The 57,671-nt window shown below is 43.8% G+C and carries 51 protein-coding genes and 3 pseudogenes (1 of these 54 running past the window's edge); 53 read left to right on the top strand and 1 reads right to left on the bottom strand.

Annotated elements, in window-relative coordinates:
• From ACERC5_RS01670 to ACERC5_RS01460, 43 genes and pseudogenes are all read left to right on the top strand, one after another.
• Window positions 1-389: the 3' portion of a hypothetical protein gene (locus ACERC5_RS01670; RefSeq protein ID WP_373660009.1), read on the top strand. 70 nt of this gene lie to the left of the window's left edge; the window shows 389 of its 459 coding nt (coding positions 71-459); its start codon lies off the left edge, out of view; its stop codon occupies window positions 387-389.
• Between the two features lie 71 nt (window positions 390-460).
• Window positions 461-1,789: a hemolysin family protein gene (locus ACERC5_RS01665; protein WP_373660007.1), complete on the top strand. Its 1,329-nt coding sequence runs from the start codon at window positions 461-463 to the stop codon at window positions 1,787-1,789.
• Window positions 1,790-2,097: 308 nt separating this feature from the next.
• Window positions 2,098-4,011 carry an ABC-F family ATP-binding cassette domain-containing protein gene (locus tag ACERC5_RS01660; RefSeq protein WP_373660005.1) on the top strand — a complete coding sequence of 638 codons (1,914 nt, stop codon included), beginning with the start codon at window positions 2,098-2,100 and terminating at the stop codon, window positions 4,009-4,011.
• A gap of 2 nt (window positions 4,012-4,013) precedes the next feature.
• Window positions 4,014-4,436 carry a hypothetical protein gene (locus ACERC5_RS01655; protein ID WP_373657889.1) on the top strand — a complete coding sequence of 141 codons (423 nt, stop codon included), beginning with the start codon at window positions 4,014-4,016 and terminating at the stop codon, window positions 4,434-4,436.
• A 105-nt stretch (window positions 4,437-4,541) separates the two neighbouring features.
• Window positions 4,542-4,997, top strand: coding sequence for a pyridoxamine 5'-phosphate oxidase family protein (locus tag ACERC5_RS01650; RefSeq protein ID WP_373657888.1), 456 nt, complete (start codon window positions 4,542-4,544; stop codon window positions 4,995-4,997).
• 210 nt (window positions 4,998-5,207) lie between these two features.
• A complete protein-coding gene (locus ACERC5_RS01645; protein WP_373660004.1) occupies window positions 5,208-6,869 on the top strand; it encodes a ribonuclease J in 1,662 nt (553 codons plus the stop codon).
• A 205-nt stretch (window positions 6,870-7,074) separates the two neighbouring features.
• Window positions 7,075-7,938 carry a diadenylate cyclase CdaA gene (gene cdaA, locus ACERC5_RS01640; RefSeq protein ID WP_373660003.1) on the top strand — a complete coding sequence of 288 codons (864 nt, stop codon included), beginning with the start codon at window positions 7,075-7,077 and terminating at the stop codon, window positions 7,936-7,938.
• A gap of 1 nt (window position 7,939) precedes the next feature.
• Entirely contained in the window at window positions 7,940-8,902 is a 963-nt protein-coding gene (locus tag ACERC5_RS01635) for a YbbR-like domain-containing protein (RefSeq protein ID WP_373657885.1), read from the top strand.
• A gap of 87 nt (window positions 8,903-8,989) precedes the next feature.
• Window positions 8,990-10,342, top strand: a complete 1,353-nt coding sequence (gene glmM, locus ACERC5_RS01630) for a phosphoglucosamine mutase (protein ID WP_373657884.1) — start codon at window positions 8,990-8,992, stop codon at window positions 10,340-10,342.
• 325 nt (window positions 10,343-10,667) lie between these two features.
• Window positions 10,668-11,804 carry a radical SAM family heme chaperone HemW gene (gene hemW, locus ACERC5_RS01625; protein ID WP_373660001.1) on the top strand — a complete coding sequence of 379 codons (1,137 nt, stop codon included), beginning with the start codon at window positions 10,668-10,670 and terminating at the stop codon, window positions 11,802-11,804.
• The gene (locus ACERC5_RS01620) at window positions 11,805-12,542 is read left to right on the top strand and encodes an acyl-ACP thioesterase domain-containing protein (RefSeq protein ID WP_373660000.1); all 738 of its coding nucleotides are present in this window, start codon (window positions 11,805-11,807) and stop codon (window positions 12,540-12,542) included.
• Window positions 12,532-13,155, top strand: a pseudogene (locus ACERC5_RS01615) (NUDIX hydrolase N-terminal domain-containing protein). Before ACERC5_RS01620 ends, ACERC5_RS01615 begins: the two are co-directional and overlap by 11 nt.
• Before the next feature lie 10 nt (window positions 13,156-13,165).
• The gene (locus tag ACERC5_RS01610) at window positions 13,166-13,312 is read left to right on the top strand and encodes a DNA mismatch repair protein MutT (RefSeq protein WP_373657881.1); all 147 of its coding nucleotides are present in this window, start codon (window positions 13,166-13,168) and stop codon (window positions 13,310-13,312) included.
• Window positions 13,313-13,450: 138 nt separating this feature from the next.
• Window positions 13,451-13,630 carry a hypothetical protein gene (locus ACERC5_RS01605; RefSeq protein WP_373659999.1) on the top strand — a complete coding sequence of 60 codons (180 nt, stop codon included), beginning with the start codon at window positions 13,451-13,453 and terminating at the stop codon, window positions 13,628-13,630.
• On the top strand, window positions 13,617-14,393 hold the full coding sequence (locus ACERC5_RS01600; RefSeq protein ID WP_373659997.1) for a replication initiator protein A: 777 nt from the start codon (window positions 13,617-13,619) through the stop codon (window positions 14,391-14,393). The genes ACERC5_RS01605 and ACERC5_RS01600 overlap by 14 nt, the downstream gene beginning before the upstream one ends.
• 150 nt (window positions 14,394-14,543) lie before the next feature.
• Window positions 14,544-15,938, top strand: coding sequence for a DNA cytosine methyltransferase (locus ACERC5_RS01595; RefSeq protein WP_373659995.1), 1,395 nt, complete (start codon window positions 14,544-14,546; stop codon window positions 15,936-15,938).
• Window positions 15,922-16,371 (top strand): hypothetical protein, encoded by a 450-nt coding sequence (locus ACERC5_RS01590; protein ID WP_373659994.1) that lies wholly within the window; start codon window positions 15,922-15,924, stop codon window positions 16,369-16,371. The genes ACERC5_RS01595 and ACERC5_RS01590 overlap by 17 nt, the downstream gene beginning before the upstream one ends.
• Entirely contained in the window at window positions 16,356-16,733 is a 378-nt protein-coding gene (locus ACERC5_RS01585; protein WP_373659993.1) for a hypothetical protein, read from the top strand. The genes ACERC5_RS01590 and ACERC5_RS01585 overlap by 16 nt, the downstream gene beginning before the upstream one ends.
• A 9-nt stretch (window positions 16,734-16,742) precedes the next feature.
• The gene (locus ACERC5_RS01580; RefSeq protein WP_373659992.1) at window positions 16,743-16,976 is read left to right on the top strand and encodes a transcriptional regulator; all 234 of its coding nucleotides are present in this window, start codon (window positions 16,743-16,745) and stop codon (window positions 16,974-16,976) included.
• Window positions 16,954-17,550 carry a lysostaphin resistance A-like protein gene (locus ACERC5_RS01575; protein ID WP_373659991.1) on the top strand — a complete coding sequence of 199 codons (597 nt, stop codon included), beginning with the start codon at window positions 16,954-16,956 and terminating at the stop codon, window positions 17,548-17,550. The genes ACERC5_RS01580 and ACERC5_RS01575 overlap by 23 nt, the downstream gene beginning before the upstream one ends.
• Before the next feature lie 58 nt (window positions 17,551-17,608).
• Entirely contained in the window at window positions 17,609-18,097 is a 489-nt protein-coding gene (locus ACERC5_RS01570) for a hypothetical protein (RefSeq protein ID WP_373659990.1), read from the top strand.
• Window positions 18,097-19,983, top strand: coding sequence for a VirD4-like conjugal transfer protein, CD1115 family (locus tag ACERC5_RS01565; RefSeq protein WP_373659988.1), 1,887 nt, complete (start codon window positions 18,097-18,099; stop codon window positions 19,981-19,983). Before ACERC5_RS01570 ends, ACERC5_RS01565 begins: the two co-directional genes overlap by 1 nt.
• Before the next feature lie 15 nt (window positions 19,984-19,998).
• A complete protein-coding gene (locus ACERC5_RS01560; protein WP_029175065.1) occupies window positions 19,999-20,241 on the top strand; it encodes a hypothetical protein in 243 nt (80 codons plus the stop codon).
• A gap of 19 nt (window positions 20,242-20,260) precedes the next feature.
• A complete protein-coding gene (locus ACERC5_RS01555; protein ID WP_373659987.1) occupies window positions 20,261-21,112 on the top strand; it encodes a type IV secretion system protein in 852 nt (283 codons plus the stop codon).
• Window positions 21,113-21,200: 88 nt separating this feature from the next.
• A complete protein-coding gene (locus tag ACERC5_RS01550; RefSeq protein WP_373657872.1) occupies window positions 21,201-21,557 on the top strand; it encodes a PrgI family protein in 357 nt (118 codons plus the stop codon).
• Window positions 21,508-23,877 (top strand): VirB4-like conjugal transfer ATPase, CD1110 family, encoded by a 2,370-nt coding sequence (locus tag ACERC5_RS01545; protein WP_373659986.1) that lies wholly within the window; start codon window positions 21,508-21,510, stop codon window positions 23,875-23,877. The genes ACERC5_RS01550 and ACERC5_RS01545 overlap by 50 nt, the downstream gene beginning before the upstream one ends.
• Before the next feature lies 1 nt (window position 23,878).
• On the top strand, window positions 23,879-26,722 hold the full coding sequence (locus ACERC5_RS01540) for a phage tail tip lysozyme (RefSeq protein ID WP_373659985.1): 2,844 nt from the start codon (window positions 23,879-23,881) through the stop codon (window positions 26,720-26,722).
• A gap of 349 nt (window positions 26,723-27,071) precedes the next feature.
• Entirely contained in the window at window positions 27,072-27,668 is a 597-nt protein-coding gene (locus tag ACERC5_RS01535; RefSeq protein WP_228025472.1) for a PBECR4 domain-containing protein, read from the top strand.
• 154 nt (window positions 27,669-27,822) lie between these two features.
• On the top strand, window positions 27,823-32,769 hold the full coding sequence (locus tag ACERC5_RS01530) for an SspB-related isopeptide-forming adhesin (protein WP_373659984.1): 4,947 nt from the start codon (window positions 27,823-27,825) through the stop codon (window positions 32,767-32,769).
• Window positions 32,762-32,908: pseudogene (locus ACERC5_RS01525) on the top strand (calcium-binding protein); the annotation flags it as partial. The gene ACERC5_RS01530 and the pseudogene ACERC5_RS01525, both read left to right, overlap by 8 nt.
• Before the next feature lie 601 nt (window positions 32,909-33,509).
• Window positions 33,510-40,481 (top strand): annotated as a pseudogene (locus ACERC5_RS01520) (DEAD/DEAH box helicase family protein).
• A gap of 68 nt (window positions 40,482-40,549) precedes the next feature.
• Window positions 40,550-40,864, top strand: a complete 315-nt coding sequence (locus ACERC5_RS01515; RefSeq protein ID WP_373659983.1) for a DUF5962 family protein — start codon at window positions 40,550-40,552, stop codon at window positions 40,862-40,864.
• Window positions 40,857-41,156, top strand: a complete 300-nt coding sequence (locus ACERC5_RS01510) for a DUF5966 family protein (RefSeq protein ID WP_373659982.1) — start codon at window positions 40,857-40,859, stop codon at window positions 41,154-41,156. Before ACERC5_RS01515 ends, ACERC5_RS01510 begins: the two co-directional genes overlap by 8 nt.
• 101 nt (window positions 41,157-41,257) lie before the next feature.
• A complete protein-coding gene (locus ACERC5_RS01505; RefSeq protein WP_373659981.1) occupies window positions 41,258-41,902 on the top strand; it encodes a hypothetical protein in 645 nt (214 codons plus the stop codon).
• Window positions 41,903-41,943: 41 nt separating this feature from the next.
• A complete protein-coding gene (locus tag ACERC5_RS01500; RefSeq protein ID WP_373659979.1) occupies window positions 41,944-43,035 on the top strand; it encodes a DNA primase in 1,092 nt (363 codons plus the stop codon).
• A gap of 65 nt (window positions 43,036-43,100) precedes the next feature.
• Window positions 43,101-43,337: a DUF5965 family protein gene (locus ACERC5_RS01495; RefSeq protein ID WP_373660029.1), complete on the top strand. Its 237-nt coding sequence runs from the start codon at window positions 43,101-43,103 to the stop codon at window positions 43,335-43,337.
• The gene (locus ACERC5_RS01490) at window positions 43,334-43,756 is read left to right on the top strand and encodes a DUF5945 family protein (RefSeq protein ID WP_373659977.1); all 423 of its coding nucleotides are present in this window, start codon (window positions 43,334-43,336) and stop codon (window positions 43,754-43,756) included. Before ACERC5_RS01495 ends, ACERC5_RS01490 begins: the two co-directional genes overlap by 4 nt.
• 42 nt (window positions 43,757-43,798) lie before the next feature.
• A complete protein-coding gene (locus ACERC5_RS01485) occupies window positions 43,799-44,095 on the top strand; it encodes a hypothetical protein (protein ID WP_373659976.1) in 297 nt (98 codons plus the stop codon).
• A gap of 115 nt (window positions 44,096-44,210) precedes the next feature.
• Window positions 44,211-45,278, top strand: a complete 1,068-nt coding sequence (locus ACERC5_RS01480) for an Abi family protein (RefSeq protein WP_373659975.1) — start codon at window positions 44,211-44,213, stop codon at window positions 45,276-45,278.
• 53 nt (window positions 45,279-45,331) lie between these two features.
• On the top strand, window positions 45,332-45,574 hold the full coding sequence (locus ACERC5_RS01475; RefSeq protein WP_043026249.1) for a hypothetical protein: 243 nt from the start codon (window positions 45,332-45,334) through the stop codon (window positions 45,572-45,574).
• Window positions 45,575-45,911: 337 nt separating this feature from the next.
• Window positions 45,912-46,274 carry an SAG1252 family conjugative relaxosome accessory protein gene (locus ACERC5_RS01470; protein ID WP_373657856.1) on the top strand — a complete coding sequence of 121 codons (363 nt, stop codon included), beginning with the start codon at window positions 45,912-45,914 and terminating at the stop codon, window positions 46,272-46,274.
• Between the two features lie 2 nt (window positions 46,275-46,276).
• Complete coding sequence (gene mobC, locus ACERC5_RS01465) at window positions 46,277-46,642, top strand: plasmid mobilization relaxosome protein MobC (protein WP_373659974.1); 366 nt, start codon at window positions 46,277-46,279, stop codon at window positions 46,640-46,642.
• Window positions 46,629-48,506, top strand: coding sequence for an SAG1250 family conjugative relaxase (locus tag ACERC5_RS01460; RefSeq protein WP_373659973.1), 1,878 nt, complete (start codon window positions 46,629-46,631; stop codon window positions 48,504-48,506). The genes mobC and ACERC5_RS01460 overlap by 14 nt, the downstream gene beginning before the upstream one ends.
• A 104-nt stretch (window positions 48,507-48,610) precedes the next feature.
• On the opposite strand, the gene ACERC5_RS01455 is transcribed toward ACERC5_RS01460, so the two are convergent.
• Window positions 48,611-49,474, bottom strand: coding sequence for a helix-turn-helix domain-containing protein (locus ACERC5_RS01455; protein ID WP_373659971.1), 864 nt, complete (start codon window positions 49,472-49,474; stop codon window positions 48,611-48,613).
• A 220-nt stretch (window positions 49,475-49,694) separates the two neighbouring features.
• Here ACERC5_RS01455 and ACERC5_RS01450 point away from each other — a divergent pair, with 220 nt between their 5' ends.
• The 10 genes from ACERC5_RS01450 to ACERC5_RS01405 all read left to right on the top strand — a co-directional run.
• Window positions 49,695-49,856, top strand: coding sequence for a PhrA family quorum-sensing system peptide (locus tag ACERC5_RS01450; protein WP_373660028.1), 162 nt, complete (start codon window positions 49,695-49,697; stop codon window positions 49,854-49,856).
• A gap of 173 nt (window positions 49,857-50,029) precedes the next feature.
• Window positions 50,030-52,249 (top strand): peptidase domain-containing ABC transporter, encoded by a 2,220-nt coding sequence (locus ACERC5_RS01445; protein ID WP_373659969.1) that lies wholly within the window; start codon window positions 50,030-50,032, stop codon window positions 52,247-52,249.
• Complete coding sequence (locus ACERC5_RS01440; protein WP_373659968.1) at window positions 52,242-52,709, top strand: AraC family transcriptional regulator; 468 nt, start codon at window positions 52,242-52,244, stop codon at window positions 52,707-52,709. The genes ACERC5_RS01445 and ACERC5_RS01440 overlap by 8 nt, the downstream gene beginning before the upstream one ends.
• Entirely contained in the window at window positions 52,706-54,100 is a 1,395-nt protein-coding gene (locus ACERC5_RS01435) for an HlyD family efflux transporter periplasmic adaptor subunit (protein WP_373659967.1), read from the top strand. Before ACERC5_RS01440 ends, ACERC5_RS01435 begins: the two co-directional genes overlap by 4 nt.
• Before the next feature lie 143 nt (window positions 54,101-54,243).
• Window positions 54,244-54,546 carry a hypothetical protein gene (locus ACERC5_RS01430; RefSeq protein WP_373659966.1) on the top strand — a complete coding sequence of 101 codons (303 nt, stop codon included), beginning with the start codon at window positions 54,244-54,246 and terminating at the stop codon, window positions 54,544-54,546.
• Window positions 54,547-54,551: 5 nt separating this feature from the next.
• Window positions 54,552-54,782 (top strand): hypothetical protein, encoded by a 231-nt coding sequence (locus tag ACERC5_RS01425; RefSeq protein WP_373659964.1) that lies wholly within the window; start codon window positions 54,552-54,554, stop codon window positions 54,780-54,782.
• A gap of 25 nt (window positions 54,783-54,807) precedes the next feature.
• Entirely contained in the window at window positions 54,808-55,110 is a 303-nt protein-coding gene (locus ACERC5_RS01420) for a hypothetical protein (protein WP_373657850.1), read from the top strand.
• 1,158 nt (window positions 55,111-56,268) lie between these two features.
• Entirely contained in the window at window positions 56,269-56,664 is a 396-nt protein-coding gene (locus ACERC5_RS01415; RefSeq protein WP_373657849.1) for a sigma-70 family RNA polymerase sigma factor, read from the top strand.
• Between the two features lie 319 nt (window positions 56,665-56,983).
• Complete coding sequence (locus tag ACERC5_RS01410) at window positions 56,984-57,124, top strand: hypothetical protein (RefSeq protein WP_373659963.1); 141 nt, start codon at window positions 56,984-56,986, stop codon at window positions 57,122-57,124.
• Between the two features lie 98 nt (window positions 57,125-57,222).
• Window positions 57,223-57,671: recombinase family protein (locus ACERC5_RS01405; RefSeq protein WP_373659962.1), on the top strand; the 449-nt coding region annotated here is incomplete at its 3' end.

Below are 57,671 nucleotides of genomic sequence, written 5' to 3'. Positions count from 1 at the left end.
GCCGAGACAAGAGCCGTTATGATGACTTATTTGAGGTCTACCCTCACGCAGTCTTTTTCCCTTTTGATTTTTCAAAGGCTGCCTCTTTTGAAAATCTAAGCAATTTTCTACAAGAAAAAGGGGTGACCATTTCGTGTCTCTTAGTCTGGTTGCACAGCCCCTATTATCCTCATCTTGAGCGTTTCTTGGAACATTTCCCAACCTTTAGAAATGGCTGGTATCTTGTCCAAGGCAAGAGCAGCAGCAATCTCCCTGATGCGTTGTTGAAGCGCTCTGATTTACAAATTATTTGCCTCGGTTATCACGAAAAAGAAAACCGCTGGTTGACTGATGATGAAATTTCCCAGCAGGTTCTTGATGCTATCCTCCCCTTTAAGCCTAGAAAATAAAGTTAAAAGCTGCTTGTTTTTTCCAAAAATATGCTATAATGGATAGACTAATGTAAAAAAAGGAGACCATCATGGAAGACCCTGGCAGTCAGACCATCGTGTTACAATTCATCTTACTACTTATCTTGACCCTCTTTAATGCTTTTTTCTCTGCGACGGAAATGGCCTTAGTATCGCTCAATCGTTCTCGTGTCGAGCAAAAAGCAGAAGAAGGCGACAAGAAGTACATCCGCTTGGTTAACGTGCTTGAGAACCCTAACAATTTTCTCTCGACCATCCAGGTGGGCATCACCCTCATCACCCTCCTGTCAGGGGCTAAGCTGGCTGACACGCTGGGGGCTGAGATTGCGACATGGTTTGGCAATACGGCTACTGCAAAAACGGCGGGTAGTCTCTTGTCTCTAGCATTTTTGACCTATATCTCCATCGTTTTAGGGGAACTCTATCCCAAGCGGATTGCCATGAATCTCAAGGAAAATCTAGCCATCTACTCAGTACCAGTGATTTTGTTGTTGGAAAAGTTGGCTAGCCCCTTTGTTTGGTTGCTTTCTGCATCAACCAACCTACTCAGTCGCCTGACACCTATGGCTTTTGATGATGCGGATGATCAGATGACTAGAGACGAGATTGAGTACATTCTGACCAAGAATGAGACCTCACTTGATGCGGAAGAAATCGAGATGCTTCAAGGGGTATTCTCGCTCGATGAGATGATGGCCAGAGAGGTCATGGTGCCTAGGACGGATGCTTTCATGGTGGATATTAACGATGATAGCTCTGCTATTATCAGTGCTATCCTCAAGGAAAATTTTTCCCGTATCCCGGTCTATGATGGTGACAAGGACAAGGTTATCGGTCTGATCCACATCAAAAAATTGCTACACGCTGCCTTTCACGAGGGTTTTGATCAGGTCAATATTCGTCGAATTATGCAGGATGTTCTTTTTGTCCCTGATACGGTCTTTGTCGATGATTTGATTGGAGAATTGCGGAGCAGCCAACGCCAGATGGCGATTTTGCTGGATGAGTACGGCGGAGTGGCAGGTCTTGTTACCCTTGAGGACTTGCTTGAGGAGATTGTCGGCGAGATTGATGATGAAACTGACCGAGCTGCGGAGTCTGTGCGTGAGATTGCAGAAAATACTTATATCGTTGAAGGGACAATGACCATCAACGAGTTCAACGACCACTTTGAGACCGAGCTGGAGAGTGATGATGTTGATACCATGGCAGGCTTTTATCTAGCGGGTATCGGTAGTATCCCAACTCAGGAGGAAAAGGAAGCTTATCAAGTAACCAGCAAGGATAAGCAGCTTACCCTTATCAACGACAAGGTTAAAAACGGTCGCGTTCTCAAACTCAAAGTCTTGATGACCGACTTGCCTGACATGACAGAGTAATCGGCTGATCATCTATTCCCACTGATAGAAGGATGACACAGAACTAGCAGAATAACCCAAAGCTTGAAAAAACTATGAAATTACTAGGCTTTGTATAGATATTTAATAAGATTAGAGAGACAGGGCATTTTGCCCTAGCCTAAAAGCGATTAATATAAGAGGACAAACGATGAGGTCCTCTTTTTTGATATCGAGGAAAGCGAAAGCCAGGATGCTATATGAGCAGAAACTTGTTGGTTATGATGACGTGCCAACAGAAGTAACAATCGACCAATGAAAAACCTGCTCTTTTATGCTACAATAAACCTATGATTATTTTACAAGCTACCAAACTCGAACGTGCTTTTGCAGGCAGTCCTCTTTTTGAAAATATTTCCTTGCAGGTTGATGAGCGTGACCGCATTGCCCTGGTCGGGCGTAATGGAGCGGGCAAGTCGACCCTTCTCAAGATGCTGGTTGGCGAGGAAACGCCGACCTCAGGCACCATCAGCACCAAACGCGATCTTTCCCTGTCTTATCTGGCACAAGATAGTCGCTTTTCGTCGGACAAGACCATCTATGCCGAGATGGTGGCGGTGTTTGACGACCTGCGGCAGATTGAGAGCCGTTTGCGAGTTATGGAGGGGCAAATGGCAGAGCTGACAGGCGCTGCCTTTGACCGCTTGATGGCAGACTATGACCAGCTGTCGGAGGACTTCCGCAGTCGTGGTGGCTTTACCTACGAAGCGGACATCAAAAGCATTCTCAATGGCTTTAAGTTTGACCAGTCCATGTGGGACATGCCCATCGCTGAACTATCAGGCGGACAGAATACCCGCTTGGCGCTAGCGAAGATGCTCCTTGAAAAGCCAGATTTGCTGGTCTTGGATGAGCCGACCAACCACTTAGACATCGAGACCATCGCTTGGCTGGAAAATTACCTCAAGAACTATCAAGGTGCACTTATCATTGTCAGTCACGACCGCTATTTCTTGGACAAGGTTGCCACTATCACGTTGGATTTGACCCCCAAAAGCCTCGATCGCTACGTGGGTAATTATTCCCAGTTTATGGCACTCAAGGCTCAAAAACTAGAGACCGAGGCCAAAAACTACGAGAAACAGGCCAAGGAAATTGCCAAACTGGAAGACTTTATCAACCGCAACATCGTCCGTGCCTCGACCACCAAGCGAGCCCAGTCCAGACGCAAGCAACTGGAAAAGATGGAACGCTTGGACAAGCCCCAAGTTGGGCAAAAATCTGCCAATATGACCTTCGAGTCAGCCAAGTCTTCTGGCAACATCGTCTTGACGGCTGATGCCATCGCTATCGGCTATGACCATCAGGTGCTGGCGCAGCCCATTTCCCTAGACGTCCGAAAATACGATGCGATCGCCATCGTCGGACCAAACGGTATCGGCAAGACCACCCTTATCAAGTCGATGGTCGGGCAACTCCCCCTCATTGCGGGTGAGGCAGTTTACGGTGCCAATGTTGAGACCGGCTACTACGACCAGACCCAGTCCGCCCTGACCCGTACCAATACCGTGCTGGAGGAGCTCTGGAGTGCCTTTCCGAGTACGCCAGAAGTGGACATCCGCAACCGTCTGGGGGCCTTTCTCTTCTCTGGTGATGATGTCAAAAAGTCTGTTGCTATGCTGTCTGGCGGTGAAAAAGCGCGCTTACTCCTTGCCAAGCTATCCATGGAAAACAACAATTTCCTCGTTCTCGATGAGCCGACCAACCACTTGGACATCGACAGCAAGGAAGTGCTGGAGAACGCCCTGATTGACTTTGATGGCACCCTGCTCTTTGTCAGCCACGACCGCTACTTTATCAACCGTGTCGCCACCAAAGTTCTTGAAATTTCAGCAGATGGCTCGACCCTCTATCTGGGCGATTATGATTATTATCTGGAGAAAAAGGCAGAGCAGGAAGCTAGACATCAAGCTGACCAGCTGACAGCAGCTAGCCCAACTGATACGCCATCGGCTGGCGCTAGCGATTACCAGTCCCAAAAGGCAGACCAAAAAGAACGCCGCAAACTAGCCCGCCGAATCGACGAGATTGAAAACCAGCTAGAAACCCTAGAAACCCGCCAAGCAGAGATTAACCAAGCCATGCTGACCACCAACGACATCGGCCAACTGACCGACCTCCAAAAAGAGCTGGAGAGCCTAGATGAGCAGCAGCTGTTACTCATGGAGGAGTGGGAGCAGTTGAGTGAGGAAATGGGGGATTAGTCATGTATCGCTTTGTTACCCAAGAAGCTCAACTGACCTTGCATGATTGTTTTATCACAGCCGTAGAATTTGGGCGAGAACTGACCTTGTCTTTTGAACAGGGGATTGATATTTTAGCCAGCCACTCTTTAAATCCGACACACAGGCACCAAACAACAGGACTAGCAGAGGTTGTCTTGCAGTCTTATGAACTGGTACAAGTCAGAGAGGTCTATGGTGCAGAGGATTTTTCACCGAGCTTAGAGGCTCTTACTTCTAAGCGGTTTGAAGTGCTTTGCTTTGAGTTTGATAGGGCCAACAGAACAGCTCCGCTACTGTGTGACATTGATTGGCGGTATTATGTTGCTTACACCTTTTCTTGTGAAGCTGTCTATTATAAATGGAATGAGTTGACTGGTGATGCCTGGTTTCAGGACTGGCCGTAATGTTAGATAAGACGTCACAGGGATAACTTTTTTGTGAAATACTTCCTAAAATACCTGAAATATGGTATAATCGATTTAGAAAACGATTGCAAAGGGTGGATATCAATGGACGTCAAAGACATTTTAGGCATTTTAGAAGACATGGGGGTCGCTGTATTTGCGACTGTGGACGAGTCAGGCATGCCACATGCCAGACATTTTCACATCGGTGTGGCAAATGAACAAGGCATTTTCTTTATGACAAGCCCTGAGACCAAGTTTTTCAAGCAGGTGGCGACAAATCCAAATGTGGCTGTCACGGCGATGAGCCAAGAAGACTATTTGATTCAGGTCATTCGTATAGAGGGAAAGGTACGACCAGTTGGTCCTGACCGACTTTACGATTTACTTGCTGGCAATCCTTATGTTAATTATGTTTACCCAAATCATGAGAAGCAGGAAGACATCGAAGTTTTCCAGCTTTATGAGGGAGTTGGTTTCTACCACAGCTTGACACAAGGGCACAAGTATGTTTTTTCTATTGGAGAAGGTCGCTCAGAGACCGCGCGAAGCATTACCTAGGCAATCTCAGATGATTTAGGATTTGAAATAATTTGTGAAAAGTTGTATACTAACCATGTATGCAACTTTTTGTTTGCGCGACAGTAAATCGACTTAATGCTAGCACAGCTGATTAAGGACCGTTTGTCTGAAGAAGTGGTCGAGGCTTGTTGGTCTGATTAAAACAAACTCGATCTTCAAGTATTTAGCAAAATGATAAAGGAGAATAGTGTGACAGCAGTTAATATCATCGCCTTGGGTGGTGTCCGTGAAATCGGAAAGAATTTTTATGTGGTGGAAATCCGTGGGTCGATTTTTATCCTTGATACAGGTGTTAAGTACCCTGAAAGTGAGCAGTTAGGTGTTGATGTTGTGATTCCTAACCTGGACTATTTGATTGAGAACAAAAAGCGTGTCCAAGGGATTTTCCTCACCCACGGTCATGCGGATGCTATCGGAGCCCTGCCGTATGTGCTCCAGCATATCAAGGTGCCTGTTTTTGGGTCAGAATTGACCATTGAATTGGCCAAACTCTTTGTGAAAAATGCTAATCTCTTTAAGCGCTTTGAAGATTATCATGTGGTCAATGCAGAGACAGAAATTGAGTTTGGCGATAGTACGGTATCCTTTTTCAAGACAACTCACTCTATTCCAGAGAGCCTGGGAATTGTTTTGTCAACGCCTAAAGGCAATATTGTCTACACAGGGGACTTTAAATTTGACCAAGCGGCAAGCCCGCTTTACCAGACTGATTTTGCCCGCTTGGCAGAGATTGGTCGTGAGGGCGTTTTGGCTCTCTTGGCAGATTCTGCCAATGCTGAAAGCAAGGTTCAAATTGCCAGTGAATCAGAAGTTGGCGCTGAAATCAATCGGGTCATTAGCAATTGGGAAGGCAGAATTATTGTGGCTGCTGTAGCGAGCAACTTGTCTCGTATCCAGCAGGTCTTTGATGCTGCCGCCAGCAACGGTCGCCGTGTCGTCTTGACAGGCTATGATGTGGAAAACATTATTCGCACAGGGATTCGGTTGAAAAAGCTCTCTTTAGCTGATGAGCGTTTGATTATCAAAGTGGCAGATATGGCGAACTATGAGGACCATGAACTGATTATCCTTGAAAATGGTCGCATGGGTGAGCCGATAAACTCTTTGAGTAAGATGGCGCAGGGTCGTCACCGTTATGTCAATATTAAAGATGGCGATTTGGTTTATATCGTGACTACACCGTCAGTTGCTAAGGAAGCTATGGTGGCAAGAGTGGCTAACCTTATTTACAAGGCAGGCGGTTCTGTTAAGTCCATTGCTAAGCACATGCGCGTATCTGGTCATGCTAATGCACGAGATTTGCAACTCTTGATTAACTTGCTAAAACCGACATACCTCTTTCCCGTTCAAGGGGAATACCGTGAACTGTCTGCACATGCAGACTTAGCCATGGATATCGGTCATTTGCCAGAGCATATCTACATCATGAAAAAGGGCAACCGTATGGTTTTAGGAGAAGAAGGTTTCTTGCACGAAGGTTCCGTTCCTTCTGGTGATGTGATGATTGATGGCAATGCCATGGGTGATTTGGGAAGTGTTGTCCTCCGCGATCGCCAGATCCTCTCTGAAGAAGGTATTTTCATCGTTGCCATGACCATTAACAAACGCCAGAAAAAGATTATTTCTAAGGCAAAATTCCATACGCGTGGCTTTGTTTATGTGAAAAAGAACAAAGACATTCTCTATGACAGTGCGGAGCTCGTTAACCAGACCGTTGAGGCTTATTTAAGTCAACCAGATTTTGACTGGAGTCAGTTGAAAAACTTGGTTCGTGACAAATTAAGCAAGTATCTTTACGATCAGACCAAACGTCGCCCATCTATTTTGCCTGTGATTATGGAAGTGCGTTAAGGTGCTAGTTCTCAACTTAGTAGATTTTAAGCCCATCTAAAAAAGTCATGACAGCTAGATGAACGCAACAATGTCTCGAAAATTGATGTTCTGAAAATCTTTGAAAAGCACTTGTAACAGATGTATAGTTGCCAGTGCCTTTTCTTATTCTTCTGTCGCGATGACAAGCCAGCCCAGCTGGTTTTTTTGTTTCGGTTATGGTATAATGAAACAACAGAAGATGGACGGGGGGAATGGTTTGATAGATCAACAATTATTAGAAAGTTTGTTTGCCAGCCCGTGGGAAATTATTATTAACCTTGTTGACCTTTTTTTGGTCACTTGGTTGATTTATCGATTTATTAGAGCTTTAGCTGGCACAAAAATCATGTCGCTGGTTCAGGGTGTCGGTCTTTTTATTCTTTTGCGATTTGTCGCGGAATTGTTGGATTTGACAACGATTACTTATCTGATGAATCAGGTGACGACCTACGGTGTGATTGCGGGTGTTGTCATTTTTGCTCCTGAGATTAGGAGCTTTCTTGAAAAATTTGGCAGAACCCCTCAATCCCTGCTTAAACAACAGACAGTTAGCCATGAGGAAAATTTAGTGACGGCTGTCATCAGTGCTGTCAAGTACATGGCGCCCAGACGTATTGGTGGCTTGATAGTGATTGAGCGCACCCAAACCTTGCAAGAATATATTGCAACAGGCATTTCTTTAGATGCAGATATTTCCAGTCAGATCTTGATCAACATTTTTATTCCCAATACACCGCTTCATGATGGGGCTGTGATTATTAGAGAAAATAAGATTGCTTCTGCATCATCCTACCTGCCCTTGTCTGATTCCTCTTACATTGCTAAAGAATTTGGAACCAGGCACAGAGCAGCGATTGGTCTATCTGAGGTCTCAGATGCGATGACCGTCGTAGTATCAGAGGAAACAGGAGGCATATCCCTCACCTACAAGGATGTCTTTACGCATGATATGACCTGGGAAGAGTTGGAATATGTGCTCCGCGAAAAATTAGTTACACCACCAGAAACCACTAATTTCTGGACAACAGTTATCAAGGGAGGGCGATGAAATGAGAAATTGGTTTACTCTAAAACGTTCTGGCCTGGCAGTTGTTTCCTTGGTTTTTGCTCTGCTATTATTTTTAACTGCAAAAATAGTTGCCTATAATGGCAGCAGCAATCGTATCAATCTGTTAACTGAGACCTACACGCATACTTTAGAAAATGTTCCGATTGATATTAAATACAATAGCGATGAGTATTTTATCAGCGGCTACTCCTACGAAGCAGAAGTTTATTTGGCATCGACCAATCGTGTCAAATTAGATTCTGAAATCAACCCAGATACACGGCAATTTAAGGTTGTTGCTGATTTAACCAAACTGACTGAAGGCACCACTAAAGTGAGCTTGGATGTGAGGGATTTACCCAGCGATGTGACCGCTGAAGTTCGACCAGCAACCATGACTGTTACGCTCGGTAAACGGGTGACAAAAAATTTCCCTGTCGAAGCAGTGGTTAATGAGGAACGGGTGATGCCAGGGTATGTATACGAGTCAGCTAGTCTGGATGTTTCTGATGTTGCAGTCACCAGTGATGAAAACACAATTGGTCAGATTGCTCGTGTGATTGCTAGCTTGCCTGATGAGACAAGCCTATCAAAAGACCAAGTTAAAGAATCGGTCACCTTGCAAGCTGTTTCTGAGCAAGGCTCAGTTTTACCGGCAATCATCACCCCTGCGAAAGCGGAATTAACAGTTAATTTGCGAAAATTAACCAAAACAGTTCCTTTGGTTGTTGAGCTAACTGGGCAACTGGATAGTAGTCTGTCTCATATCAATTATGAATTAGGGTTCAGTGAGGTGATTATCTCAGGTAGTCAGGAAGCCTTAGATGAGACAGATCGCGTTTTAGTAACGATTGATATTTCTGATATCAAGAAAGATACGCGAAAAACCTTAACCTTATCTGCTGAAGGGGTCAAAGTAACGCCAGAAGTTATCGACGTTAAACTGAAAGTGACCAAAAAGTAGTTATCAAACCTTTCCATAACAAATATGGCATAAGTTAGGAAACAAAAAACAAAAAGAAAGTGAGAAGCGGGTTACCGCATAAGAAAAATGGTAAAATATTTTGGAACGGATGGAGTTCGTGGAGAAGCAAACGTTGAATTGACACCAGAACTGGCCTTCAAACTAGGTCGCTTTGGTGGCTATGTCCTCAGTCAGCACGAAGAAGGGCAACCAAAGGTCTTTGTCGCACGTGATACCCGTATCTCAGGGGAGATGTTGGAGGCTGCTTTGGTGGCTGGGCTTCTTTCAGTTGGTATCGAGGTTTACCAGCTGGGCGTCTTAGCCACGCCGGGAGTGTCTTATCTGGTTCAGACGGAAAATGCTAGCGCTGGTATCATGATTTCAGCCAGTCATAACCCTGCTCAAGACAATGGTATCAAGTTCTTTGGGTCAGACGGTTTCAAACTGGCTGATGAAACGGAGCTTGAAATTGAAGCACTCTTGGACACTCCAAACGATGGCCTCCCACGACCGTCAGCTGAGGGTCTCGGAACTTTAGTGGCTTATCCAGAGGGCTTGCGCAAGTACGAGAAATTCTTGGTTTCTACTGGAGCCGATTTGGCTGGTATGAAGGTGACCTTGGATGCCGCCCACGGGGCAGCCTACTCATCGGCTCGTTCGATTTTCCTTGACTTAAATGCGGAGATCACTGTTATTGGTGATCAGCCTGATGGGCTTAACATCAATGATGGTGTCGGCTCAACTCACCCAGAAAAGCTTCAGCAAACGGTTCGTGAGACAGGCTCTGCTATTGGTCTTGCCTTTGACGGTGATAGCGATCGCTTGATTGCGGTTGATGAAAACGGCGATATTGTAGATGGTGATAAAATTATGTTTATCATCGGGAAATACCTAGCGGAGAAGGGTCAGTTAGCCCAAAACACCATTGTGACGACCGTGATGAGTAACCTTGGTTTCCATAAGGCTTTGGAACGTGAAGGCATTGACAAAGCGGTGACCGCTGTTGGTGACCGTTATGTGGTTGAAGAAATGCGTCGCGGTGGTTATAACTTGGGCGGTGAGCAGTCTGGACATGTCATTATCATGGATTATAACACCACAGGTGATGGACAGTTGACTGCCATCCAGCTGACTAAAATCATGGCTGAAACAGGCAAATCCTTGTCCGAATTAGCCAGTCAAGTTGATATTTTCCCGCAGAAATTGGTTAATATCCGTGTGGATAATAGTATGAAAAACAAGGCGATGGAAGTGCCTGCTATCGCCACCATTATCACCAAGATGGAAGAAGAAATGGCAGGCAATGGACGGATTTTGGTGCGTCCGAGTGGGACTGAGCCCCTGCTTCGTGTCATGGCGGAGGCGCCGACTGATGAGTTGGTGAACTACTATGTGGATACCATCGCTGATGTTGTACGTGCGGAGATTGGGTTGGAGTAATTCAAAAATGAGGCTGGGATTTTTGTTCCAGCCTCAAATTTCAAACGTTAATCAGTCACTTCTCTGACTATTTGAGCGATGCGGAAGTGGGCTAAAAAGGTCAGGGAGACCTTTTTAATCAGGAAATGACACTTGCGGCGCAAGTGTCAAAAATAGTCCAATAGACTGTTTCAGCCTGAAGCCTAAAATTAGGGAGGTGAGGGACAATCGCATTCTAAAGAATTACCGATTTTTGTTTCACGTCCCTTCTCTTTTTCCTATCAGCTCTTCAGTGAGTTGAGAATTTAGCTCTGCGATTTTTCCAAAAAAGTGGTACAATAAAAAAATGAACAAACCGACGTCTGCCTATGTGCATATCCCTTTTTGTACTCAGATTTGTTATTACTGTGACTTTTCTAAGGTGTTTATCCAGAATCAGCCTGTGGACGACTATCTGCGGGTTCTTGTGCGTGAGTTTGAGAGTTACGACATCAAGCGTCTCCGCACCCTCTATATGGGTGGTGGTACACCGACAGCTATCACTGCTCAGCAGCTGGACTATGTTTTGACGGAGCTGACCAAGCACTTGGACTTGTCCATGCTGGAGGAATTTACCATTGAGGCTAATCCTGGTGACTTGGATGCGGATAAAATCGCTGTGCTGAAACATTCGGCAGTTAATCGGGTCTCTTTGGGCGTTCAGACCTTCAACAACAAGCACCTGAAAAAAATCGGTCGTAGCCATAATGAAGCCCAGATTTATGAAAGTATTGATGCCCTGAAAGGTGCTGGTTTTGACAACATCTCCATTGATTTGATTTATGCCCTGCCTGGTCAGACCCTAGACGATGTCAAGGAAAATGTGGCCAAGGCTTTGGCATTGGACATCCCTCACCTCAGTCTTTACAGCTTGATACTGGAGCACCACACTGTCTTTATGAACAAAATGCGTCGTGGCAAGCTCAATCTACCGACTGAGGATACCGAAGCAGAGATGTTTGATTATATTTTATCAGAACTGAAGAAGGCAGGCTTTGACCATTACGAGATTGCCAATTTTGCCAAGCCTGGTTTTGAGAGCAAACACAATCTGGTCTACTGGGACAATGATGAGTACTTCGGTTGTGGGGCTGGAGCGTCTGGCTATTTGGACGGTATCCGTTACCGTAATCGAGGTCCCATTCAGCATTATTTGAAAGCTGTGGCTGAGGGTAACGCTAGACTGTCAGAGGAGGTCTTAACCAAAACCGAGCAGATGGAGGAGGAATTTTTCCTCGGATTGCGTAAAAAAACTGGCGTCTCCATTTCTCGTTTCGAGCGTAAGTTTGAGACTAGTTTTGAAACCATCTACGGTCAGGTGGTCCGTGACTTGCAGATGGAAGGACTGGTTCAACTAGATGGTGACCGTCTGCGCATGACCCAGAAAGGGCTCTTTCTGGGTGATACCGTAGCAGAACGCTTTATTTTAGACAAGGAGGACTAGATGGCACAGATTTATAGCGAACACCTAACCATTCCCTTTGATATGACCGATGTCCAGCAGGAGATTGTCTTGTCCAAGTTCATTTCCTATTGCTTGGGGGTGTCGGGGCGTCAGTCAGCAGCCATTGGTCGTAGTGATGTGGCAGTTTTTGAGCAGTATGGCTTGGTCTGGGTGGTCACCGACTACCAGCTGACCATCAACCGCCTGCCACGCTACGCTGACACCGTTACCATCGAGACAGAGGCCGTTGCCTATGATAAGTTCATCTGTCATCGGCGCTTTCGCATTCTTGATGGGGAAATGGCAGAGCTGCTCAGCATTGATTGTTACTTTGTCTTGATTGATTTTCAGACACGCCGCTTATCGGCTGTGCCAGAGGACTTGATTGCACCCTATGGGTCGGAGCAGGTCAAGCGCTTGCCTAAGATGGCAAAATGCCCAAGTTTGACGACTCCAGATAGCCAGAGTTTCCCTGTTCGTTACTTTGACATCGACATGAATGGACATGTCAACAATGGCAGGTATTTGGACTGGTGCTACGAGGTACTGGGCTATGACTTTTTGATGGCACATCGTCCAAAACGGATCCAACTCAAGTTTATCAAGGAAATTGCTCCTAAAGGTCATGTGACAGCGTGTTTTGAGATGGCGAACTTGACCAGTCGCCATGAGATACAGGTTGGCGATCAGCTCCATGCCCAAGCTATGATAGACTGGGAGGTGCGTGATGGCCAGTGAGGACAAGTGGTTAAGCTGGGCAACGCGTTTGCAGTCGCTCGCGCAAAACGGTCTGGCTTATACAACCAACGCTTTTGACAAGGAACGGTTTGAGGAAATCCGTCAGATGGCAGCAGAGATGCTGGTTGAGCCATCTGGTCAACCGTTAAAGGTGGTAAGGGATCTTTTTGCCAGCGAGACAGGCTACCAGACCCCAAGCTTGATACCCGCGCAGCCATTTTCCAAGAGGGGAAAATCTTGCTGGTGCAGGAAGCAGATGGGTTATGGAGCTTGCCGGGAGGGGGGCTGGTGCGATGTGGATCAGTCACCTATGGACAACACGAACAGGGAAGCCAAAGAGGAAGCAGGGCTAGATGTAGTCGCCTACCGATTGGTTGCGGTGCTTGACAAGCACAAACACCAACCCAGTCGTTCAGCCCATCATGTCACCAAGCTCTTTTTCCTTTGCCGAGTATTGGGAGGAGCTTTTGAGCCGAATAACGAGACTCTAGCCAGCGGCTACTTTGCCCTAGATGACTTGCCAAATCTTTCGGTCAATAAGACCACAGCAGCACAGATTGCCCTCTGTTATGAGGCTTATCAAGCGGAACACTGGGAAACGGTGTTTGATTGAGGAGGATTGTATGCCAAAAACGGAAAATGTCGTATTGACCAACATGTGTATGGTGACAGATGGGACCAAGGTCTTGGTGCAAAACCGTAAAGACCCTGATTGGCCTGGGTTAGTTTATCCAGGTGGGGATTGTGTCATAATAATGACAGGTGCTTAAAACGCTGATAAATCAAGGATTTGAGCGTTCTACAATCTGTCATTAAGGAGGATTTCATCACAGTTTATAAAATATTATTGCTTAGGCAAGAACAGTTTAGAGTGTTCTTGCCTTTTTTATTTTACAAGGAGGAAAATCGTGGAACTTGCAGAATCAACTCGCCTAGGTGTTGTTAGCTATCTCATGATTGTTATGGGAGTTACATCATCTAAAGCAACAGACATGTTGAAAGAATTAGAAACAAGTGGCCTGGTTAACGTCAAAGCAGGGGGGCAACTAGAACTAAAATTATTGGAGGACAATCATGAAACGTATTAGTGCAAATCAGTATCAAACATCAGAACGGTATTACAAGCTCCCAAAACTCTTATTTGAGAGTGAGCGATACAAGGACATGAAGCTTGAGGTTAAAGTCGCTTATGCCGTCTTAAAAGACCGTTTGGAACTGTCCCTAAGTTCAGGTTGGATTGATGAAGACGGTTCAATCTATCTCATCTATTCCAATTCTAGTTTAATGGAGCTTCTTGGGTGTTCTAAGTCCAAACTCCTGTCCATCAAAAAATCCTTGAGAGATTTTGGCCTTATTGAGGAAGTCCAACAGTCATCCAGTGAAAAAGGTCGGCTCGCAAACAAGATTTACCTTGGTGAGTTGGAACATGAACCGACCCCTGTCTTAAATTCAGACGGGGGTGGTGTTCAAAAAACACGGGGCCAGTCTCAAAATCAGACGGGCCCCGTCTTAATTTCAGCCCCTAGTGAGACTGAAGAGAGTGAGACTAATAGTAGTGAGACTGAACTTCTTTCAGAGGACGAGGAGGAAAAAGGGCTCACTCGTAAAGTGGATAAGCCAACCACCTATGACAAGGATTATATTTACCAATTGGTCTATGACCAGCTGATTCGTGAGAAGTTTTCTAAGACAAGTGCAGAGTTTGTCATGAGGCATTTTGAAAACAGGTATCAGTATGCTTTGGAGAACATGAGATTTGCCAGAACGGCAGAGACCATAGCTGAGTATGTCTTTAATGGCATTCTGGCAGAGTGGAATAAGGAACGTCGACAAGAACAGGAAAGGAGGTGAGAACCATGTGGTGGAAAATTTTGCTAGGCATGTGGATATTGTCGCTCATCGCATTAGCGATTGAGCTCAAAAATGCTCCAGAGATGGAGGATCATATCTAACCAAGGCTTTACGAGAAGTAAGGTCTTTTATTTTTTGAAAGGACAAGAGATGAACTTTTTTGATTGTTTTGCAGGGATTGGGGGCTTTCGTTTAGGTATGGAAAGCCAGGGTCATACCTGCATCGGATTTTGCGAGATTGACCGTTTCGCCAGACAAAGCTACCAAGCCATTCACGACACGACAGGAGAATTAGAATACCATGACATTACAGCTATCACCGATGACCAACTCAGGCAACTCCGAGGACAAGTGGACGTCCTCTGTGGGGGTTTTCCTTGCCAAGCCTTTTCTCTCGCAGGCAGACGACTGGGATTTGAGGACACTNAAGCCTTTTCTCTCGCAGGCAGACGACTGGGATTTGAGGACACTAGAGGGACTCTCTTCTTTGAGCTTGCTCGATGTGCCAAGGAAATCCAACCACCTTATCTATTTTTTGAGAACGTCAAGGGGTTACTCAGTCACGACCAGGGACGGACGTTCGCCACAATCCTCACCACACTGGATGAACTGGGGTATCATGTCGAATGGCAAGTGCTTAACAGTAAAGATTTCGGCCTTCCCCAAAACAGGGAGCGGGTCTTTCTTATCGGACATTCTCGAAAGCGAGGTTTCCGACCAGTATTTCCTCTCCGAGGACAAGGTAGCCCAACTCATCTTGACCGACTAGGTAATGTTAATCCATCTGGAAAGGGGATGAGTGGGGAGGTCTATCTCTCGACAGGACTGTCGCCAACTTTAACCGTAAACAAGGGGGAGGGTGCCAAGATTGCCATACCCGTTCTATCACCTGACAGACTTAATAAGCGGCAGAATGGTAGACGGTTCAAAGCTAACCAAGACCCCATGTTTACCCTAACGGCTCAAGATAGGCATGGGGTGCTGGTGGCTGGGAACTTACCGACCAACTATGCACAATCGGGACGGGTTTATGATGTGACAGGCTTATCACCGACCCTAACCACCATGCAAGGCGGAGACAAGGTTCCCAAGGTTCTGCTTCGTCAAGAGGCTCCTCATTTGAAAATCCGTGAGGCGACCAAGCAAGGCTATGCCAAGGCGACAGTTGGCGATTCGGTCAACCTGTCCTATCCCAAGTCCAACTCTAAACGTGGACGGGTAGACAAACAAATCGCCAATACCTTAACGACCAGTTCCCAACAAGGTGTCGTTATCGCAGCCCTGGAATACCGCAAGGACAAATGGTTTGAGGTGACAGGATTTTTGGTGGGAGATAAACTTTATCGTTTGAGGATTCGCAAGCTCACACCAAGAGAGTGTTTTCGCCTACAAGGCTTGCCAGATTGGGCATTCGACCGAGCAGAGGCGATTTCAAGTAAGAGTCAGCTCTATAAGCAGGCTGGAAACAGTGTCTCAGTTCCTGTTATCGCTGCTATCGCACGAGAATTAAAGAAATTGGAGGAGAACCATGAAACTACTACATAAAGAATCCATAAGAACCTGTTCAGAGTTGGATGAGGCTATCCATCAAGCAGAGGTGGAGCGACTGACAGAAAGGCTCCTTACCTTGCCCAACTATGATTGCGAAATGATTGTGACCTTTGAGGATGACTACCACAAGGAGATGAACCTCCCCCTCTTTTACGAATCCAATCTCCATCGGGTTTTTGAGTTTTTGGAGGAGAGGGACATCAAAAACGGAGTGGACAGCTTCTTGACAGACACTGGGGATTTGGCTTTTAGAGCCTATGGGCAGAATTACACCCATCAAGGCAAGGACGGTATTCTGACGAGCCTAGTAACAGTGAGATGTTTTAGTGAAGGCAGGGTTCCTGTCAATATGGCTAGAATCCTTGGTGATTTTGTCATGGAAGACCTGACTAAGGTCCAGGAGGGTATCACATGCGACTCTATCTAAGCAAAAACCAAGACCGACACCAGTCTTTGATTGAGACCCTAGATGCTTATGGCATTGCATATGAGCTGGTGGACTTTGAGCAACTGAAGAAAGAAGACCTACTGGAATGGATGCGGCTATCTCCAGACTGCTTTGACTTTCTGACCCCAACCTGTTTGATATACAAACGCAGGGATAATCTCCCCTTTTCCCGATTTCTTGACATCATCTGGGACAATCGGGCAAGAAGTCTTCGTTTGCCTCTGATTGTCGATAAGGACCAGGTTTATCCTGATGTAACCCTAGAAGACTTGCGCTCCTTTCTTCCTCGTGAACGGAAAGAGAAGGAGCGGCGAGCTCTTAAAACCTTCTTAAGCGTGTAGGAGGGGGCTATGGCGGAATTATTTTGGGAAAACCTTGCTCTTCTCTTGGCAGAAAAAGAGATGAGTTGGGCTGAGTTGACACGGAAGATGTTTGCGGGGAGTTATCAGTACCCCAGCGAGTTCAATCGGCTCTATCAGAAAATCAGGCACTACAAATCCACCTGCCAAATGCCCCAGACCAAGTGGGTGGAAAAAATGGTGCTGGTCTTGGAGGTGGACTATGAAGACCTATTTAGACGCTAGAATCTGGAAATTCATAGGTCTCTATCTCTACCAGTATGTGAATACTATTTTAGTATCTCTGTATTTAGGAGACCAGCTATCCTTGTCGGAAGTCCTTGTTTGTCAGCTCCTTTACTTGGCGAGTCTAATCTGGCTCTTAAAGAAGTGCTCGCGGTATAAATTTGGTCAGTCTCGGCTTGTTTGGTTGGTGACTTGTCTAGGCTCTATGTTTCTGATGTCAGTTCTTGTCGGGATTCTATGGCCTGTGACGTCTACCAATCAAACCAGCCTCATCTCCGTTCAAAATCAACTCCCTTTGATGGTTTTTATCCTCTTTCTAACCAATGCTAGTCTGGTTGAAGAGTTGGTTTACCGTGGCTACCTTTGGTCACTCTTTCCAAAGCCTTATCAAGCCTTACTGGTCACAAGCCTAGTCTTTGCCGTGGCTCACCAGCCTGATAGCTTAGGGAGCTGGGTGGTCTATGGGAGTTTAGGTTTGGGTCTAGGGGCTATGCGACAAAAGACGGACCTAGTAGGGGCGACAGGCCTCCATTTGGTGTGGAATGGCTTGGTGCTACTAACTACTTTTCTGTGATAAAAAAGGCGAGGTAACTGGTTTAAGATAAGCCTATCCCACAACGGAAGGAGAAGCTATGTCGAGTGAACAACAGGAACGCCAAGCCTTTCAGTATTTAGAGCGAAGTAGTCTCTTAACGCTGAGAACCTTGCTTAAGATTCTGGACTGGTCTGTCAAACGCGGTCTTCATCAAGAAACAGCCTATAAAATTGGCCTTCAAACCTTGGCAGACTTGGTCAAGACCCCGTTTGCCATTGATGGCATTGACTTGAAAACAGAACTCTTAGACAAACCAGTGGACGTTGAGAAGTTAAAAGAAGTCCTGACAAGGGAAAACTTGCCTCTGACCATCTCTTTTCAAGACGACTATCTCTATTTCTACACCAAGGACAGGTCTCTACTGGATACCCATTTGGATACTCTCCTCAAAGAACTGGTCAATAATCCAGATAAGCTTAAAGGATTGGTGACGGACAAGACACTAGATGAGGAAATTGCTTTAGCCAAGGAAGATATTGTCCTGAGTGAGGAGTCTAGTGTGAAAACGAAAGAGATGGTGCTGTGATGTCTAAAGCAAGAACAATTGTTTTTGTCATGATGGGTCTGGCACTTGGCTATGTTTGCCATCGCTTAAGCCTGCTCTATGATGAATTAAACCATTTGCCTGTTCTTGAGAGGTGGACCTACCTCTTGATGAATGGCCAGGATGCGATAACGGCTAAGCCTTGGGTCTTTGACTTTACCCTGGGTTCGAGCCTCTGGTTTTTGGCTGGTCTTGGAGCTATGGGCTTGACCTATCTCTACACGACTTCAGGAGCCAAGGTCTACCGAGAGGGGCAGGAATATGGGTCAGCTCGCTTTGGGACAAAACAAGAGAGCCAAGCCTTTGCCAGTAAAAATCCCTTTTTGGATACCATACTGGCTAAGACCGTTCGGCTTACTCTTCTGGAGAAGAAGCGACCTAAGTTTGACCGCAATAAAAACTTGGTTGTCATCGGTGGGTCAGGTGCAGGCAAGACCTTTCGCTTTGTTAAACCCAATCTGATTCAGGCCAACTGTTCCAATATTGTGGTTGATCCCAAGGACCATTTGCCTCAAAAGACAGGAAAGTTCTTCCTGAAAGCAGACTACCAGATAAAGATTTTAGACTTGGTATCCATGATGACCAGCAATGGCTTCAATCCCTTTCGCTATGTGGAAACCGAGAATGATTTGAACCGTATGCTGACGGTGTACTTCAATAACACCAAGGGCAATGGGTCACGCAGCGATCCCTTCTGGGATGAGGCGTCGATGACTTTGGTTCGTGCCATCGCTTCTTACTTGGTTGATTTTTACAACCCACCAAAGACCAGAGCACAGCTGATGGAAGAAGCTCGTTTGTCAAAAAAAGAGAGAAAAGCTCTACAGGCTAAGGAGAAACAAGACTTGGAGAGTCGTCGTAATCGAGGGCGTTACCCATCTTTTGCGGAAATTTCCAAGTTGATTAAACTCCTTCATAAGGCGGACGGGGCTGAAAAGAGTGTCCTAGAGGTCATGTTTGAGCGGTATGCCAAGACTTATGGCATAGAAAACTTCACCATGCGAAACTGGGCAGATTTTCAGAACTACAAGGACAAGACCTTGGATTCAGTTATTGCAGTCACAACTGCTAAATTTGCCCTCTTTAATATCCAGTCGGTCATTGATTTGACAAAAACTGATACCATGGACATCAAAAGTTGGGGAATCCAAAAAACGATGGTCTACTTAGTTATTCCAGACAATGATTCTACCTTTCGCTTCTTGTCAGCCCTCTTTTTCTCGACGGTCTTTTCCACCTTGACTAGACAGGCTGACGTGGCATTTAAGGGCAAGCTTCCTATTCACGTGCGGGCTTATCTGGACGAGTTTGCGAACGTCGGCGAGATTCCAGACTTTGCGGAATTGACCTCCACCGTTCGCTCCCGAAATATCAGCCTTGTCCCTATCTTACAAAACATTGCCCAGCTTCAAGGCCTCTACAAAGAAAAAGATGCCTGGAAGACCATCTTGGGTAACTGTGACAGCCTACTTTATCTGGGAGGCAATGACGAGGAGACCTTTAAGTTTATGTCGGCGCTCTTAGGGAAACAAACCATTGATGTCAGAAACACCAGTCGGTCCTTTGGACAAACAGGGTCTGGTTCTCTTAGCCATCAAAAGATTGCCCGTGACCTGATGACACCAGACGAAGTTGGCAACATGGATCGAGGGGATTGCTTGGTCAGAATTGCCAATACCCCTGCCTTTTATGCCAAGAAGTATGACCCCGTTAAGCACCCCAACTGGCAGTATTTGGCAGATGAGGAAGGGGACGACTGGTGGTGGGAGCCAGACCTTGCCTTGACAGGAGAACCACCGCTTGATTTAAGGGGACACCGAGTGAGAAACCTGAGTCAAGACTTTCGCTTTACCGCAACACTAAAATAGAAATGAGGAAAACAGATGATACAAAAACTACCAAACCTAACCTATGGGGTTGATGCCAGCTCCATGTTTGCCCAGGCCATGTCCCTGCTTCAAAAAGGGCTGGTAGCGACAGGAGCCTTTCTTGTCGTGATTGGGGTCATTAACCTAGCGACCAACATCAAAGACGGTGGACCAGGTGTCCGTAATGCCATCTTAGAGATTGTTGGTGGGGTGATGGTCGGAGCTGCTGGGGCCTTTGTGACCCAGATTACCATTTAAGAAGGAGACCAGCAATGTGATGAATAAGAATTTCCCTCAGCTAGTTTTTCTGGTCTCAGAAAAAGTCTCCTCAGATAACCTCTTTGAGGGCTTCTCCTTAGACTTGGAATCGACCGCTGATTTGGTCAAATCCCTATCAGACTATAACCCAACCGTCTGGGCTTACATGACAGCCGTCACCGAGCAGGTCATGCGTCCGATTGGCGTGGCTATCTTAGCCCTTGTCTTAATCTTGGAGTTTTCAAAATTAGCCAAGAAGATTGCCAGCTCTGGTGGCGCTATGACCATTGAGGCGATTGCCCCGATGATTGTCTCTTTTATCATGGTAGGAGTGGTGATGGCTAATACCACGGTGATTGTGGAAGCCATTTTGGGCTTAGCTGGCCATGCCCTCTCCCGAATTGCAGGCGTAGTTGCCCAAGGTGGTCAAACTTATGACACCTTATCAGGTCTAAAAGGTTCTGGTATCGTCGGGAAAATGATTATTGCCTTTTTTGCCCTCTTGATTTGGCTGGTTAGAATGGCTAGTGCCGCTATGGTTAATCTCATGGTGACCATTCGTTTTATTCAGCTCTATCTCATGCTTCCCTTTGCCCCAATCACTCTCCCAACTTTTTTGAGTGATGAGTGGCGTGGGGTAGGCATTGGCTACCTGAAAAATATTATGGTCTATGGTGTTCAGGGCATTCTCATCTTCTTGATTGTATCCCTCATGCCGCTCTTTGAATCGGCTGGAAAAATTGCGGTCGCAAACGGAGCAGGAGACGGTGAGGCTCTCGTCATCATGTTTGGGAGTTTTGTCCAAGCCATCCTGCTTATCATTGCCCTTGTTGGCTCTCAACGCACAGCCAGAAGTATTTTAGGGATGTAGGACGACCTTGTTCCAGCTTAACACGATAACGGAGTAGAGGGTCTGCTCCGTTTTTGTCAATCATATCTTAGTTATGGAGGATTATTGAATGAATACCCGTGTCTTTAAGGACATTTCAAAATACCAGCACCGAGCTTGGTTAGGATTTACCACACGGCAGGTCATTTTTGTCTTGCCAGCTTTAGCGATAACCATTCTAGTCCTAGGACTCAATCTCTTTTTTTGGCAGTTTGGGGACTGGTTTGTCTATGGTTTTACAGGGAGTTTTACCCTTCCCTTGCTTCTATTTGGGGTCTATCGCCCCAATCACCTAGCCTTTGAACACTACCTGCATTACCGCCTACGGTTTGCCCTTACTGTACCTGTACGAACCCTAACTGGAAAGGAAAATACCCATGCGAAACCTACTAAAACCATCAACGAAATCCAAGCTATCTGCGACTGATAAGAAGCGACAAAAAGAGCTTCGTCAAGAACTTCAACCAACAACCGTCAACACTATCGCTTATCAAGGATTGTTTGAGAATGGCCTCATGCAAGTCACCCCTGACTATTATTCCCAAAGCTATCTTTTGGGTGATGTCAATTACCAGACCGTTGGGCTGGAGGAGCGAGCGCTTATTGTGGACAAGTATTCGGACATGATTAACGCCCTAGATGACCGCACGCATTTTCAGCTAACCCTCTTTAATCAACGGGTCAACCTGGATAAGTTCCGTTCAAGTGTGCTTTATCCCCTACATAATGATGGCTACAACCATTTCCGTGAGGAACTGAACCAGATGATGAACCGAAATTTGGACAATGGTGAAAACAATTTTAACACTATCAAATTAATAACCTTTGGGCGGACGGATACCTCAACCAAACAAGCTCATCGCTCCTTATCCCAAGTTGGTGAGTACGTCAAAAATGGTTTGGCTGAAATTGACTGTACCTTCCATCTCCTAGAGGGAGAAGCTAGGGTCAATTACCTTGCGGATATGCTTCGAGGGGGCAATCACTTACCGTTTAGCTATAAGGATTTGGCTCTATCAGGTCTAACAACCAAGCATTTCATTGCGCCACAAAGCATGTCCTTTAAGCACAAGGATTATCTGGCTATTGACGACCGTTATTTACAGGTGGTTTATGTCAGGGACTATGGGACAGAGTTAGGGGACGGTTTTATCCGTGACCTCATGCAGACAGATAGGGAACTCATCATCAGTTTTCATGCCCAAGGGTCGCAAAAGTCAGAAGCTATGGCCAAGGTTAGAACCAAGAAGACCTTGATGGAATCTCAGAAAATCGGTGAGCAACAAAAGATGGCTCGCTCAGGCATCTATTTGGAAAAGGCTAGTCATGTTCTAGAAACCACTATTGATGAAGCGGATGACCTTCTAACTACCATGACCAAGACAGGGGATAAACTCTTTGAGACCGTCTTTCTGATTGGACTGTTAGAAGATAGTCCTGAAGCCCTCAAAGAGGCTTTTAATGATATGAAGCAAGTGGCAGGCTCTCATGACCTGATTATTGACCCCTTGCCTTATATGCAGGAAGCCGCCTTTAATAGCCTTCTCCCTCTTGGGAAGAACTTCTTAAAAGGCATTTCTCGCAGCCTCTTGACCTCCAATATCGCCGTGCAATCTCCTTGGACCTCGGTGGATTTGCAGGTCAAGGGAGGGAAATACTATGGCATTAACCAGATTTCAAATAACATCATCACCATTGACCGCAAGGCTCTCAATACCCCGTCTGGTCTTATCCTAGGGACATCGGGGGCAGGTAAGGGCATGGGAACCAAGCATGAAATCACCACCACTAGGCTCAAAGAAGTCGATGACAAGACAGATATTATAGTGGTAGACCCAGAAAATGAGTATGGCTTGATTGGTCAAGCCTTTGATGGGGAAAGCATCATTATTGCCCCAGATAGCCAGACCTTTCTGAATGTCTTAGACTTATCTAGTCATGGCTTTGATGAAGACCCTGTCAAGCTCAAGTCAGAGTTCCTCTTGTCTTGGATTGGCAAGCTCTTAGACCGCCAGATGGATGGTCGAGAGAAATCGATTATTGACCGAGTGACGCGGCTGACCTACCAACATTTCCTAGAGCCAACCTTAGAAGAATGGGTATTTGTCTTATCCAAGCAACCTGAACCAGAAGCAGGTAATCTGGCTCTTGATATGGAGCTTTATGTTAAGGGGTCTCTGGATATGTTTGCCCACCGAACCAACGTGACGACGGATAAGTCCTTTGTGATTTACAATGTCAAAAAACTAGGAGAAGCCCTCAAACCCATTGCCCTCATGGTAGTCTTTGAACAAATCTGGAATCGGGTGGTCAGAAACCAACAACTGGGGAAAACCACTTGGATTTACTTTGATGAGATGCAGCTTCTATTGTTAGATGAATACGCCAGTAATTTCTTTTTCAAGCTCTGGAGCCGAGTGCGGAAGTACGGGGCCATTCCAACGGGGATTACCCAAAACGTGGAAACCCTCTTGATGGATGCCAACGGGAGGCGAATTTTGGCCAATAGTGAGTTTATGATTCTGCTCAAACAGGCCAAAAATGACCGAGAAGAATTAGTTCATCTGCTTGGCTTGTCTAAGGAGTTGGAGAAATACTTGGTCAATCCCGAGCGTGGAGCAGGTCTTATTAAGGCTGGTCACACGGTTGTGCCTTTCAAGAACCGGATTCCAGCCGATACCCGACTCTTTGACCTGATGAGCACGGACCCCGATAAGATGGTTCAGGTAAAGCGGGAGGACGAGTAGGATGACTGTCACCAAGAAAGAACTGAAGCGCGCAAGGCTCACGAGGAAAAGCAATCTCAGACAGGGCAGACGCACCTATCGTCTCAAACGACAGGAAGCTAAGAAGAAGTTAACCGCTCAGTTGGGCAGACGAAACGTTCTTTTTCGCCATCTGACATCGTCTACACTTGACAATTCTTCTTCAGCGAAACAAACGTATCAGGAAGCTATTTCTATTGCCAAGAAAGAATTTGACGACCTCAAAGAAGAGGAAGACAAGCGGTTTGACCACCTCTTATCAACTGCCCATCCCCATGACCTGACCCACAGGGAATTGAAAGCCTATCGCCTCCCGCAGGCTAAGGCCAGACACAAGCAGGCCAGGCAACACTTGAAAAACATCAAGGAGGAAGAAAAGGCTAAGGATAAGAAAAAAGCATCTGTCCAAGTAGATGATGCCAAACGCTCTCGTTTTTTCTACCAAGCCAAGTCTATTGAGCGTTTGCAGGCTGAACAGGAAGTCTCTCAAAGCAAACGAGAGCTGAAACAGGTTAAGACAGTCACCAAGCACAAGTCACCCACGAACAAGGTCAAACGTGCAAGTAAACTGATTGGGCGAGAAGCCCTCTATCTAGCCAGTCAAGAGGACGACTTGTCTGGTGCTAGGGAAGTAGTGGACACCAGCTACCAGGTGTCACGTTACTCCAGAGCAGGGATTGACACCGGTAAGTCAGCTGTCAAGCTCTCGCAAGCCAGCTCACGATTTATGGTCAGACGGGCTAGAAATACTAAAGAACGTTACCAAAACTGGCGTTCTGGAAAAGGGTGGCGGTTGACGAAGCAAGATGAGAAGGTCCTTTATCGTCTTAAACGGCAAGTCGCAAGACGAGCCCACCAGACTAGACAAGTTGGTAGGGTTGTGCAAAGTTTCATCTCCAGTTTCAAACAAGCCTTTATGACTATAATTGGCAATCCTGTCACCTGGATTGTTTCTGGTCTCTTATGTTTTCTGCTTCTAATGATGTCTTTCTTTTTAGGCTTTGCCAGTCAGACCCTTATCCAACAAGATGAGTTTGAATTGACCAAGGCTTACACTCACATGACTTGGGAGGATGCGGAACAGACCCGAACTAGCGAAAAGGGGATTACCTACTACACCAAGATAGATGAGGTCATGGCTTATATGAATAGCCAGTTTCAGGATTATGCCTTAGAAGATAGGATAAGTGTCTTGCCACCCTCTAGCACTTATAAAGATTACCTATCTACGCTTTGGCAGGACTTAAATGGTGGAGATAGCCTTAAAACTATGGCAGAGCTTTATGATAAGCCGCCTTATCAATTGTCTAAAGAGGAACAAGATGACCTCAAGGAACTGTCGGAGGAAGGTATCTATGCCAGCTTACAGGAACTGGACAATCCCTTTGAGGGCAAGACGGAAGATGATGTCTTGCCTATGACCTATCGCTATGGCTACTACCATTTGGACGGTAAGCCCACCATGCAAGAGTTTATTATCCTTGAAGCAAAGGAAAATCAAGCGGTTCTCGCTCCTCTTGATGGGACGATTCATCTGGATGGTGATGATGTCGTTATTACCGCTGGTAAAAGGGTTAGTTCAGTCTCTTTGCGTTTGTATGGCATTCACACAGGTCGCTTGGTTGAGGGGCAAAGAGTCGTTGCGGGTGATAGAATTGGTCAGACCAAGACTAACACAGGTCTTAAAGTGTCCTATGAGAAATATGACCCAGACCAAAAGAAATTAGTTGCGGTCAATCCTGCTTTTTACTTTCCCAAGGTGGTTCAGGTTCAAACCACCATCTTACCCAATATTGGTCAATTTGGTGTGGATGAATTTGAACGAGCCAAAGCCATTTATATCTTTCTAAAAGCTAAGGGAGCGACCAATCAGGCTATCGCAGCCATCTTAGGCAACTGGTCAGTTGAATCAGGCATTAACCCAAAACGAGCAGAAGGGGATTACCTGAGCCCGCCCGTCGGGGCAAGAGAGAGCTCATGGGACGACCCTAACTGGCTGTCTATGGGTGGTCCTGCCATCTACAACGGTAGCTATCCCAACATTCTTCGTCGAGGCCTTGGTCTAGGTCAATGGACGGACACCGCAGACGGTTCACGTCGCCACACCTTGCTTCTGGAGTACGCCAAGAGAAAGGGCAAGCCCTGGTATGATTTAGAGCTTCAGTTGGACTTTATGCTTGAGGGAGACAATCCCTATTACACCAATTGGCTCAAAGATTTCTTCCAGAATACGGGCAGTCCAGCTAGTCTAGCCCAGGTCTTTCTGACCTATTGGGAGGGCAATAGTGGTGACAAGCTCTTGGAACGCCAAACAAGAGCTGCCGAGTGGTACTATCAGATTGAAAAAGGTTTTAGTCAACCAAATGGAGGCACCGCTCAGAGTGATCCAGCTGCCCTAGAAGCCGTTAGAGGAGACCTCTTTGACAATTCTATCCCTGGAGGTGGTGACGGGATGGGCTATGCCTATGGTCAATGCACTTGGGGTGTGGCTGCTCGCATTAACCAGCTTGGTCTCAAGCTCAAAGGACGAAATGGTGAGAAAATCCCCATCACAAGTGTTATGGGGAATGGTCAGGATTGGGTGGGTTCTGCATCAGCTTTAGGAAGTGAGACGGGTTCAATGCCTCAAGCAGGGGCTATTATCTCCTTTGCGGGAGGCAGTCACGGCACACCTATTCCTTACGGTCATGTGGCATTTGTCGAGAAAGTCTACCCAGATGGCTCGTTTCTCATCTCAGAAACCAACGTCAATGGCAACCCAAACTACACCTTCCGAAAAATCAGCGGACCAGACGCGGCCATGAGTTTTGCTTATACGGTGAAATAATCAACGATTTGACAAATCACTATTCCTGAGTTAGAATTAAAATAATAGCACTCCAGTTGTTCCCTGATACAAAACAACTGAAGTCATTTTTGGTTAATTGTATGATTTAATAATCGTCTAGCTTGAAATAGTATTAAATATAGTGTATAATGATGGTGTAGATGAGTGGTCGGCTCATGGTCAATCTGATAGTAATCCTGAACATAAGGGTCAGGCGGTGGCAGGCACCAGAATGAAACCTGATAAAAATCTTAGACCTAAGGGCTAAGCGGTGGCAGACACCAGAATAAACCGACCTTAATAAGTGGCTTGCCTTCCGGTAGGTCACTTATTTTAATTTGGAGGTATGATGGCAAGACAATCAAGTGAGTATAAGAGACCAAGCTCAAACGAAATTATCGTTTTGCGTCGCTATTTTGAGAAGATGTTTGAAGCTGCAACTTTCTTTAATCGGTATTTTAGAAATAAGGTAGTTCACTATGGTACAGATAATGACATGGTAGCTATTCATTTTTCAACGACTAATTTTATGCACCTGTGTGGCATTGATTATCGTAAAGGACCTGCTAGTTTTTTTGATGATTGTTTGCTTCGACATCTTGTTGTTGATGATATGATGATTAAGCGAGATGGTACAACCTTTCAAAAATTACAAGTTTTGGGTTCAGTAGGAGAATTGATTGGGCAATATGTTCATTTAACCCAATCGGGGCGTTATTTATATTTGGAATTTGATTATGCTTTAAGGACTAAAAAACAAATTCTAGCATTGACACTAAAGGATACTCGTTCTAAAGTTGTTCCGCAGTCTCTGTTAGACTTGAAGCGACAAAAGACCTTTCCAATTGGTGCACCTGTGCAGTGCATTTATGCAAAATATCTAAATAATAATCAGATTGAGATTTATTATCTTAGAGAAAATCGAGATTTTTCTGAGTTCCTCTAATTGAAGTATGAGATTTCAGTCAACAACCAGCCAGTAGCCTTTTTGCTACTGGCTTTTTTTCGTGATAAAATTTGCAACTCCTTCCTGGTATGATGGGGCAAGATTAGCCAGTAGTTCTGGCAATCAATCCAATAATACCATAAAGGAGTGTCCCATGACCCTACCCATTCAAGTGAAACCAATTATTACCCAAGAAAAGGGTGAGAAACATGTCTTTCGTAAAAGTAAGAAATACCGTACGCTTTGTTCTGTTGCACTAGGAACAGTCGCAACAGCTGTCATTGCTCTAGGTGGCGGGGTTGCTCAGGCAGATGAGTTAGCCACGACATCTGTTGAAACTCCCATTGTTCTGACGGATAATCCAGCGACCAACCTTCCTGAAGCCCAGCCTGCTGAGACAAGTGAACACACAACGTCACTTTCTGAAACAGGTCAGTCGCAAGGAACCATGCCTGTGACCATTGATGAGACGACATTAAAGCAGGCAATCAATGACGCTAAGGCAGAGGGGGTGACAATTACATCAGGTCAAGACATGGACCTTGGAACTACCCAGACAGCTGAAGAAACCAGTCAAGGCCTTGACACCGCTAAGGCTGATATGGATAAGCAGGTATCCGAGCTGAAAGATGTGACAGCTAAGTACCAGTCAGATAAGGCAGATCATGCGGCGGAAGTGGCACGGATTGAAGGAGAGAACGAAACTCTGAAAACCAGTCATAAACAAGCAGAAGACGTGGCGAAAAACCTTGAGAAGGACGTCAATGCTAGTGTTTCTGATTTGACCAAGCGTTTTTCAAATGTCAAGGTAAGGGTGACGGATAAGACCATCACATCAGGCGATGGCACATCTCCTGAAGCCTATGAGGGCTACACCAAACTGGTCCAAGGGGTTAGTGAGCAGAACCAATCTGCTATTGACACCTATGTGATTAAAAAAACGGAAGCAGACGCTCAAACGGCTAAAAATAAGCAGATTGAAGCTGAAAATGCAGCTGGTTTAGCCAAAGCAAAAGACGATAACGAGGCCATTACCCAGCGAAATCAGGCAGGTCAGGTTGCCATTGACGAGGAGAATCGCCGTGGTCAAGCAGCGGTGGACCAGGCCAATAAGGACAAGCAAGCCCAAGTGACCAATCGTCAGGCAGAGATTGCAGCCATTAAAAAAGGCAATGCCCAGAAACAGGCAGAAGCCGATGCGACTAACAAGGCCAATGAAGCCTACAATGCTTCTGAAAAAGCTCGCTATGACCGAGAACTGGCTGAAATTCAAAAGGGTGAAGAGGGCTACATTTCAGAAGTCCTTGCTCAGGCCCTTGACCTCAATCGTGGGGAACCCCAAGCCCAACATAGGGCAGCCACTCGTAATCCTGACCACATTATTAGCACAGGAGATGCCATGCTGGGTGGTTATAGTCGAATTCTGGATTCAACGGGCTTCTTTGTTTATGACCAATTTCGGACAGGGGAGACCTTGCGGTTCAACTATTCCAACCTTCAAAACGCTAGTTTTGCGGGCAAGAAGATTACAGGCGTGACTTATGACATCACCAACCTTGTTTCGCCTGCAGGCACCAATAGCGTGACGCTGGTTGTTCCTAATGACCCGACAGAAGGCTTTATTGCCTATCGCGGAGACGGGACGGGCGACTGGCGAAATGACAAGATGGAATTTCGAGTAGACGCCAAGTACACCCTAGCTGACGGCAGTCAAGTGACCTTCTCCAAGGAGCAGCCAGGTGTCTTTACCCACTCGTCACTCAACCATAACAACATCGGACTAGAGTATGTTAAGGATTCATCGGGTAAATTTGTCCCTATCAATGGGTCAACTGTTCAGGTCACGGATGAAGGTCTAGCACGGTCGCTTGGTTCTAACCGGGCTCATGAGATTGGTACACCTGAAGAGTGGGACACGACCTCCAGCCGCTATGCTTATAAGGGGGCTATTGTCTCAACGGTGACTTCGGGAAATACTTACCGAGTAACCTTTGGTCAGGGGGATATGCCCACTCAGGTGGGAGGTAAGACCTATTGGTTTGCCCTCAATACCCTGCCTGTGGCACGGACAGTTAGGCCTCACACGCCAAAACCCTTGGTCAAACCTAACCTTGACCCTGTTCCAGACCCCTTAACCTATACCCCGTCTGTCTATACGCCAAAGACCTTCACGCCAGAACCTCTAGTAACTTTCACCCTAAAACCGACCACTCCTGTTGAAGAACCTAGTTTGGCACTTGTGAAGGTGGCTTTACCGACCCAACCCGTTTATGAGAAAACGCCTACGCCACCAGCGGCTCCAAGTGTTCAAGTACATGGTTACCGCTTAGAGACAAAGCCAGGTATTCACAAAGAGGTAGAAAATAGTGACCGTGTGTCTATTGACAAGACTCAGGTCGCTAAGAGTTCCCCAGTCAACTATCCTTTGGAAGTGGGGGATCTATCCCCAAATCGTGTCATGACCCGTAGCCTCATCTTTGAGGATTACCTGCCTGCAGGTTATGTTTTGAATGAAGCGACAAGCAAGGCAGAGAACACCGCCTATGATCTTGTTTATGACAGCTCTAAACACCTGGTTCGCTTGACAGCTAAAGACAGTCTCTTGTCTGAAGTCAATAAGGACTTAGCGAAGAGCTACCATCTGACAGCTCCTGTTTTGTACGGTACAGTGGTCAATGATGGTGCGACTTACACTAACACTTACAAGCTCATCATCAATCAGGGAACACCAACCGCCTATACCATCACCTCAAACCCTGTGACCGTTCGGACACCAGGTGATGGGACCACAACGACCTTGATAATCCCTGATAAGACCAACAAAAACAGTGATGGCGTTGTTATCAATGACACGGTGGTCTTGGTTGGTTCAACCAATCACTACACCTTGACCTGGGATTTAGACCAGTATAAGGGCGACCAGTCGTCCAAGGAGATGATTGGCAAAGGGTTCCTCCTCTTAGATGATTTTCCAGAAGAAGCTGTGATGACCGATGATAAAGCAGTCATTGTCACAAGCCTAGACGGAAAAGCCTTATCTGGTTTTGTGGCGACGACTTATAAGGACTTGTCAGAAGCTCCAGAAAGGCTTAGACACCAACTGACAACGGCTAAGATTAGCCCTAAAGGAGCTTTTCAAGTCATTGTTCCAGAAGATAATCAAGGCTTTTATGACACTTATGTCAAGACAGGTACTAGCCTTTTAGTGACCAGTCCCATGACGGTTCGTACTGACCTCAAGGACAAGACCTTGACCTACACCAATACTGCCTATCAGATTGATTTTGGTAATGGTTATGCGACTAAGGAAGTGACCAATACCCTTGTTACACCAGAACCTGTCAAGAAAAACCTCAATGCAGACCAAGTTGACATCAATGGTCAGGCTATGCTTGTTGGTTCAAAAAATTTCTATACCTTGTCTTGGGATTTGGACCAGTACAAGGGGATTGTGGCGACTAAAGACGCTGTTGCCAAGGGCTTTTACGTTGTGGATGACTACCCAGAAGAAGCCCTAGAGATTGACACCAAGGCTATTCAGATTTTAACACCAGACGGTCAGACGGTAAGGGATATTCTGGTAGAGACCTATCAGAACTTGGAAGAGGCACCAACGAGTTTGAAAGAAGCCTTGTTGGCCAAGAAAATCTCACCAAAAGGAGCTTTCCAGGTCTTTCGTCCTAAAGACAATGAGGCTTTCTATGAGACTTATGTGAAGACCGGTCAATCTTTGACCATTATTGACCCTATGACCGTCAAGGACAGCCTTTATAACTCGGGTCAAACCTATATCAATAAAGCCTATCAGGTTGATTTTGGATTGGACTACGAGACGGAAGACGTATCCAACTTCATTCCGATTGTTACGCCTAAAAAATCCAACACCACTGACAAGGGTGTGACCATTGATGGGAAGACGGTCTTACCTGATACGGTCAATTACTACAAGATTGTCATGGATTACAGTGCCTATAAGGGCATGGCTGCGACCAAAGACCAGATTGCCAAAGGTTTCTTTATGGTGGACGATTACCCAGAAGAGGCTTTGAAATTGCAACCAGACGGGATTCAGATGGTTGATGGTCAAGGGCAAGCAGTCAAGGGCTTATCCGTTAAGGTGTACGCTTCTCTAAGTGAAGCACCAAAGACGGTTCAAGATGCCATGGCAGGTAGGGGATTTGTGCCCAAAGGAGCCATTCAAGTCTTTACGGCAGATGATCCACAGACCTTTTATGACACCTATGTCAAGACAGGTCAGACCTTGGTGGTAACCAATCCCATGACCATTAAGGAAGAGATGGTCAAAACAGGCGGTGACTATACCAATACGGCCTACCAGATTGATTTTGGCCTGGCCTATGTGACGGATACTGTTGTGAACAACGTGCCAAAACTAGACCCCAAAAAGGATGTGGTCATCGACCTATCTCACAAGGACCAGAGTTTGGATGGCAAGGAGATTGCCCTTAATCAGGTCTTTACCTATCGTCTTCAAGGCGCACACATTCCAGCTAATCGTGCGACAGCTCTTACAGCGTATAGCTTTAGTGATGATTACGATGAAACCCATGACCAGTATGACGGTGTTTATCAGGCTTACCTGATGACGGACGTGACCTTGGCAGATGGGACAGTCCTAAAATCGGGGACAGAAGTGACCAAGTACACGCTTCAAACGGTTGATACCACATCTGGTCAAGTGTCTATTTCCTTTGATAAGGCTTTTCTGACCAGCATTTCAGACGCTTCCACCTTCCAAGCAGATATCTACCTTCAGATGAAACGGATTGCGGCTGGGGAAGTGGAAAATACCTTTAGCCATATCGTTAACGGTGTGACCATCAGCTCTAACACAGTTAAGACCACAACACCAGAGCCTGTTCAACCACCAACACCGCCAACGCCTTCTAGCCCAACACCAGTCGTTCCAAATCAACCTGCACCTGTTCCACCACAAGCTCCAAGCCCAGTTGTCAGTCTCCCACAAACAGGAGAGTCGACTTCCCTTCTTGGTTTAGTTGGTGGCGGCCTGATGTTAGGATTAGCTTATGGGGCGTACCGTAAGAAGGAAGACCTAGAAAGTGAGGATAGCCATGCCTAAGACCTTTTACACCCAAGATAGTGACCGCGACGGTCTCACAGACGCCCAGGAACTGGCTTTAGGAACCAATCCCTTAAGCCCTGATTCTGATGGCGATGGGGTAGCTGATTTGGCAGAAATTCTATCAGGTCGCACTCCAACATTCCAAGAGATGAGACAGGTCATGCAGCACTTTTTCGACCAAGATACGTCAGCCTTTACTAAGGCAGTCATGAGTGTGGAGACCCAAATCACCAGTCAAACCTTTCTGAATGACCTCTATGCTTACTACATGGCGACAGACAACAAGTATCTGTTGGATGAGCAACTGCGATTGGTTGCGGATGAGCAGAGTGAGGTGATTAGACAAGACCTGACCCGATTGCTGGACAACCTCTACCGAACAGGGGATGGGAATGAGTTTATCTCAGAGGTCTTCCAAGGTCGGTCGTCTACTTATTTGGTGTCGTCTGATGGTTGGGAATTGGGCAACTTTGACCCCTATAGTTTGGAGACTTTAGATGATTTGATTCGCCACCAGCTGGACGCAGATAGTGACGATTATTTCGGAGACTTAGTTCATTTGGCTCTTGCCCAAGACAGGTTGGATAGTCGTTCCCAGTTCTTACGAAGCTATATGGCAGACTTGGCAAGACCTCAAGTAGACGCACAGCGAGAGCTGTCTATGACCCTATAAGCAATTGGGACTGAGAGCTTTCTCAGTCCTTTTTGACTAAAGAAAATCAAAGGAGAACTACCAGATGAATACACAATCCATCAGCCACCGCCTTCGGCAACATCAACACCAAGATTTGGCCATTAAGGAGGCTTTTTTACGCTTTCAAGCCCACCATTTTGATAAGCCTTGGGAAAGGCTTTTGGAAACCTTTATCGAGCAGGAAGGCCGTGTCAATCTTTTTCCAACTCCCTACGATGTGAGTGAGGAGCTAGTTGCCTTTCTGAGCCAAGGAGACCAACCTTTTGAACATTTGGGCGCTTATGCTTATCATTTCGCTCAGGCTGGTTTACGGCAAATCCCTCAACTTACCCCTTTTGAAAAAGATATGGTGGTATTGGTTGCGACCTATAATCTTGCTGTTTATTGTCAACTTCTAGACCAACAGGGAAGCTATTATGGTGTATCCTTGGGGAGTTTGGTGTCTCAGATGAATCAGGTGGATTTTATCAATGTGTCTAAGGTGGCTAACAACCTAGCAGACCGCATTAGCCGAGACCTTGATTTGTTTATTTTGAACTATGAAGCCCCAACTATCCCAAAGCCAGAACTAACCTTTGAAACCACTGACCAAGATCTGGTTGCCCATTACGGTCAACCGGTGGCCAGGTTAGATAAGACGAGTTTACTTGTGGCGCACTTGCCAGCCTATCAGGACTTGCCCTTGGGCATTAAAGCAGACATCATTACTCAGTTCGACCAGAAAAAAGCAGAGCTCAGTCAGGTGAAGCAGGAAGAAACCGTCAGATTTGAAGAAGTTGATAATGTGGTAACGGCCTATTTGACCAATCAAGCTGAACCACTCTCTTCTTATGACCGTCGCTTAGGCAAGAGCCAGCACTATGAGGCCTATGAACACTTGAACCTAACCCAAAAGTTTGCCATTTTAAGCCACTACGATGAATTAGCCAAACTAGAGCGACCGTTACAATTTCGTTTGGGTGACTTTGATGAGGAACGCAGGCAAACTCCCATCTATGAAGGGGAGACGATTTTTACCTATCTGGAAGCGGATGGGTCGGCAGATGAATTGGCTAGAGAGCCAGGTTCTCAGGAACTGGCAGAATTGGTAGACCTCAGTCGTCAGCTCTTGGCGAGAAACTACCAGCTTTTAGAGGCAGCTGGTGTACCCGTCGAGGACTTTCCAGAGAGTAGCCGAGGGGTCTTGTTAGATGCGGCTGGGAAATACCGTTTGTCCAGAAAAGAGTTACTTTATTTAGGGCAGTATCCTCATGCCCCAGTCTATCAGTTGAGGCTTGCGGTTGAATTGCTTGACCAGGGATTAGACAGAGATAGCGTTACATTTTTCCTTGAGAGCAGCCTCCCTTATGAGCGTTTGGTCTTTGTGGCCAATCGCATGACCAAAGATGGGCTGAAGCTAGAGGAGGCCAAAATCTTTGAGCGAATGGCTCAAGCAGATCCAGACAAGGCGTCTCGTTTATTATTGGAAGAACTTCAGGCTAGAGAACCGGAAAGTGCCTTTGATGATAGCCTGTCAGAACTCAAGGAAGAGGTTCAAAAGACGTATCCTCTGGGAAGTTTAGCCAGTTATGGTGAACATCTGTTTGAGGTCGCAGATATTAGGGAAGACCAGGGGCAGATTAGGGTTGCGTTAGCTGCTTTACCCGATGATGATGTGCTAGACAGTCCTGTTTTTTATGTCGGTTCGCTTGGTGCATTGGAAAAGAGCCAGCTGGTTTATCGACCAGAAAAGTCAGAGGCTTTTAAAGAAAGTAATGACTTTGCAGTAACAAAGGATTCTGATGACATCGACCTCTTTTCCTTCCTAGATGACAGTCAAACAGACCCCACTTCAGACAAAGGTCCTGCAGAAAGAACGGAGGCTCCAAAAGACCAAGCGGTTATTCAAGACGAGCCTAGTGTGCTTGAAAAGGAGCCTGAGCTAGTTAAGGTTGAGCCTGTTCAGAATTTTGCCTTTCCAGAGGACTTGACCGATTTTTACCCCAAAGGGACACGGGCTAAGGTGGAAGCTAACCTCGCAGCCATCCGTCTCGTTAAAGAGCTAGACAAGTCTGGGCGGCAGGCAAGCCCACCTGAACAGGAGATATTAGCCAAGTATGTCGGCTGGGGCGGTCTAGCCAATAGTTTTTTTGACGACTACAATCCTCAGTTTGAGATAGAACGGGCAGAGCTAAAGAGATTGGTGTCTGATAAGGAATACTCTGACATGAAGCAGAGTTCTCTGACTGCTTACTATACCGACCCAGCTATTGTGAGAGCTATGTGGGATAAGTTGGTCGCAGATGGGTTTACAGGCGGACGGGTGCTGGATCCGTCTATGGGAACAGGGAATTTTTTTGCGACCATGCCAGAACAGTTAAGAGAGAAGTGCGACCTTTACGGTGTGGAGATAGATGGTATTACGGGAGCTATTGCCAAACAGCTTCACCCCAATGCCACCATTTTCGTTCAGGGCTTTGAAGATGTGCCCTTTCAGACAGATAGTTTTGATTTGGCTATCTCAAACATTCCCTTTGGCAATTTCAGGATTGCGGACAACCGTTATGACAAGCCTTATATGATCCATGACTACTTTATCAAAAAGTCGTTGGACTTGGTTCATGACGCTGGGCAAGTGGCGGTCATTTCCTCAACGGGAACAATGGATAAACGGGTAGATAATATCTTGCAGGACATCAAGGACACGACCCAGTTCTTGGGTGGGGTTCGCTTGCCTGATTCTGCTTTTAAGGCTATCGCAGGAACCAATGTGACAACGGACATTCTCTTCTTCCAAAAGGATTTGAACAAGAGAGCATTCACAGATGACCTTGCTTTTTTGGGAAGCAAGCGGTATGCCAAGGACGACCGTATTTGGCTCAATCCCTACTTTGACGGTGAGGATAATCCTCAAGTTCTAGGAACTTATGAGGTCAAAAATTTCAACGGTGGAACCCTGTCTTTGAAAGGGAATGGCCAACCCTTGGTGCATGAGTTGACGCAAGCCCTGAATCAGGTATCTCCACCTCAAACCAAGGAGAATGTCTTTATCCAACCTCAAGTTTTGATGGCACAAACCGTTGACAAGACCATTCCGCAAGCCATTTGGGATAGCCTTGAACTCTATAGTTTCGGCTATGAGGGAGATACTGTTTACTATCGAGACCGTGACGGGATTCGAGTAGGGGCTAAGACAGAAGAAATCAGCTACTATGTCACGGAAACTGGGGACTTCGTGGCTTGGGATGCCAAACACTCTCAAGCAGCTATTGAGCGTTTTGTGACCATGAACGTGACCGATGAGACAGCCGTTGATGTTTAACTGCCCAAAGAAGCGACGAAGACGGGCAGACACAAGGGACTTTATAAGAAAACAGTCTTTTACGAGGGAGCCTTGTCGGATAAGGAGGTTGCTCGTATCAAGGGCATGGTCAACCTTCGCAATACCTATCAGGAAATGATTGATCTCCAGCGGGATTATGACTATGACCGAGACAGATTTGAGGGGTTATTAGGCGACCTCAACTACCAGTATGACCGCTTTGTCAAACGCTATGGCTACCTCAATAGCAACGTCAACCGTAATCTTTTTGATAGTGATGATAAGTATTCTCTTCTAGCTAGTCTGGAAGATGAATACATTGACCCTGTGGACAAGAAGGTCAAGTATAAGAAGTCCTTGGCTTTTGAGAAAGCCTTGGTGCGACCAGACCGTATTCTCAAAGCCGTCAATACGGCTCAGGATGCCCTCAATGCCAGTCTGGCAGATGGTCGTGGGGTGGATATTGCCTTTATGATGTCTCTTTATCCAGGCAAAACAGAAGGTGATGTGATTGAAGAGCTAGGGGATTTGGTTCTGTTGGACCCTGCTTATGCCCTCTTAGGAAAAGTGGTTTATGTTTCTCGTCAGGATTTTCTATCAGGGGATATTTTAACCAAGCTTGACCAGGTGGATTTGCTTCAAAAAGAGGACAATGCCTTGGCAGACTGGGGATACTATCAGAGTTTGTTAGAGGCCGTTAAACCTCGTCAAATTGGCTTGGCAGATATTGCCTACCGCATTGGCTCTCGTTGGATTCCAACCGAAGTTTATGGCCAGTTTGCCTATACGGTTCTTCTGGGTGAGGAGAGACCCTTAGACGACCCAAGCCTAACTGAGGTGATTGAGGTTAGTCCGATTGATGGGACCTATACTCTATCTAAGGTATTTACTAATCGTCCTGTTTCTGCACAGGAATATACTTTAGGGGTTAAGGGCTCACGTTATGATAGTGGACGAAAGGTTTTTGAGAACCTGCTTAATTCCAATCAGCCTACTATTACACAGATGGTCAAAGAGGGTGATAAGCAAAAGCAAGTGACCGATGCCCAGCGAACCAGTCTCTTGAGAAGCAGGGAAGCGGATATGCAGGGTCTTTTCCAGGACTTTGTTTTGTCCTCTCCAGAAGTTCAGACCTTGATTGCGGACACCTACAATAGCCTGTATAACCGTACGGTGTCTAAGACCTATGATGGTAGCCATTTGGTTATTGATGGCTTGGCTCAAAATATTAGCTTACGCCCCCATCAGAAGAATGCCATTCAACGGATTGTGGAGGAAAAGCGAGCCCTTTTGGCTCATGAAGTGGGTTCAGGAAAGACCTTGACCATGCTTGGGGCGGGGTTTAAACTGAAAGAGTTGGGGGTGGTCAATAAACCACTCTATGTTGTCCCTTCTGGTTTGACCGCTCAATTTGGCCAGGAAATCCTCAAGTTTTTCCCGACCAAGAAAGTTTTTGTGACGACCAAGAAGGACTTTGTCAAATCTCGCCGGAAGCAGTTTGTCTCACGTATTATCACAGGAGACTATGATGCCATTGTTATCGGTGATAGCCAGTTTGAGAAAATTCCCATGAGTAAGGCCAAACAAGAAGCCTATATTCTGGATAAGCTGAGCCAGATGCGTGAGATTTACTTGAATAGTGAGAATGACTACACAGTCAAGGAATCGGAGCGGGCCATTCGCTCTCTGGAAGAACGCTTAGAAGAACTTCAAAAATTAGATAGGGATAGCTTTATCGAGTTTGAGAACTTAGGGATTGACTGCCTCTTTGTGGACGAAGCTCACCATTTCAAGAATATTCGTCCCATCACAGGCTTGGGCAACGTGGCAGGCATTACCAATATCACAGCCAAGAAGAACGTGGACATGGAGATGAAGGTGCGGCAAGTCCAGTCAGAGCATGACAATCGCCATGTCATCTTTGCGACAGGGACACCAGTCTCTAATTCCATCAGCGAACTCTACACTATGATGAACTATGTCCAGCCAGATGTGCTGGAGCGGTATCAGGTGGCACACTTTGATTCTTGGGTAGGAGCTTTTGGCCAGATTGAGAATTCAATGGAATTGTCTCCAACGGGAGATAAGTACCAGCCTAAGAAACGCTTTAAGAAGTTTGTCAACCTGCCTGAACTCATGCGGATTTATAAGGAAACAGCTGATATTCAAACCTCCGATATGCTTGATTTGCCTGTGCCAGAAGCACGGATTATCCCCGTAGAGAGTGAGTTAACCGATAGCCAACGCTATTACTTGGAGGAGTTAGTGGTACGGTCTGAGGACATCAAGAACGGTCTGGTAGAGCCGACGGAGGACAACATGTTAAAGATAACTGGCGAAGCTAGAAAATTAGCCATTGACATGCGATTGATAGACCCTGCCTACAAGCTGTCAGACAGTCAAAAACTTCTTCAGGTGGTGGATAATGTGGAGCGGATTTATCGGGAAAATATGGTGACAGAAAGTACTCAGATGATATTTTCAGATATTGGGACACCCAAGAAAGATGGAACTGTTTTTGACATATATAACGAATTGAAGAACCTCTTGGTCGAGCGTGGGATTCCAGCCAACCAGATTGCCTTTGTCCATGACGCCAATACTGACGACAAGAAGAATAGCCTGTCTCGTCAGGTCAATAGCGGTGAGGTACGAATCCTCATGGCTTCAACGGAAAAAGGGGGAACTGGGCTTAATGTTCAGGCTAAGATGAAGGCTGTTCATCATTTAGACGTGCCTTGGCGACCAAGTGATATTGTCCAACGTAACGGTAGGCTTATCCGTCAGGGCAACCAGCACCAAGAGGTAGACATTTATCACTACATTACTAAAGGGAGCTTTGACAACTACCTCTGGCAAACTCAGGAGAATAAGCTCAAGTACATTACGCAAATTATGACCTCTAAAGAGCCTGTTCGGGCGGCAGAAGACATTGATGAGCAGACCATGACTGCCTCTGATTTCAAGGCTTTGGCTACAGGCAATCCCTTTCTTAAACTCAAGATGGAGCTGGAGAATGAATTGGGGCTTTTGGACAATGAACGGCGTGCTTTTGAGCGAACCAAGGACGATTACCGTCAAACCATACGGGTGGCGGTGCGAGATTTGCCGGTTATGGAGAAACGCCTTAGTCTTTATGACCAGGACATTGAGCGGTCAAAAAATAGTAAAGGCAAGGATTTTGTCATGTCCTTTGGCAGCCAAACCTACACCGAAAAAGGCGAGGCAGGGGAGTACCTGCACCAGTTGATTCGTCAGAATCGCTCTGAAACCAAGGAACTCCGTACCTTAGCCCATTATCGAGGCTTTGCCTTGAAGGTGACGACCAGAAGCATGACTGAACCTGTTCCTGAAATTGTCACGCTTAGAGTTGTGGGAGACAACCAGTATTCGGTGAGCCTGGATTTGAAATCCCCTATTGGCACCCTCCAGCGGATTAACAATGTGATTGACGACATTGAAAAGGACAAAGAAACAACCGAGGCTTTGGCCAAGACCATGAGGGATAAGGCAGCCGTTGCCAAGGAACAGATTGAGAGGGTCTTTAGTAAGGAAGAACATTATCAAAACCTTAAAGCTCAATACGATGTTCTTTCGCCCCTGATTGAAGCAGGGGAGCCTATAGAGGTCATTGAAGAAGCCCTAGCTCCCTTTCTTAATCCGCCCAATCAGCAAGAAATCGTCCTTGACGACCAACTTTCTTTGGATATTTAGCAGCAATGAGCTGACAAAAAGGATTGAACGCGGTAAACTAATGGTAACAGAAGAAAAGGAGAACCATCATGACAGACCAATTTGAAAACATGAAGCACCAACTAGATAACCTTTTGAGTGAGGGTTTTAGCACTTCTGATCAGTACGAGGCTTATCATGACTTGAAAGCCCAATACGAGACAGCCACAGGTGATGTGAGTTTTTCCATCCGTGAGGTCACGGGTCAATTAGAGGTTATCATGACCAATCGTGAGACCTTCTTCCCAGACCTCGATGAGGGGACACGGGTAGAGTATTTGGACTTGGTTGAACGGTTAGAGGAGCTGGACAACACTAAGGCGACTTACTACCGCAAACAGTTAGGGGAGGCAACAGATGTTTGAAGAGTTAGGGCAAATTATTCTCATTCTCATCGCTATTGGAGGGATTCTTCTCCTGCTTTACCGCTTGTTTCTGGCGGCGACAGGTTTATTGCTCATTGGAGGAGGTCTCTTTCTAGCCTTTATGGAGGTTTATGGTCTTTACCTGTTGTTTACTGAAACAGACCTCTTTGTCAGAGATTTTCAGACCAATGGCTGGCTCAGTTTTCCGACCTTTTTTGTCGGGATAAATGTCTTATTGGCTGGATTATTGGTTAAAAAAATAAGCAAACGATTGACAAAACGCCTCGCTTAACCCCACATTTGGACACCTTCGGGTGTCCTTTTTTCTGTGATAAAATCCCCAATCTCCTCATGGTATGCTTGGTCTATCACTATAGAAAAGAGGAAAAATAGATGATTGATAAAACCAAGCAGATTGTCCTAGTGAGTGTGGCCAGTCTTGCTTTACTAGCCTTTGTCTCGACTATGGGCTATAGCTTAGGTAAGCAAAGTGTGACCAATGAGACCAGGGCGGCTATCAAGCAGGAGGCTAAGAAACTACAAGATGAACAGACAAAAAAAGAGAAAGCCAGTCAGCTATCTCAAGAGAGCGTTGAGGCGTTTCTCCGTCACTACTTCACCAAGAAACAACTTGGCGAAAATAACAAGCGTATCAAGCCTTATTTGACGGATTCAGCCTACCGTGAAGAATTGACTCGCCAAGAAGATACCCTCCAGCAGGTCTACAAGGACTATATCTTGGACTATCAGTATCAGGAGGCTGATATTTACCTCAATCATGCTTCAAATGAGGTCTTAGCCGAGGTGTCTTATACAGTGACCTACGTTCCAGACTTGGAACAAAAAGACAAGGCTCAGACCAATCAAGTGGAGAAACGTCTCTTGCGCTTGACCTACACTAAACTGGGAGATAAGCTCTTGGTCAACCATCTTCAAACCTATTCGGTAGGCTTATCAGAAGCTCTTACTCAAGCACAAAAGACGACACCAGAGCCAGCGGCTGTTCCTGAATTGCCTGTTTCAACCACAACACCCTAAGCAGAAGGTCAGCCTTCTGCTTATTTTTATAGGAGAATGAGATGATTGCATTAGAGACGATTAAGAAGAAGTCCATCGTAGATGTAGCAGGGGCATTGGGTGTGCCTTTGAAACGCTTGTCCAGCACCCTTTATGAGCAGGTAGAGCACGATTCCTTCAAGATTTTTACCAACACCAATACCTTCAAGTGGTTTTCACGGGATATTCAGGGCGATGTCATCGACTTTGTGCAGCTGATGGCAGGGGTCAGCTTCAAGGAAGCCATTCACTTTTTGGACAAGGGCGATTTTCCAGAGCAGGAGTTTCAGGCCTTAAAACTTGAACCCTTTCGTTACTACCTCCCTGAAAGCACAGACTTTAGGACTGCTCGCATCTATCTCAAGACCATCCGTCACTTATCTGATGAGACCATCAACACCTTTGGTCGGCAGGGGCTTCTTGAACAAGGGAAATGGCAGAGCGACAACCAGACAGAGCCTGTGGTCGTATTTAAGAGTATAGACCATCACGGGCGATTAGTAGGGGCTAGCCTTCAGGGGATTGAAGAATACCCAAACCGATATGAACGCGGACGGCTCAAGAAAATCATGAAAGGTTCCCATGGTTACGCAGGTGTTAGCTTGACCATAGGTAAGCCCAAGCGGCTTGTCTTTGCGGAATCTGTGATTGATTTGATGAGTTATTACGAGTGTCGTCAGGCAGAACTGTCTGATGTCCGTCTGGTGTCTATGGAAGGGTTAAAGAAAAGTGTTATCGCCTACCACGTGATTCGTCTAGCGTCAGAAGAAAAAGGGGACTTTGGTTTTCTTGATGATTTGGACAAGGGGCAACTAAACCATTATCTGGATGTCATTTTACAGACGACCAAATATTTCCAAAACCATGACCAGCTTCTAACGTTAGCTGTCGATAATGATGAGGCAGGGCGAGATTTTATTGAGAAGTTAAAAGACCAGAGCTTTCCCCTTGAACAGGATTTACCTCCACTAGATCTACTAGATGGCAAATCAGATTGGAATGAGGAGTTAATCAGGCGAAAGTTGGAACCCAGTCTGGATGACTGGCTCTGCCAATTTTATGAGGAAGGTAGGCAGACCAGCTATTCTTCCCAAGCTTTAGCACTTGATTTGTGATGAAAAAATCAAGAGGCCTCTGATAAGCTAGACCCAAACCCAAAGAAGGAGGAATGCCTATGAGTTTGAGCCAAGTGGCTCGCCTAGAAGAAAAAGTTAAGAAACAGGCTGAGAAAGTGGCTAGAGAAGAGGAACGCCTTAACACCTATCAGGACCAACTTCAGGAAGCCATGTACTCAACCTTTATCACTTATCAAACGAGCAGTCAGATACGCTTTGACGAGGCTTTAGAGCGAGCTTTTGGGAAATTGTCTAAGCCCCATGCCCCACAAGAACCTAATGACACAAGGAGAACAGAATGACGACACAAACAGATTGGACCTATGATGGTTCACTAGACCAAGCAACACCAACGACACCTGACCAGGAACGAGCAAAGATTGCGGCACTTTTTGGTAAAGGTGACCCAGCACCAAGTCCTACAACAGAAACGATTGATTATCAGGCAGAATTTCAAAAACTAAAGGCTGGTGACAAGCAGCAAGCCTCGCAGGGAAATACCGAAATGTCACCATCAGTAGTAGCACTTCCCAACCCTACTTTGGACAAAGACCCAACCACGCTTTACAAGGAGCATCTTCAGAAACAGCTCACCAGTCATGAAGCAGACATGAGCAACTACCAGTTGGAGCTTGACCGTTTGCAGGGATTGGTCAATGAGAAAGGCAACACCATCAAAACCATCACCGCCATTCTAAAGGCGATGGATACACTTGTCTAAGCGAACAGTCCTTCTGGGACTGTTTTTTGCGAAAGGAGCAGCATGTTAAGAGAACTATTCAAACCTAAAGAGAAGAACGTTTCACCATCATCAGACCGTTTCAAGTCTTTGATTCATACCTTATCAGCCATGACGGATACAGAGTTAGACAAGGTTGAGAAGCTCATCAATCTAATCTTTGACCAAAAGCAGCAGGAAAATCAGGTACATCCCTCTGAACCAGTAAGCCCAGTCATTCAGGAAGAAAGCCTGGATGACCGTATTGATACTGCCAGAGCAACATTAAAGACAGAAGAGCTAGAAAAACGGATTGAGCAGTTTAAGCAGAGTAAGAAGTAAACTATTTCTTGCTTAGTAGGGGATCTTGTGGTATAATTTAGTCAGATTAGAAGTCATCGAAGGTACAGCAATGTATAACTAGGTGGCCTTTTTTCATATTATGGAGAGAAATTCGATGACTAATCACATACTTGAATTAACAAATTTTAAGGACTACTTACCATTAGATTTAGATATTACTGATAAAACTCAGTTAGTTTATAGACCGATATTAGCACCAACTCAATTAAAATGTTCTCTTGAGCCAGCTTTAACTGAAGAACAGTTATATGTCCACATGAAAGAAAACTCTAACTGGTCTTTCGAGTATGATGGGAATGATGACTTTTATAAACAGGATTGTGTTGATTTTTTACGAGATACAGATTTTCAATCCTTTTCTCAATATGGAAAGTTGGTGGACAGAAAATATATAGAAGCAAAAAGAGTTTACTTATTCGATAGCTACTTTAGAAATTTTCTTCAAGAGATACTGGAGCGTATCGAAGTTTTTTTGAAGAAGAGTACAGCTGATGCTCTGACGATTGGCTACAATAAACCTTCTTATATTTTTGAAGACGATGCTCTCTATTATTCAGAACAATCTAAATATCGAAAAGAAAATCCTAAGAGGCAGGATATTGTTTTGAAAACAAAATATCATTTGTCACGATTGATTTTGGAAAAACAAGATGATGCCACAATCAAGAACCAGATTGACAAATATGGTGTCGTGTTGCCTTGGACCGTTTTTCGTTTAATGACATTTGGAAACATAGCGTCCTTCCTTGTTGCCCTACAACCAGAACATCGAAATAAGGTTGCTGCCTATATTAGTCTTCCCTTAGACAAGGAGGATAACATTCCAGCTAAAATCTTATTGTCTTGGTGTAACGCTCTTCGTTATCTTAGAAATATTTGCTCACACAATGGTAGATTATATGGTCGCTTACACCACACTTTACCGGCTCTTCATCATTCTGACAAAGAATTATTGATGACAGGTTCAGAGAATGATGACAAGACACTATTTATCTATTTTATAACAATGAGACATCTCATCTTATCTATGTCCCTAGAAACCCATAGTTTTTGGAATAAAAAATTACAAAAGCTTCTGGAAGAAAGTCATCAAGAACAAGTGGACTTGAGACATTATGGTTTTCCAAAAAATTGGATGGACTTATTGACAATTAAGCAGTGATAATTGTTTAGATGAATAGGTACTAGAAATAGAATCAGGACGGAGGTAAAGCATTGACTCCTATTTCAATCAAAAAATTTGTCGAATTGACTATCAATAATAATCCAGACATCAATCCCAAAGAGCTTGAAGAAACCCTGCGTGCAGTTCTTGAAGAAAAAGAAGGAGGGGCAAGGTGTATGAATTGTGGAGCTCCTATTTGGGTAGCAGGGAGTGCACTGGTAGGGAGCCACATGTGTTTCACGTGTCTAACAGGTGAAGCTGATGATAGTGATGATTTTGAAGTTTTAGGTTAAGCTATTTCAGAAATTTTTTGAGAGCCCAATGGCTCTTTTTCTTTTTCTGTGATAATTTTTTCAGCTCTCTCTTGTTACACTCTATCTAGTTTTAGAAAATCAACCCTTGATTTTTTCTTGGGGGTTTGGGGGCGAGGCCACCATAGTTTCTTATCGTCGGCTGACAAACCTGTAAGGTTTGGGGTCAGCTGGCGATTAGATTTTGGGTTATTGTGGACACAATAACTGAGCTCGCAAAAGCCGAAAAGCGAAGCGATGAGGCTGAAGGAAGACCCCCGTATCTGATACGGTATCGGGGCTGCCCCGATAGAGGCAACTAGAGAAGGAGTATAACGAGATGACAGACCACTATCGCATTATCCGTAAGGAAATCAATCTGACACCAGAGGAACTGGAGCGGATTCAGGAACTAATGAAGAAAGAACACGCTGACCAGTTTTCACCCTTTGTTCGTCAAAAGCTGATGGATTTAGTCGAAGGGAGGCAGTCGGTAGCTGACTGGTTTACCCTCTGGCAGTCCCAGAAGATTGAACAAATCAGTCGAGACATTTTACAAGTGACTATCATGGCCGAACAGACCCAGCAGGTCACGGCAGAGCACTTGCGAATTATCCTAACCTGTGTGCAGGAGTTGATGGCAGAAGTCGAGAAGGCTATCCCACTCAGTCCAGACTTTCGTGACAAGTACATGGGAGGCTAGATATGGAAAATCGCTACCGCACTAACCTCAAAAAAGTCTTTCTGACAGACCAGGAGTTGGCAACTTTGAACGACCGTATCGGACAGAGTGGCTGTAAAAATTTCTCTGCTTATGCCAGAAAGGTTCTGCTCAATCCCAACATGACTTTCTTGATCATTGATACCAGTAACTATGAAGAGCTGGTCTTTGAACTGAAACGTATCGGAAACAACCTCAATCAAATTGCACGGACCGTCAACCAGACTCAGATTTTAACACCAAGCGACCGTGAATTTTTGGTGCAAGGCATTGGCCAACTCATAAAGGAAGTGGAGAAGGACTTTAACATCAAGTGCCAGCAGCTGAAGGAGTTTTATGGTTGTCACTAAGCATTTTGCGGTGCATAGCACCAAGTATCGCAAGAGTCTCATCAAGTACATTCTCAATCCAGAAAAGACAAAGCAACTGAAGCTGGTCTCTGATTTTGGCATGAGCAACTACCTGAACTTTCCCACGTATGAGGAGTTGGTGGAGATGTATCAGGCCAACTTGACCAACAATGATCGGCTCTATGATTCCAGGAACGACCGCCAGCAAATCAAGCAGACTAAAATTCATGCCCATCACTTGATTCAGTCCTTTTCTCCTGAAGATAATCTGACACCTGAAGAGATTAACCGCATTGGTTATGAGACCATCAAGGAGCTGACAGGAGGCCACTTTCGTTTCATTGTAACCACTCATACAGATAGGTCGCACATTCACAATCATATCCTGATAAATTCCGTTGACCTCAATTCTGACAAGAAGCTCAAATGGGATTATGATCAAGAGAGAAACCTTCGCATGATTTCTGACCGCATTGCCAAAGAAGCAGGAGCAAAAATCATCACTCCTAATCGTTACTCGCATGAGAAATTTGAGACCTATCGCAGAACCAACAATAAGTTCGAACTCAAGCAGCGACTTTACTTTCTCATGGAAAATAGCAGGAGCTTTGAAGATTTTTTGGCCAAGGCTCCTGCTCTAAACTTGCAAATTGATTTTTCTCGCAAACATGCACGCTTTCTGATGACTGATCGAGACATGAAGCAGGTCATTCGTGGCGATCAACTCAACAAACGTCAGCCCTATACCGAGGATTATTTTCGGGAGCAGTTTGCCAAACGAGCCATTGAGCAACGACTGGATTTCCTCTTGCCCAGAGCACGTGACCTGTCTCATCTTTTGGAAATAGCAGAGCAGTTAAGTCTGAAAATCTCCCCAAAGAAAAAGCATGTGACCTTTATCTTGATTGAGGACGGTCGAACCATTTCCATTGAGAATAAAAAGGTCAGCATCAAACACCCCTACGATGTCCAATTCTTTGAGGATTACTTTGACCAAAAAGAAGTCCTGCCAGACCCTGACTTGACTAACCTGGTCTCAGACTTTGAAACCTACCAAGAAGAGCAGCAGGATAAGGACAAACTCCATAGTGAGGAGTTTCTAGCAGCCTACAAGGAGTTCAAGGAGAAGCGAGATAAGATTCAGGAATTTGAAGTGACCTTGGCTGAACACCAGATTGATAAGTTAGTCAATGATGGTCTTTTTGTCAGAATCAATTATGGGGTCAAAAAAGACGGCTTGATTTTCATACCAAACCGCAACTTAGATATTCATGAGAGCGAACAGGGCAAGTCCTACCATGTATTTATCCGAGAAACCGCCCATTTTTTCATCTACAATAAAGGGAACTCTGACTTTAATCGATATATGCGGGGACGGGAATTGATTCGTCAGCTTTCACACGACAGCAAGCATATCCCTAAACGCAGACGACCGACCATAACCAGCCTCAAAGAGAAAATAGCAGAGCTCAATCTTCTTATTGAATTAGACATCAACAACAAATCTTATCAGGAAGTCAAAGACGAGTTAATAAAGGACATCGCCCAGATGGATTTGACCATCACGGAGTTGCAGGATAAGGTTGCTCATCTCAACAAAGTAGCAGAAGTCCTGCTCAATCTTAGTAACTCTGACCCAGAAAACAGACGGCTAGCCAGGTATGACTATGGCAAGATGAATCTGACTTCAGCTATTAAACTGGAGGAGGTGGAGAAGGAGATGGCAGAAAATCAAAACTCCATGACGAAATGGATAGATGACTACGAATATAAGGTTAGGAGGTTAGAGAATTTTGTAAGCATACTTGATAATACAAGGAATCAAAATATCGCCAATTTAGAACAGGAAACTAAATTAATCTAGTTGCTTGAGGTACTCTGGAAAGATTATAAGACTGATAGTACTAATCTAACTATCAGTCTTACAGGTTATTTAACACTTAAGTAGAACTCCAATATCAAGATAAACTAAACAGCATCTAATTCCTTCAAATAATTTTCTATCTTCATCAGCATTAAAGGATTGTTATAAATCTTGCATAGCTCTCTTGCTTCTATATAATAATTTTTGACTTGTTCTTTGCCAAGGAATTGTGTTCCACAATTTCCAACGAGAACGAGCAGGGGAGCCAATTGATAACTTGTTTGCCTATTTTTACAGAGTTCGATAGTCTCAAGGGCTTCTTGTATGGCTTCGTTGTATTTTTCTTTTGAGACTAAATAGTGAGCATAGTTGTAACGAACTCTGATATAACCAAACAAAAATTCCTGATGGTCCAAATTTTTTGTCTGATACAACTCTATTAAATGAGAGTAGTTTGCTTCATAATCTTCTTCTCGACCAACAAGGGAATAGAAGTTAGACAGTGTGTTTAATACCTTTAAGTAAATCAGAGTAGTTGAGGCTACTTTTGATAATATATTTTCCAAGTATAAAATAGCCTCATACTTGCGGTTATATTGATAGAAGTCAATAATTGCTTTAATCCATTCAAGGTAAGTTCGATCTTCTAGTGTTAGAAAGGTGCTTCGCTCAATCTCTATTTTATAAAGATATTCTAAATCGTCATAATTTCTATCATCCAATAGACAAGCAGATAAATGCTTGAAATTAGAGAGGTTAGACTTAACTTCAATTTCTTCATTGAAAAAGTAATCTAGTGGGACTTCGAGTCGTTGAGAGAGTTTGAACAAAAGGTCTGCGGAAGGAATGAAATGCCCCCGTTCAATTTTACTAATCTGACTTTGCTCACAAATTCCTTCTGCAAGAGTTTGTTGGGAGAGTCCCAACTCCTTTCTTTTTAATCTGAATTTTTCAGCTAATGTAGTCATAAAAACAAAAACCCTTCCTAATTTATCTTTATCAATTATATATCATTTAGTTAAATACGGCAAATATTTGCTCGATAAAATTACAAATAGAAATAATAATAAAAAAAAAAGCAAAAATTGCATAAAAATATTTGACTAAATAAAATGTATCTGTTAAGATAAAGACAAGGAAACAGAAAGGGGTTTCACAAATGAAGAAAAATCGTGGAATTCACGTGGAATTCAAAAATTAGCTATATTAGCTATATTAGTATTATTAGGGTTTTTTACGTTTAGTAATACAATTCCTTACCAACAGTTTATTCAGAAGAATAAACGATTAGAGATTCGAGTAGAATCACAAAAGAAGTCTGATGGTCTTGATGTTGGGAAGGCTGATTAAAAAATGTCACCTGGCTAATTTTGTAATAAGTTGAGCTTTTATATAATCCATAAATTAGTTAAGTTACTTCATGAATGTCATAAAAACTAAAATATATTTATTTTTCTTTAGTATAGTTTTTTTAAGTAAACACTATGTAAAATAAATGATTTAATAAGGATTTGAGTATTTCTATGTTGAAAAGATATCCATGCACTATGCAACATGATCAGTCAGACTGCGCTGCGGCAGTTGTGTCGACAGTTCTTTTATCGTACAAAAAAGAATTGTCTATTATGAAAATTCGTGAAATTATCGGGACGGATATGTATGGAACTACTGTGAGTGGTATCGTTTCAGGCTTGGAAAAATTAAACTTTACCGTTAAAGCTGTCCGAGTATCTCAAGAAGAACTGACTCCGAAGTTAACATTTCCTGCGATTCTTCAGATTAAGAATGATTTAGGTCAGAATCATTTTATTGTATTGCATCGTATTAATAGGAATGGTAAATTTCTTGTGGCAGATCCTGCTAGAGGGCTTCTTAAACTCTCTCCAGATGAATTAGAAAAACTTTACCAGGGAATTGCTCTCTTTATGGTTCCTAATTCGGAGTTTGAAAAAGGAAAACTAAAGGGCAAAGGCCTTTGGGAACTCTTTGGTACATTAATTCTTAGTCAAAAGGGGATGATTGCTACTGTAATATTAGCTTCATTTATTCTTAGTCTTATTGGTATTTTATCAAGCCTCTTTTCAAAGGTTATCATGGATGAAGTTATCCCATATGGCTTAAAGAACAGTTTGTATCTTTTCTTGGTTGTCTTTGGTGTGGTATCCTTTTTACAAAGTCTTTTGTCTGCGTTTCGTCAACACATCTTATTATTTCTGTCTAGAAAAATAGATATGCCAGTTTTGATGGGGTACTATGACCATATTATCCATCTTCCATATAGCTTTTTTGGCAGTCGAAGAGTTGGAGATGTCTTGACACGATTTCAAGATGCTATGACGATAAAGAATGTGTTTACATCCGTATCTATTTCATTGGTTATGGACATCACGCTATCAGTCATTAGTGCAGTTGTTCTGTGGAGCATTAATCAATCTTTATTTTTGATTTTAGTATTAATGGTGGCTATTAATATTATCTTAATTTATTGTTTCAAGGGGCCCTATAAGAAAATCAACCATGAACAGATGGAAGCAACTGGCCTTCTTAATTCTCAACTGATTGAATCCATTCGAAATATTGACACCATTAAATCTCAACATGATGAAGTACAGCGTTTAAATAAAATTGAAGAAAAATTTGTACATACTCTAGAAATTGGCTACAAAGAGGGAGTGTTGCAAAATGTCCAATCTACCGTTTCTTCGATGACCTCAACCATAGGTGGTTTGTTGTTCATGGGGGCAGGTGCTCTGTTTATTATCGATGGGAAGATGACCATAGGTAATCTCTTAGTTTTTCAAACTCTGAGCCAATATTTTACAGAGCCTGTTCAGAACTTAGTGGGTCTACAGCTAACATTTCAAGAAGTACAAGTTGCGGTTAGTCGGCTTCAAGAATTGATGGAAGTGGATCGCGAAGATAGCACTCTTGACTACAGTATCAGAAACTTTTCCTTACGTGATGACATTGAATTCAAAAATGTGACGTTTGCATATGGCTCAAGACCTCCTGTTATAAAAAAATTTAATTTGAAAATTAAACAAGGAGAAAAAATCGCTTTTGTTGGAGAAAGTGGTGCTGGTAAGAGCACACTAGTCCGTCTATTGCTTCGTTTTATCAGTCCTAGTGAAGGACAAATTCTCATCGGGTCTCAGGACTTATCTGATCTTGATTATGGTGAATTGCGTAAGAAGATTTCTTACATCCCTCAAACAATTGAGTTATTTACAGGGACAATTATTGATAATCTAAAAATTGGGAATTCAGATGCAACTTATGAGGACATGATCCGCGTTTGTCGTATTGTGGGAATTCACGATATGATTCAAAGACTACAAAATCGTTATGGTTCTTTTGTAGATGAGGGTGGCCAAAACTTCTCCGGTGGAGAAAAACAGCGTTTGGCTATCGCAAGAGCACTGCTGAGTGAAGCTGATCTGTATATATTTGATGAGGCAACTTCTAACCTTGATTCATTTAGTGAACAGATTATTCAAGATTTAATCTTTAACAAGATAATTGATAAAACAACTATCGTAGTAGCGCATAGACTTTCAACTATTCTTCGATGTGATAAGATATGTTTTTTAGAAAATGGGGCAATTGCGGAATATGGCACCCATGAGGAGTTAATGGCTCAGAATGGTAAATATGCCCGAATGGTTGGTTTACAGAGTATTCAAATAAGTCAACAAATTAAGACACAGGCTGTGTTAGATGCCGAGGAGGTTACGTATGGCTAAGCTAGAAGTAAAGGATAATAAAAAGCTAGTCTTAAAGCAAGTTATTTGTCAAAAACTACATGGTGCTAAAGTAGAAAACGTAGACAAGGAGATAGATAAGTTCCGTCAACATTTACAATTACTAAAGGCACAAGTTTTTGGTCCCTTAATTGTAAAAAGTTGTGGGACAATAATTCATGATGATGGGGATATTACAACAGATTTTGAGTTTTATGTTCAAGCCCATAATGCCCAAATGTACAGTAATATGTATGAGATTCAAGATACTATTTCAGTACCGCACTGTCTATATATTCGCTTTGAGGATAGTCCAGAATATCTACAATTTGCTTATTCAAAGTTAGAAATCTATATGTATGAGAATGATATTCAAACAGACGGAACAGTTTATACTGTTTATATCAAGTCATCTGCTGAAAAAATGATTGTGGATATTTTTAGACCAATAGTAAGCCTATGAAACTATACAATAAATCAGAATTACGTTATTCACGGATTTTCTTTGATAAGAAACCGCCAGCCTATACTTTTGTCTTGATAATCTCTACTGCTTTAGCTTTACTAGGTGCACTGATTGGTGCAAATTACATACCTAAGAACTATATTGTAAAAGCACAGGGGAATGCAGTAATATCAGGGACTGAGTTTCTCTCAGCGGTAAGTCCAGGTAAGATAGTAACTATGCACAAATCTGAAGGTGATGTGGTAAAAGCGGGAGAAGTAATCCTTACATTATCGAGTGGTCAAGAGGGACTACAGTCGGATTCCATCAATAAACAGTTGGAGAAGTTGCGTTCTAAGGAGGCAATTTTTCAAAAATTTGAAAAATCTTTAAATGAGAGAGTTAATCATATGGCTAACTCTGGTGAAGAGCAGGAATACTACGGAAAGATTGAATACTATTTATCCCAACTAAATTCAGAAAATTACAATAGTGGTTCACAATATTCTAAAATTCAAGATGAGTATACAAAGTTAAATAAGTTAATTGAGGAAAAAAATCAATTAGATATTGATTTACAAACTGCTCAAAGTGAGTTGTTTCAGCTTCAGGAACAACTAGCTTCTTTACCAATATTAGGAACAACAACAAGTACGAGTAGTGATGGAACCGCCCTACCTTCTGTAACGACGACTGAATCTAGAACTGAGTTAGAAACGAAGATATCAGAATTAACAACAAAAATTGAAGTGATAAACACGAATATCACAGCCAAGACTAGTGAGATTGAGGGTCAACAAAGTAGTATTAAGGATATGGAACGTTCTTATAATGATCCAACATCTCAGGCTTATAATATCTATGCACAACTAATTAGTGAACTAGGAACTGCTCGCTCTAATAATAACAAGAATATTACAGAACTCGAAGCTAATCTTGGAATTGCGACAGGACAAGATAAAGGCCACAGTATTTTAGCAACTAGTGATGGTCTACTTCATTATCTTATTCCGCTGAAACAAGGAATGTCTATTCAACAGGGGCAGACGATAGCTGAAGTTTCAAGAAAAGAAAAAGAGTACTATGTGGAAGCGTTCGTGATTGCAAGTGATATTTCTCGTGTTTCTCAAGGAGCCAAGGTCAATGTAGCTATTACAGGTGTCAATAGCCAGAAATATGGGACATTAAAGGGAAAAGTCAGTCAGGTTGATTCGGGCACAATTACTCAAGAAACAAAGGAAGGAAGTATCAGTCTTTATAAAGTGATTGTAAAATTAGAGTCTGTAACTCTTAAGCATAAGAGCAAGGCAATTGTCCTTCAAAAGGACATGCCAGTTGAAGTACGTATTGTCTATGATGAAGAAACGTACCTTGATTGGATTTTAGAACTGTTGAGTTTTAAGCAATAATTGAGTTTAAGCCCTAGAGAACCTATAAAATACAATAAGATGAGTGAAAGGCAGTCTTATCTAGGTGTCTAAGGAGATATAAACTAAATTGTCTATCACTTGTTAGGAAATATCCTGACCATGTTTACTAAAGGAGAAATCATATGGAACTTGTATTACCAAATAACTATGTAGCCCTTGAACAAGATGAAATGATGTATCTTGAAGGCGAGGGTTGGATTGCAGATGCATTTTCTGTAGGTAGTGCCATTGCAGGAACAATTTTCTACGCCCTTGTAGGAGCTGCTGCTGGAGGAGCCGCTCATTCCTATATTCCGTATATTGGTACGGTAACGGGTGCAGCTATTGGAGGAATAGCCGGTGCAATTGCGGGCTATAAGTTGGGTCGCATGACAGGTTATAGTTTTGGAAGGATAATAGAAACACGTATATTGGGATGGAGGTAATCTTGATGGATAAAGCAAGAAAAGACTTTGATAAAGTATTAAAACTTTATAATCTAGTTATAATTATTACACCCCTTACTACTTTTTTACCAAACAAATATGAGATTCTACAGTTTCTATTGCTTGTAATAGCTGCTATAGTAACTCTTATTTGTTCGATTATGATGTTCCGTCTTTGCAGAAAGCATAAATTATCATTAAAAGAAGTATTTGAAAAATACATAACCAATTTATAGAAATCTAAAATAAAAGGAGAAAATCATGGAATTAATATTGCCAAATAATTTTGTTGAACTAGAACTTGAAGAAGTGATGTACCTTGAAGGCGAGGGTTGGATTGCAGATTCCTTTGCTGTAGGTGGAGCTGTTGCAGGAACAATCTTCTTTGCATTAAAAGGAGCTGCCGCTGGTAGTGCAGCTGCATCGTTTATTCCTTATATTGGCACAGTTTCAGGTGCAGCGATTGGTGGTATTGCGGGAGCTATATTCGGTTTTGCAAACGGTACAGTATCTGGTTATAGATTAGGTCGTTTAATTGAGCAACGCATATTAGGATGGCCATAATTATTTAGATTAATTCACATATTATGATAAATCGAATTCTTATAATTTTCCAGCGTGTACCAATCAATGTACTTCGTAATTTACTTTATAATGGGATCTCTAGCCTCTTCTGGATAGAGTTTCAAGGATTCAAAATTAAACTGAGCAGAGAATATTTCACGTGAGTCATTATCATAGTAATATCTCTTACCCAGAATTAGAATGGCAAACATAGTTGATAACTGTTATTAATTTTTGGATAGGGGTTCCACTTAAAAGTTTAGGCAAGCACGTTTTAGTTGACGTGTCTTGCCTTTTCATTTATTTCCTTTGTGTATAAGAGGATACTTCTTTAAAAGAAGATCTTAGGCCTAGTTACTGCTTTTAACGAAAGACTGTCTTAGGGTTACTGAAAAGCTGTAAGTACCCTCGAAGCTGATAACAAATAGCTGTAATGAACTGTGACAACTGAGTCTCGAATTACTTATAATTGGTTTCCGATTATTCAACCAGATGTAGTAAGAAGTTCTTGGAAAATAGAAATAGTCATAGAGACAGGGCACTGGATACGACTCTTTTTGTCGCTCAATAACATGATAAAGTGAACTTTTCTTACTTTTTGAGGAGAGATCTTAAAGTATTTAAACAGTATTTTCTATTCCGAAATGGGCATATTGTTCTTTGAAAGCCATCTCAGATATGTTGCTTACTCTAGGATGTTTAAAGAGTCTGAAATTTTCTTGGAATAAAAATGGATTTTCCCGATGCTTTTGAGTGCAAGAACGAACTTAGGATGTACTTTTCAAAAACCTGTAATTAGTTTTTAGGAGAATACTAGTGAATCGAATTCTTTTTTAGCCATAACACGAGGCTGGAACAAAAATCTAAACTCCAATATTTAAGATGAACAAAGAAGAATTTCTGAAAACAGAATCTTTCTTTGTTCGTCTTTTTTGCTTTTATTATTCCAACAGGTGATGATGGTATGTGATTTCGAAAACTCAAAATATTTTTATCCCAGGCTTTTCAACATTATCGATTTTAATTTTTTTGTGAAAACAGCGAGAAATTTTAGTGTTTTTTCACTCTTATTAATGAAGTCTAGAAATTGAGAGTGTCTTATGAAAAGTCGTTCACCGCCATTTCCTCCTATATCAAATTTATATAAGGAGGAATAAGATGAATTATTTTATCTATGTGGGTGGCCTGAAAGTTCCTGTTACCAAAGAAATTTACCGTGAGTATTGGAGGTTGACAAATCGGGAAAATTACCTCAATCGATTAGAAATCCAATATCATGTTAGGCCATTTTCAGATTATGTTGATGGACAATTAACAAGCTATATGGCTGATGAGAAAATGGATGTTGAAAAGATACTTGAAACAAGGGAGATCTTTCATTTGCTTTATGATGCTTTGCTTACCCTTAATGATGATGAGTTTGCTCTTGTTAAAAACTTGTTTTTCGAGGATAAAACGTTGAATGAAATTTCTCAGTCCTCAAAAGTTTCTATTACAACTGTTGCTAGACGGAGAGATAAAATTTTGAAGCATCTCAAAAAGTTATTGGAGTAAGGTGGTAAAAATTGTCACATTTTCACTCTATATAGTGAAGGGGAACTAAAGTTCCTGTTATTGCTCTTTGACAACTGAATAGACCAAAGTTGGACGTTAATCATTTGTAAAGCAACTTAGTTGGGTACGCTGTGATATGAGCGAGACTTATCGGCTATAAAATAGGTTGGTCACCTATCTGCCATGAGACAAATGAGGATAATGATACTTCTGAACGTTCAGGCTGCCATCGAGAAAGGACAGCGGGTGAAACTCCCATGAAGAACTTAACCGGTTCTACCTACAGAGGTCAAAATTTTAAGTAAAGGAAAAAACGTTTATGGAAAAAATACAAACAGGTGCGGAATTACCGCAGATTGTGATTGAGGGATATAAGATTACGGTACAAGTAAGTGATCAACCAATAAGTCTTACAGACATTTTAGATGATTTACTAGGGAGTCATCTTGAAAAAATTTGAGTTTTTAGCGGACAAGTCTTTATAAATTATGTAAAATAGAATAGTAGAACCTCAGTCCTTAATTGGTAAGCACCTAAACACTGATTAAGGAGAGACACATGACAAACGCCTGTATTTATTTACGCCTATCACGAGATGATGGGGACAATGTGGAAAGCAATTCCATCATCAACCAACGCTCGCTCCTGCGAGACTATGCCAGAAATCATGATTTTACCATTTTAGAAGAATTTGTTGATGATGGTATTAGTGGATTAACATTTAATCGTCCTGACTTTAATCGTATGATGGCTATGGTGAATGATAAGATCATTGATACTATAATTGTCAAAGACTTGTCACGATTTGGTCGGGATTACATTGAAACTGGAAAATACCTCCAGCGAATTTTTCCTGCTATGGGAGTTAGGTTTATCTCGGTTAATGACCACTATGATAGCCTGACGGCTGATACCAATGAAACACACTTGGTCATGCCGATTAAAAGTCTAATTAACGATAGCTACTGTCGAGACATTTCAACCAAAGTTCGAAGCACTCAAAAAGC

This window comes from Streptococcus sp. E24BD, assembly GCF_041807825.1.
GTDB lineage: Bacteria > Bacillota > Bacilli > Lactobacillales > Streptococcaceae > Streptococcus > Streptococcus entericus.
This window is presented reverse-complemented; position numbering and strand designations above follow the sequence as displayed.

Coding starts and splice junctions, on each gene's coding strand:
- mobC (WP_373659974.1), top strand. CDS start 46,277: ATGGAAAATCGCTACCGCACTAACCTCAAAAAAGTCTTTCTGACAGAC.
- ACERC5_RS01660 (WP_373660005.1), top strand. CDS start 2,098: ATGATTATTTTACAAGCTACCAAACTCGAACGTGCTTTTGCAGGCAGT.
- glmM (WP_373657884.1), top strand. CDS start 8,990: ATGGTAAAATATTTTGGAACGGATGGAGTTCGTGGAGAAGCAAACGTT.
- ACERC5_RS01565 (WP_373659988.1), top strand. CDS start 18,097: ATGTCTAAAGCAAGAACAATTGTTTTTGTCATGATGGGTCTGGCACTT.
- ACERC5_RS01535 (WP_228025472.1), top strand. CDS start 27,072: ATGGCAAGACAATCAAGTGAGTATAAGAGACCAAGCTCAAACGAAATT.
- ACERC5_RS01665 (WP_373660007.1), top strand. CDS start 461: ATGGAAGACCCTGGCAGTCAGACCATCGTGTTACAATTCATCTTACTA.
- ACERC5_RS01620 (WP_373660000.1), top strand. CDS start 11,805: ATGGCACAGATTTATAGCGAACACCTAACCATTCCCTTTGATATGACC.
- ACERC5_RS01610 (WP_373657881.1), top strand. CDS start 13,166: ATGCCAAAAACGGAAAATGTCGTATTGACCAACATGTGTATGGTGACA.
- ACERC5_RS01455 (WP_373659971.1), bottom strand. CDS start 49,474: ATGACTACATTAGCTGAAAAATTCAGATTAAAAAGAAAGGAGTTGGGA.
- ACERC5_RS01555 (WP_373659987.1), top strand. CDS start 20,261: ATGAATAAGAATTTCCCTCAGCTAGTTTTTCTGGTCTCAGAAAAAGTC.
- ACERC5_RS01490 (WP_373659977.1), top strand. CDS start 43,334: ATGACGACACAAACAGATTGGACCTATGATGGTTCACTAGACCAAGCA.
- ACERC5_RS01650 (WP_373657888.1), top strand. CDS start 4,542: ATGGACGTCAAAGACATTTTAGGCATTTTAGAAGACATGGGGGTCGCT.
- hemW (WP_373660001.1), top strand. CDS start 10,668: ATGAACAAACCGACGTCTGCCTATGTGCATATCCCTTTTTGTACTCAG.
- ACERC5_RS01480 (WP_373659975.1), top strand. CDS start 44,211: ATGACTAATCACATACTTGAATTAACAAATTTTAAGGACTACTTACCA.
- ACERC5_RS01485 (WP_373659976.1), top strand. CDS start 43,799: ATGTTAAGAGAACTATTCAAACCTAAAGAGAAGAACGTTTCACCATCA.
- ACERC5_RS01545 (WP_373659986.1), top strand. CDS start 21,508: ATGCGAAACCTACTAAAACCATCAACGAAATCCAAGCTATCTGCGACT.
- ACERC5_RS01410 (WP_373659963.1), top strand. CDS start 56,984: ATGGAAAAAATACAAACAGGTGCGGAATTACCGCAGATTGTGATTGAG.
- ACERC5_RS01635 (WP_373657885.1), top strand. CDS start 7,940: ATGAGAAATTGGTTTACTCTAAAACGTTCTGGCCTGGCAGTTGTTTCC.
- ACERC5_RS01570 (WP_373659990.1), top strand. CDS start 17,609: ATGTCGAGTGAACAACAGGAACGCCAAGCCTTTCAGTATTTAGAGCGA.
- ACERC5_RS01580 (WP_373659992.1), top strand. CDS start 16,743: ATGGCGGAATTATTTTGGGAAAACCTTGCTCTTCTCTTGGCAGAAAAA.
- ACERC5_RS01560 (WP_029175065.1), top strand. CDS start 19,999: ATGATACAAAAACTACCAAACCTAACCTATGGGGTTGATGCCAGCTCC.
- ACERC5_RS01430 (WP_373659966.1), top strand. CDS start 54,244: ATGGAACTTGTATTACCAAATAACTATGTAGCCCTTGAACAAGATGAA.
- ACERC5_RS01440 (WP_373659968.1), top strand. CDS start 52,242: ATGGCTAAGCTAGAAGTAAAGGATAATAAAAAGCTAGTCTTAAAGCAA.
- ACERC5_RS01510 (WP_373659982.1), top strand. CDS start 40,857: ATGTTTGAAGAGTTAGGGCAAATTATTCTCATTCTCATCGCTATTGGA.
- ACERC5_RS01460 (WP_373659973.1), top strand. CDS start 46,629: ATGGTTGTCACTAAGCATTTTGCGGTGCATAGCACCAAGTATCGCAAG.
- ACERC5_RS01550 (WP_373657872.1), top strand. CDS start 21,201: ATGAATACCCGTGTCTTTAAGGACATTTCAAAATACCAGCACCGAGCT.
- ACERC5_RS01530 (WP_373659984.1), top strand. CDS start 27,823: ATGACCCTACCCATTCAAGTGAAACCAATTATTACCCAAGAAAAGGGT.
- ACERC5_RS01505 (WP_373659981.1), top strand. CDS start 41,258: ATGATTGATAAAACCAAGCAGATTGTCCTAGTGAGTGTGGCCAGTCTT.
- ACERC5_RS01445 (WP_373659969.1), top strand. CDS start 50,030: ATGTTGAAAAGATATCCATGCACTATGCAACATGATCAGTCAGACTGC.
- cdaA (WP_373660003.1), top strand. CDS start 7,075: ATGAAACAACAGAAGATGGACGGGGGGAATGGTTTGATAGATCAACAA.
- ACERC5_RS01575 (WP_373659991.1), top strand. CDS start 16,954: ATGAAGACCTATTTAGACGCTAGAATCTGGAAATTCATAGGTCTCTAT.
- ACERC5_RS01585 (WP_373659993.1), top strand. CDS start 16,356: ATGCGACTCTATCTAAGCAAAAACCAAGACCGACACCAGTCTTTGATT.
- ACERC5_RS01470 (WP_373657856.1), top strand. CDS start 45,912: ATGACAGACCACTATCGCATTATCCGTAAGGAAATCAATCTGACACCA.
- ACERC5_RS01600 (WP_373659997.1), top strand. CDS start 13,617: ATGAAACGTATTAGTGCAAATCAGTATCAAACATCAGAACGGTATTAC.
- ACERC5_RS01590 (WP_373659994.1), top strand. CDS start 15,922: ATGAAACTACTACATAAAGAATCCATAAGAACCTGTTCAGAGTTGGAT.
- ACERC5_RS01515 (WP_373659983.1), top strand. CDS start 40,550: ATGACAGACCAATTTGAAAACATGAAGCACCAACTAGATAACCTTTTG.
- ACERC5_RS01425 (WP_373659964.1), top strand. CDS start 54,552: ATGGATAAAGCAAGAAAAGACTTTGATAAAGTATTAAAACTTTATAAT.
- ACERC5_RS01415 (WP_373657849.1), top strand. CDS start 56,269: ATGAATTATTTTATCTATGTGGGTGGCCTGAAAGTTCCTGTTACCAAA.
- ACERC5_RS01540 (WP_373659985.1), top strand. CDS start 23,879: ATGACTGTCACCAAGAAAGAACTGAAGCGCGCAAGGCTCACGAGGAAA.
- ACERC5_RS01420 (WP_373657850.1), top strand. CDS start 54,808: ATGGAATTAATATTGCCAAATAATTTTGTTGAACTAGAACTTGAAGAA.
- ACERC5_RS01435 (WP_373659967.1), top strand. CDS start 52,706: ATGAAACTATACAATAAATCAGAATTACGTTATTCACGGATTTTCTTT.
- ACERC5_RS01500 (WP_373659979.1), top strand. CDS start 41,944: ATGATTGCATTAGAGACGATTAAGAAGAAGTCCATCGTAGATGTAGCA.
- ACERC5_RS01655 (WP_373657889.1), top strand. CDS start 4,014: ATGTATCGCTTTGTTACCCAAGAAGCTCAACTGACCTTGCATGATTGT.